Annotated in this window: 59 protein-coding genes and 1 riboswitch; of the genes, 15 read left to right on the forward strand and 44 right to left on the reverse strand. The window is 53.5% G+C overall.

The genetic code is table 11. The features are described from left to right. Window positions 1-79 precede the first annotated feature (79 nt). The 5 genes from ACTHO6_RS14815 to ACTHO6_RS14835 all read right to left on the reverse strand — a co-directional run bounded on the left by ACTHO6_RS14815 (window position 80) and on the right by ACTHO6_RS14835 (window position 2,184). Complete coding sequence (locus ACTHO6_RS14815) at window positions 80-529, reverse strand: ArpU family phage packaging/lysis transcriptional regulator (protein ID WP_440242552.1); 450 nt, start codon at window positions 527-529, stop codon at window positions 80-82. Window positions 530-784: 255 nt separating this feature from the next. After that, entirely contained in the window at window positions 785-994 is a 210-nt protein-coding gene (locus ACTHO6_RS14820) for a hypothetical protein (protein ID WP_327945279.1), read from the reverse strand. Between the two features lie 15 nt (window positions 995-1,009). Then, entirely contained in the window at window positions 1,010-1,267 is a 258-nt protein-coding gene (locus ACTHO6_RS14825) for a hypothetical protein (protein WP_440242553.1), read from the reverse strand. 42 nt (window positions 1,268-1,309) lie between these two features. Beyond that, complete coding sequence (locus ACTHO6_RS14830; protein ID WP_440242555.1) at window positions 1,310-1,987, reverse strand: DUF2786 domain-containing protein; 678 nt, start codon at window positions 1,985-1,987, stop codon at window positions 1,310-1,312. Between the two features lie 44 nt (window positions 1,988-2,031). Continuing rightward, complete coding sequence (locus ACTHO6_RS14835) at window positions 2,032-2,184, reverse strand: hypothetical protein (RefSeq protein WP_327945275.1); 153 nt, start codon at window positions 2,182-2,184, stop codon at window positions 2,032-2,034. Window positions 2,185-2,249: 65 nt separating this feature from the next. Between ACTHO6_RS14835 and ACTHO6_RS14840 the strand changes: the two genes are divergently transcribed. Continuing rightward, window positions 2,250-2,462 (forward strand): hypothetical protein, encoded by a 213-nt coding sequence (locus ACTHO6_RS14840; protein ID WP_327945273.1) that lies wholly within the window; start codon window positions 2,250-2,252, stop codon window positions 2,460-2,462. A gap of 94 nt (window positions 2,463-2,556) precedes the next feature. On the opposite strand, the gene ACTHO6_RS14845 is transcribed toward ACTHO6_RS14840, so the two are convergent. From ACTHO6_RS14845 to ACTHO6_RS14860, 4 genes are read right to left on the reverse strand one after another with little or no spacing between them, the layout of a single operon-like run. Further along, window positions 2,557-2,760 carry a hypothetical protein gene (locus tag ACTHO6_RS14845; protein ID WP_440242557.1) on the reverse strand — a complete coding sequence of 68 codons (204 nt, stop codon included), beginning with the start codon at window positions 2,758-2,760 and terminating at the stop codon, window positions 2,557-2,559. After that, complete coding sequence (dnaB, locus tag ACTHO6_RS14850) at window positions 2,735-4,093, reverse strand: replicative DNA helicase (protein WP_440242559.1); 1,359 nt, start codon at window positions 4,091-4,093, stop codon at window positions 2,735-2,737. The genes ACTHO6_RS14845 and dnaB overlap by 26 nt, the downstream gene beginning before the upstream one ends. Then, the gene (locus tag ACTHO6_RS14855) at window positions 4,086-4,895 is read right to left on the reverse strand and encodes an ATP-binding protein (RefSeq protein WP_440242561.1); all 810 of its coding nucleotides are present in this window, start codon (window positions 4,893-4,895) and stop codon (window positions 4,086-4,088) included. The genes dnaB and ACTHO6_RS14855 overlap by 8 nt, the downstream gene beginning before the upstream one ends. Next, on the reverse strand, window positions 4,834-5,844 hold the full coding sequence (locus ACTHO6_RS14860) for a hypothetical protein (RefSeq protein ID WP_440242563.1): 1,011 nt from the start codon (window positions 5,842-5,844) through the stop codon (window positions 4,834-4,836). The genes ACTHO6_RS14855 and ACTHO6_RS14860 overlap by 62 nt, the downstream gene beginning before the upstream one ends. A 113-nt stretch (window positions 5,845-5,957) precedes the next feature. Between ACTHO6_RS14860 and ACTHO6_RS14865 the strand changes: the two genes are divergently transcribed. Further along, entirely contained in the window at window positions 5,958-6,179 is a 222-nt protein-coding gene (locus ACTHO6_RS14865; RefSeq protein WP_440242565.1) for a hypothetical protein, read from the forward strand. On the opposite strand, the gene ACTHO6_RS14870 is transcribed toward ACTHO6_RS14865, so the two are convergent. Further along, window positions 6,176-6,379, reverse strand: a complete 204-nt coding sequence (locus tag ACTHO6_RS14870) for a hypothetical protein (protein ID WP_440242567.1) — start codon at window positions 6,377-6,379, stop codon at window positions 6,176-6,178. The two genes, ACTHO6_RS14865 and ACTHO6_RS14870, sit on opposite strands and share 4 nt — an antisense overlap. A 90-nt stretch (window positions 6,380-6,469) precedes the next feature. Here ACTHO6_RS14870 and ACTHO6_RS14875 point away from each other — a divergent pair, with 90 nt between their 5' ends. Continuing rightward, window positions 6,470-6,976, forward strand: coding sequence for a hypothetical protein (locus ACTHO6_RS14875; protein ID WP_440242569.1), 507 nt, complete (start codon window positions 6,470-6,472; stop codon window positions 6,974-6,976). Here the strand turns inward: ACTHO6_RS14875 and ACTHO6_RS14880 are convergent. The 6 genes from ACTHO6_RS14880 to ACTHO6_RS14905 form a co-directional block, all read right to left on the reverse strand. Continuing rightward, entirely contained in the window at window positions 6,957-7,214 is a 258-nt protein-coding gene (locus tag ACTHO6_RS14880; RefSeq protein ID WP_440242571.1) for a hypothetical protein, read from the reverse strand. The genes ACTHO6_RS14875 and ACTHO6_RS14880 overlap by 20 nt on opposite strands. Before the next feature lie 337 nt (window positions 7,215-7,551). Continuing rightward, window positions 7,552-7,887, reverse strand: coding sequence for a hypothetical protein (locus tag ACTHO6_RS14885; RefSeq protein ID WP_440242573.1), 336 nt, complete (start codon window positions 7,885-7,887; stop codon window positions 7,552-7,554). A gap of 12 nt (window positions 7,888-7,899) precedes the next feature. Further along, window positions 7,900-8,502: a hypothetical protein gene (locus tag ACTHO6_RS14890; RefSeq protein WP_440242575.1), complete on the reverse strand. Its 603-nt coding sequence runs from the start codon at window positions 8,500-8,502 to the stop codon at window positions 7,900-7,902. Window positions 8,503-8,517: 15 nt separating this feature from the next. Next, on the reverse strand, window positions 8,518-8,781 hold the full coding sequence (locus ACTHO6_RS14895) for a hypothetical protein (RefSeq protein ID WP_440242577.1): 264 nt from the start codon (window positions 8,779-8,781) through the stop codon (window positions 8,518-8,520). A 58-nt stretch (window positions 8,782-8,839) separates the two neighbouring features. Further along, window positions 8,840-8,989: a hypothetical protein gene (locus ACTHO6_RS14900; protein ID WP_327944517.1), complete on the reverse strand. Its 150-nt coding sequence runs from the start codon at window positions 8,987-8,989 to the stop codon at window positions 8,840-8,842. Between the two features lie 82 nt (window positions 8,990-9,071). After that, window positions 9,072-9,290 (reverse strand): helix-turn-helix transcriptional regulator, encoded by a 219-nt coding sequence (locus ACTHO6_RS14905; protein ID WP_440242579.1) that lies wholly within the window; start codon window positions 9,288-9,290, stop codon window positions 9,072-9,074. A 151-nt stretch (window positions 9,291-9,441) separates the two neighbouring features. Between ACTHO6_RS14905 and ACTHO6_RS14910 the strand changes: the two genes are divergently transcribed. Then, entirely contained in the window at window positions 9,442-9,924 is a 483-nt protein-coding gene (locus ACTHO6_RS14910) for a helix-turn-helix domain-containing protein (protein WP_440242581.1), read from the forward strand. An 82-nt stretch (window positions 9,925-10,006) separates the two neighbouring features. Then, a complete protein-coding gene (locus ACTHO6_RS14915; protein ID WP_440242583.1) occupies window positions 10,007-10,522 on the forward strand; it encodes an ImmA/IrrE family metallo-endopeptidase in 516 nt (171 codons plus the stop codon). Window positions 10,523-11,541: 1,019 nt separating this feature from the next. Here ACTHO6_RS14915 and ACTHO6_RS14920 read toward each other — a convergent pair. The 8 genes from ACTHO6_RS14920 to ACTHO6_RS14955 all read right to left on the reverse strand — a co-directional run bounded on the left by ACTHO6_RS14920 (window position 11,542) and on the right by ACTHO6_RS14955 (window position 21,238). Continuing rightward, window positions 11,542-11,859, reverse strand: coding sequence for a hypothetical protein (locus ACTHO6_RS14920; protein WP_440242584.1), 318 nt, complete (start codon window positions 11,857-11,859; stop codon window positions 11,542-11,544). Next, complete coding sequence (locus ACTHO6_RS14925; RefSeq protein ID WP_440242585.1) at window positions 11,856-13,712, reverse strand: DEAD/DEAH box helicase; 1,857 nt, start codon at window positions 13,710-13,712, stop codon at window positions 11,856-11,858. The genes ACTHO6_RS14920 and ACTHO6_RS14925 overlap by 4 nt, the downstream gene beginning before the upstream one ends. A 122-nt stretch (window positions 13,713-13,834) precedes the next feature. Next, on the reverse strand, window positions 13,835-14,026 hold the full coding sequence (locus ACTHO6_RS14930; protein WP_440242586.1) for a helix-turn-helix domain-containing protein: 192 nt from the start codon (window positions 14,024-14,026) through the stop codon (window positions 13,835-13,837). 446 nt (window positions 14,027-14,472) lie between these two features. Continuing rightward, window positions 14,473-15,396 (reverse strand): ABC transporter permease, encoded by a 924-nt coding sequence (locus tag ACTHO6_RS14935; RefSeq protein WP_440242587.1) that lies wholly within the window; start codon window positions 15,394-15,396, stop codon window positions 14,473-14,475. Window positions 15,397-15,430: 34 nt separating this feature from the next. Beyond that, window positions 15,431-16,294, reverse strand: coding sequence for an ABC transporter permease subunit (locus ACTHO6_RS14940; protein ID WP_440242588.1), 864 nt, complete (start codon window positions 16,292-16,294; stop codon window positions 15,431-15,433). Between the two features lie 181 nt (window positions 16,295-16,475). Further along, window positions 16,476-16,934, reverse strand: coding sequence for a chemotaxis protein CheX (locus ACTHO6_RS14945; protein WP_440242589.1), 459 nt, complete (start codon window positions 16,932-16,934; stop codon window positions 16,476-16,478). Between the two features lie 79 nt (window positions 16,935-17,013). After that, window positions 17,014-17,409, reverse strand: a complete 396-nt coding sequence (locus ACTHO6_RS14950) for a hypothetical protein (RefSeq protein ID WP_440242590.1) — start codon at window positions 17,407-17,409, stop codon at window positions 17,014-17,016. Between the two features lie 64 nt (window positions 17,410-17,473). After that, a complete protein-coding gene (locus ACTHO6_RS14955; protein WP_440242591.1) occupies window positions 17,474-21,238 on the reverse strand; it encodes a S8 family serine peptidase in 3,765 nt (1,254 codons plus the stop codon). Between the two features lie 193 nt (window positions 21,239-21,431). Here ACTHO6_RS14955 and ACTHO6_RS14960 point away from each other — a divergent pair, with 193 nt between their 5' ends. After that, window positions 21,432-21,893, forward strand: a complete 462-nt coding sequence (locus tag ACTHO6_RS14960; RefSeq protein WP_440242592.1) for a MarR family winged helix-turn-helix transcriptional regulator — start codon at window positions 21,432-21,434, stop codon at window positions 21,891-21,893. Between the two features lie 30 nt (window positions 21,894-21,923). Here the strand turns inward: ACTHO6_RS14960 and sdhB are convergent, their stop codons facing one another. Genes sdhB through ACTHO6_RS14975 form a run of 3 tightly spaced genes read right to left on the reverse strand, consistent with a single transcriptional unit; the run spans window position 21,924 to window position 25,079 of the window. After that, window positions 21,924-22,673, reverse strand: a complete 750-nt coding sequence (gene sdhB, locus ACTHO6_RS14965) for a succinate dehydrogenase iron-sulfur subunit (RefSeq protein ID WP_440242593.1) — start codon at window positions 22,671-22,673, stop codon at window positions 21,924-21,926. A 21-nt stretch (window positions 22,674-22,694) separates the two neighbouring features. Next, window positions 22,695-24,449, reverse strand: a complete 1,755-nt coding sequence (sdhA, locus tag ACTHO6_RS14970; RefSeq protein ID WP_440242594.1) for a succinate dehydrogenase flavoprotein subunit — start codon at window positions 24,447-24,449, stop codon at window positions 22,695-22,697. A gap of 18 nt (window positions 24,450-24,467) precedes the next feature. Continuing rightward, window positions 24,468-25,079, reverse strand: coding sequence for a succinate dehydrogenase cytochrome b558 subunit (locus ACTHO6_RS14975; RefSeq protein ID WP_440242595.1), 612 nt, complete (start codon window positions 25,077-25,079; stop codon window positions 24,468-24,470). Window positions 25,080-25,404: 325 nt separating this feature from the next. Between ACTHO6_RS14975 and ACTHO6_RS14980 the strand changes: the two genes are divergently transcribed. Next, window positions 25,405-25,857, forward strand: a complete 453-nt coding sequence (locus ACTHO6_RS14980; protein WP_440242596.1) for a DUF2507 domain-containing protein — start codon at window positions 25,405-25,407, stop codon at window positions 25,855-25,857. 126 nt (window positions 25,858-25,983) lie between these two features. On the opposite strand, the gene ACTHO6_RS14985 is transcribed toward ACTHO6_RS14980, so the two are convergent. From ACTHO6_RS14985 to ACTHO6_RS15040, 12 genes are all read right to left on the reverse strand, one after another. After that, window positions 25,984-27,225, reverse strand: a complete 1,242-nt coding sequence (locus ACTHO6_RS14985; RefSeq protein WP_440242597.1) for an aspartate kinase — start codon at window positions 27,223-27,225, stop codon at window positions 25,984-25,986. A 245-nt stretch (window positions 27,226-27,470) separates the two neighbouring features. Beyond that, a riboswitch (Lysine riboswitch) is annotated at window positions 27,471-27,657 on the reverse strand. Between the two features lie 87 nt (window positions 27,658-27,744). Next, complete coding sequence (gene uvrC / locus ACTHO6_RS14990; RefSeq protein WP_440242598.1) at window positions 27,745-29,526, reverse strand: excinuclease ABC subunit UvrC; 1,782 nt, start codon at window positions 29,524-29,526, stop codon at window positions 27,745-27,747. 295 nt (window positions 29,527-29,821) lie between these two features. Then, the gene (trxA, locus tag ACTHO6_RS14995) at window positions 29,822-30,139 is read right to left on the reverse strand and encodes a thioredoxin (protein ID WP_440242599.1); all 318 of its coding nucleotides are present in this window, start codon (window positions 30,137-30,139) and stop codon (window positions 29,822-29,824) included. Window positions 30,140-30,298: 159 nt separating this feature from the next. Continuing rightward, window positions 30,299-30,628 carry a hypothetical protein gene (locus tag ACTHO6_RS15000; protein ID WP_440242600.1) on the reverse strand — a complete coding sequence of 110 codons (330 nt, stop codon included), beginning with the start codon at window positions 30,626-30,628 and terminating at the stop codon, window positions 30,299-30,301. Window positions 30,629-30,749: 121 nt separating this feature from the next. Next, window positions 30,750-31,709, reverse strand: a complete 960-nt coding sequence (locus tag ACTHO6_RS15005; protein ID WP_440242601.1) for an electron transfer flavoprotein subunit alpha/FixB family protein — start codon at window positions 31,707-31,709, stop codon at window positions 30,750-30,752. 20 nt (window positions 31,710-31,729) lie between these two features. Next, window positions 31,730-32,497 (reverse strand): electron transfer flavoprotein subunit beta/FixA family protein, encoded by a 768-nt coding sequence (locus ACTHO6_RS15010; protein ID WP_440242602.1) that lies wholly within the window; start codon window positions 32,495-32,497, stop codon window positions 31,730-31,732. 55 nt (window positions 32,498-32,552) lie between these two features. Beyond that, a complete protein-coding gene (locus ACTHO6_RS15015) occupies window positions 32,553-33,326 on the reverse strand; it encodes an enoyl-CoA hydratase (protein WP_440242603.1) in 774 nt (257 codons plus the stop codon). Window positions 33,327-33,444: 118 nt separating this feature from the next. Continuing rightward, a complete protein-coding gene (locus ACTHO6_RS15020) occupies window positions 33,445-34,035 on the reverse strand; it encodes a TetR/AcrR family transcriptional regulator (RefSeq protein ID WP_440242604.1) in 591 nt (196 codons plus the stop codon). A 205-nt stretch (window positions 34,036-34,240) separates the two neighbouring features. Beyond that, entirely contained in the window at window positions 34,241-35,941 is a 1,701-nt protein-coding gene (locus ACTHO6_RS15025) for an AMP-binding protein (protein ID WP_440242673.1), read from the reverse strand. Window positions 35,942-36,161: 220 nt separating this feature from the next. Continuing rightward, window positions 36,162-37,157, reverse strand: a complete 996-nt coding sequence (locus ACTHO6_RS15030; protein ID WP_440242605.1) for an LCP family protein — start codon at window positions 37,155-37,157, stop codon at window positions 36,162-36,164. A gap of 138 nt (window positions 37,158-37,295) precedes the next feature. Further along, window positions 37,296-38,471: a thiolase family protein gene (locus tag ACTHO6_RS15035; RefSeq protein WP_440242606.1), complete on the reverse strand. Its 1,176-nt coding sequence runs from the start codon at window positions 38,469-38,471 to the stop codon at window positions 37,296-37,298. Between the two features lie 35 nt (window positions 38,472-38,506). Beyond that, window positions 38,507-39,454 (reverse strand): 50S ribosomal protein L11 methyltransferase, encoded by a 948-nt coding sequence (locus ACTHO6_RS15040; RefSeq protein ID WP_440242607.1) that lies wholly within the window; start codon window positions 39,452-39,454, stop codon window positions 38,507-38,509. A 453-nt stretch (window positions 39,455-39,907) separates the two neighbouring features. On the opposite strand from ACTHO6_RS15040, the gene csaB reads away from it, so the two are divergent. Continuing rightward, window positions 39,908-41,005 carry a polysaccharide pyruvyl transferase CsaB gene (gene csaB / locus ACTHO6_RS15045; RefSeq protein WP_440242608.1) on the forward strand — a complete coding sequence of 366 codons (1,098 nt, stop codon included), beginning with the start codon at window positions 39,908-39,910 and terminating at the stop codon, window positions 41,003-41,005. A gap of 28 nt (window positions 41,006-41,033) precedes the next feature. Next, window positions 41,034-41,891, forward strand: a complete 858-nt coding sequence (locus ACTHO6_RS15050; protein ID WP_440242609.1) for a class I SAM-dependent methyltransferase — start codon at window positions 41,034-41,036, stop codon at window positions 41,889-41,891. 43 nt (window positions 41,892-41,934) lie between these two features. On the opposite strand, the gene ACTHO6_RS15055 is transcribed toward ACTHO6_RS15050, so the two are convergent. Continuing rightward, window positions 41,935-43,572, reverse strand: a complete 1,638-nt coding sequence (locus tag ACTHO6_RS15055) for a putative polysaccharide biosynthesis protein (RefSeq protein ID WP_440242610.1) — start codon at window positions 43,570-43,572, stop codon at window positions 41,935-41,937. Between the two features lie 189 nt (window positions 43,573-43,761). Between ACTHO6_RS15055 and ACTHO6_RS15060 the strand changes: the two genes are divergently transcribed. Continuing rightward, window positions 43,762-45,138 (forward strand): phenylacetate--CoA ligase family protein, encoded by a 1,377-nt coding sequence (locus ACTHO6_RS15060; RefSeq protein ID WP_440242611.1) that lies wholly within the window; start codon window positions 43,762-43,764, stop codon window positions 45,136-45,138. Here ACTHO6_RS15060 and murJ read toward each other — a convergent pair. Beyond that, window positions 45,113-46,639 (reverse strand): murein biosynthesis integral membrane protein MurJ, encoded by a 1,527-nt coding sequence (murJ, locus tag ACTHO6_RS15065; protein WP_440242612.1) that lies wholly within the window; start codon window positions 46,637-46,639, stop codon window positions 45,113-45,115. The two genes, ACTHO6_RS15060 and murJ, sit on opposite strands and share 26 nt — an antisense overlap. A gap of 253 nt (window positions 46,640-46,892) precedes the next feature. Here murJ and ACTHO6_RS15070 point away from each other — a divergent pair, with 253 nt between their 5' ends. The 3 genes from ACTHO6_RS15070 to ACTHO6_RS15080 are packed head-to-tail and all read left to right on the forward strand — an operon-like array spanning window position 46,893 to window position 50,599. Further along, on the forward strand, window positions 46,893-48,155 hold the full coding sequence (locus ACTHO6_RS15070) for an O-antigen ligase family protein (RefSeq protein WP_440242613.1): 1,263 nt from the start codon (window positions 46,893-46,895) through the stop codon (window positions 48,153-48,155). Window positions 48,156-48,159: 4 nt separating this feature from the next. Beyond that, window positions 48,160-49,788, forward strand: a complete 1,629-nt coding sequence (locus ACTHO6_RS15075) for a hypothetical protein (protein ID WP_440242614.1) — start codon at window positions 48,160-48,162, stop codon at window positions 49,786-49,788. Further along, window positions 49,781-50,599 carry a hypothetical protein gene (locus tag ACTHO6_RS15080; RefSeq protein WP_440242615.1) on the forward strand — a complete coding sequence of 273 codons (819 nt, stop codon included), beginning with the start codon at window positions 49,781-49,783 and terminating at the stop codon, window positions 50,597-50,599. Before ACTHO6_RS15075 ends, ACTHO6_RS15080 begins: the two co-directional genes overlap by 8 nt. A gap of 103 nt (window positions 50,600-50,702) precedes the next feature. On the opposite strand, the gene ACTHO6_RS15085 is transcribed toward ACTHO6_RS15080, so the two are convergent. Together ACTHO6_RS15085 and ACTHO6_RS15090 are read right to left on the reverse strand one after the other, a co-directional pair. Further along, window positions 50,703-51,857, reverse strand: coding sequence for an MFS transporter (locus ACTHO6_RS15085; RefSeq protein ID WP_440242616.1), 1,155 nt, complete (start codon window positions 51,855-51,857; stop codon window positions 50,703-50,705). An 82-nt stretch (window positions 51,858-51,939) separates the two neighbouring features. Beyond that, entirely contained in the window at window positions 51,940-53,304 is a 1,365-nt protein-coding gene (locus tag ACTHO6_RS15090) for a glycosyltransferase family 4 protein (RefSeq protein ID WP_440242617.1), read from the reverse strand. A gap of 166 nt (window positions 53,305-53,470) precedes the next feature. On the opposite strand from ACTHO6_RS15090, the gene ACTHO6_RS15095 reads away from it, so the two are divergent. Beyond that, window positions 53,471-54,604, forward strand: a complete 1,134-nt coding sequence (locus ACTHO6_RS15095; RefSeq protein WP_440242618.1) for a glycosyltransferase — start codon at window positions 53,471-53,473, stop codon at window positions 54,602-54,604. Between the two features lie 170 nt (window positions 54,605-54,774). Beyond that, window positions 54,775-55,602 (forward strand): M55 family metallopeptidase, encoded by an 828-nt coding sequence (locus tag ACTHO6_RS15100; protein ID WP_440242619.1) that lies wholly within the window; start codon window positions 54,775-54,777, stop codon window positions 55,600-55,602. Between the two features lie 118 nt (window positions 55,603-55,720). On the opposite strand, the gene ACTHO6_RS15105 is transcribed toward ACTHO6_RS15100, so the two are convergent. Beyond that, window positions 55,721-55,921, reverse strand: coding sequence for a cold-shock protein (locus ACTHO6_RS15105; protein WP_440242620.1), 201 nt, complete (start codon window positions 55,919-55,921; stop codon window positions 55,721-55,723). Between the last annotated feature and the right edge of the window lie 76 nt (window positions 55,922-55,997).

A 55,997-nucleotide genomic window follows, 5' to 3' on the forward strand; every position in this document is an offset into this window, starting at 1 on the left:
CTAGGGAATTCAGGGCTACAGCCGCCTAATAATACAGCCTCAATTAATATCTGTCTACTTGACAGGGGTCAGACCAATCCTACGCGGTCTCTTCTTTCTTATACACTTCTAACCTCAACATAAACGCCAGCTTGTAAAAAGCAGTTGACTTTTCCCGATAATATTGGCGCTCGCTTAGACCAAGCTCAGGCCAGATCCCATAGTCGGTTGCTGTCTCATCTTCAAGGTAACGCTTGGTGATGATCGCCCGCTGCTTTTTGCTGAGCCGACTGACGGCGCGTTCCACTCTCTCTGTCAGGATCCGCAGCCGCTCCTCGGTATCGACGTTCCAGGTGGCGCACTCCTCGGCCGGCGCGCCGGTCTTGTTTGTCAGGCCGTGAAACCTTGGCTCATACGATGGTGTGTTGCTCATTTCCCGTCTGACGAATCCGATCTGGTTGTATATTCTTGCTGTCTCTAGGGCTTCCTCAACCCTTCTTTGTGTCTCTTTACGGTCGATTTTCGGCAGGAATGACATTTGTGTGCTCATCTTCGCTCCCCCTTTTCAGGTTGCCCATGGTATAATTCTTTTGGCGTAGAAAACGTTTGGGCTTCCTTCCGGGAGCTCTTTTTTTATTGGTTCAATGTTGTCTCAATTCGCTGCACGTTGTGCCTAAAATCCTTGCAATTCGTACAGTTAACGGGAGTGTCAGCTTCTTGATACCTTTTCCACTTCTGTCCGCCATATCATCCCGGCTAATTCCTTGCGCTTCCCGTAGCGACCGAATAATCATACTCTCGCCCTTCAATTAGAGCGCATGCCGGAGCTTCCAAAACCGCCTGTGCCGCGCTCTGTTATGTCCAGCTCGTCCACCACTTCAAACTGTGCGATGGGGGCGGTAGCCAAGATGATGACGTCCTCTACCGCCACGAGATCGAAGCCTGCTGCGCCTGCGGTTGCATATCGAGGAATCACCGCGTCAGGATGAAGTTTCTTAATTTTCACGGGAATCATTGCTTTCGCTCCTCTTCACACGAAATATTGTGTTAAGACGTACACTTCTTTTGCGTGAGATTCACCACGTAGGTACATATCAACGTTAAAATACGAGTTTGTTCTCTTGTCCAGGATTAACTCATTTCCGTTGTGCATCCCCCAGATGTGATTGCTTGTAATCGGACGACCCTTCCGGTGCTCCATCGAGCTTGGTTTCCATTCAACGACAACAATGTCGCCCTTTTTCAGCTGATCGAACTGTTCTTTACTCTCCAATTTGTTGATCTGCATACCGTTCGCCCTCCTGATCTCCCTATACAAAGAGTTAACTTTCTAGCTGGCAATCATCTTTTTACTAGAGTCGAAGCTTTTCCCGTCCGTAAACCCGCGTTCATAAGCTCCGTGATCACCGCCAAATGATGCGCCAATAGGTTTGGCTTTTTTCATTTTCATGCTTTCTCGTTCTTGTACAACGAGTGCATCCTTAACTAAAACAAGACCCCAATTATTTTTCTCAACCTGTTCTTTAAATTTTTGATCCAGCCCATGCAGATAACCTCTCAAGTAGTCGTTTACCAGGTAGGTGATTTCCGCTTTCCAGTAACCACTTTCTTTTAGTTCTTGCCGATATTTTGATAAATGGTACTTGATCGCTTCACATGCGAATTTGAAAATTTCAATTGCCAAAGACACGTCTGAGTCGAGGCCAACAAACCTAATTTGGGAGGCGCCGCTCTTCTTGTTAACGTAACTAAAGCATCGAAAGTTCTCTGCAATGGTTGCGGACAAACTCTTTTTCCACCAGATGGTTTTGCCGTATTCGGTTGCATGTTCATGAATCACGTTCTTATCCTGCTTTTCCTCGTGTTCTTCAACGTCTTGTATAGATAATCCATGCTCTGCCAACACACGTTGCGCCATTAACATAGCTGCTTGTGCTTCTTGTTCTGATGGATTGTTACTCGCGAGTGCCAACGCTTTTCGAACTTTCCGCAAAATATTCTCATTCATCAAGACAACCCTCTCCTCGCCGTTTTTTCGCAATTGTGCTTGTCTCAAAACTTCCGATATGCTTCTGCAGCTTCCGCCTCCGTTTTCATATCCATCATGTAGAGCATAGATCCCTCGATCTCTCTGATCTGCTCCTCGCTATACCCCTTCCGCTGCATGGCCAGAATCATGTACCCGATCGCTGCTTGATTGGTCATCAGTCACACCCCTGTTCTTTTGTCCCCACCCTTTGTGCCATAATGACCACAAGGGAGTTGATTTCATGGAAAAATCGTTCTACTACTCGGTGCCTTGGTCCGAAGCCAGCTACCTGAAAGAAGCGCTGCAGGCGATGGAGATACCGTTTGCCATTGAGCAGCCGTCCGATAGATTACAGCTCGCTCCTGGCGAAGTAGCCTTTGTCTTTCCTGATCTACACGTCCGTGTCTACAATCATGTTCGTGAGCTATTCGGAGGTCACGGCCTCCGCTACTGAGTGCACGTTTTCTCCCAGCCAATCTTCTTTCACGCACTGCTTTTGCCATGCAATTTGTTCCGCATGCGATAGTTGCTTGATTGAAGTCGTCAATTTAACCACCCTTTCGCATCATGATAAAATGACCGTCCATGATGTCCTCTAAGGTAAAGCGATCGCTGTAGCCATAGGACAGCCAGTAGGCCCGAAGTGCCTCCTGCTGCTCCTTTGGATCATCCATTTTCAGTAGCCTTTCTGGCACTGGAATCCTCACCGGTACATCGCCCATAATCTTACCCGGCTGCTGCTCTCTTTTCATCAGCCTCACCTCTGAATCGGTTATCCAGGGAAACGAATTTGTTGAACTCTTTCAAGAATGCGAGTTCCACCGTCCCAGTAGGGCCGTTGCGCTGCTTGCTGATAATGACCTCAACAACGTTTTTGTTTTCCGATTCTTTGTCGTAATAATCGTCCCGGTAAAGGAAAGCGACAATGTCAGCGTCTTGTTCGATTGATCCAGACTCTCTCAGATCTGACAGCATGGGGCGCTTGTCCTGGCGTTGCTCGACCGATCTGCTGAGCTGTGAAAGGGCAACCACTGGCACATCCAACTCTTTTGCAAGGGCCTTCAGCGCCCTTGAGATTTCCGAAACCTGTTCTTGCCGATTAGCCTTTAACGAACTTCCGATCAACTGCAGGTAGTCAATGATGACAAGATCAAGACGCCCGCATCTTTTTTTCAATTTTCTGCACTTGCGACGTATGTCGGTAACGGATTGCCCCGCGGTGTCATCGATATAGATTGGTGCTCTGCTCATTTTGCCCGTCGCCATGGTAAGCTTCATCCAATCATCTTCATCGAGCATGCCCGTCTTTAATCGCGATGCGTCTAGGTTACCCTCAGCTGAGAGCATACGTTGAACCAATTGGGACGTAGACATTTCCAACGAGAAGATCGCTACTGTTGCATCAGCTCTCAATCCTGCGTTCTGAGCGACGTTTAGGGCAAATGCTGTTTTACCGACTGATGGCCGTGCTGCCAGTATGATCAAGTCGCTACGCTGAAAGCCTCGGGTCATTCGGTCAAGATCGGAATAGCCGCTGGGGATCCCGGTTACTTCTGTTTTTAACTGGCTCAGCCGTTCAATGGTGTCGTACACATCCATCAACGCGTCTCGCATTGGGGTGAAGTAACTTCCTCCCAGGCGATCTTGTCCAATATCCGCCAGCAACTTTTCTGCTTTATCAACCAACTCAGTCACAGAAATTGATGAATAACCCTCTTCTACAACGGCAGTTGCCCTTTGGATGACCTGCCGCTGGATCGCCTTTTCCTTGACGATTTGGGCGTAATATTCCACGTTTGCGGCAGTCGGGACAGCTTTCGCGAGGTCTGTCATGTATGTAACGCCGCCCGCCTCGGTGAGTAGTTTCTGATCTTGCAGCTTTGCCGTTACTGTAACGAGATCAAATGGTTCGCCGTTGTCGTAAAGCTCGGTCATCGCTGTATAAATACGCTCATGGGCTTTTTTATAAAAATCATCGGGTTGCAATATCTCACGTACAGTTTCCATCGCCTCTTTGGCAAGAAAGATGGAGCCGAGTACAGATTGTTCAGCCTCATTGTTATGTGGAGGGATCAGATCAAGCACCCTGCCCACCCCCTAAGTTTCGCAGCCGATAATCTGGTCCTGGCATTCTCAGCACTTTGGTCCCGTTCATCATGCGGCTGACGTTTCGTGACCCTAGATGTTTTGTTAGCTCATCCGAGTTGTAGTTTGTTGTAAAGATCGTGCTTTTGCCCTGGCGGCTATCAATAATTTCGAACAGTTTCTTAACAGCCCAGCTTTCAGCATCGTGGTTCCCCCGATATTCGGCACCGATATCATCCAGAACCAGCAAATCAACCGTCTCCAACAATTCCAGCCATTGCGCTTCCGTTACCTCCGGATCCCGGTTGTATGTCGCTCTGATTTTGCTTAAAAGTTTCGGGACGTTGATAAACAGGCAGGAGTGGCCTTTTTTTATGAGTGCCTTGGTCACAGCTGCTCCCAGATGACTTTTGCCAACCCCGCAAGGTCCAGTGAGGAGAATGTTTTCTCCACTCCCCGGAACAAAGGTTTCAGCGAAGTGGCTCATCTTCTCTTTCGCTCGTCCCAAGTCCAACGTAGTCGGATAGTAATTTTCAAATGCTGCGCCTCTCAGATTCGGAGTTAGCAAGCTGTTTTGATCAAACAGTCGAAAAGGTTTCTGGCGTTTCAACTGCTCATTCTCCGCCATAACGCGCTCCACCATTTCTCGTTCCTCGCACTTTAGGCAAACCACCTTCCCTGTTGATTTGCGCTTGGTTGCCAGGGATCCGCATAAATCGCACATTACCTCTTCGAAATCATCAAAAGAGATTGCTGTACTGACCCGTCTGTTCGAAATCAGGCTTCCCATCGCTTCGAGCATGCGCCTTGCCTCCTTCCTTGTCGCCTGCAAGTCTTTCGTGCTTGCGATTCACCAAGCGGATAAACTTTTGCCGCGCCTCATGTTCCGAAGTCCGCCGGATGATGCCCAGTGTGTATTTCTCATCCTTGTCGTCATGATCCATGTGATGGACTGTGAGCGCGTAAAGGATGATGGCGGAGTTGGCTTCGCTCGTCCGCTTCTCGCTGCTGGCCGCAGCTTGCAGCTTGTCCCACGTCTTACGCGCAACATTCGCTGATAGGGTGCCTGTCCTCCTCACCAAACGAATGGTGTTGAAGTATTCAACGAACAGCTTTTTGGGCAATCCAGTCCCCATCGGGTTGATGAGCATTTGCGAATCAACAAAGATCTCGACGTCCTTTTTTGAGCGCAACTGCTCGGGAAAATGTTTTACAAGTTCTTTGTGTTCTACATTGCTGTTATTACTTGCTGTTCTAGTATGGGGATCGCATTGGGGATTCTGTTGGGGGTTCATTGGGGAATCACCACAATTCATATCGCCTTCACCCCTTGGTCTATCAACGTTTTTGTCCCCTTCTTCATTGGGGATTGATTGGGTACTGTATTGGGGAACTGATTGGGGAAAATTCGAGACAGGTTCCCGCTTGTAAGTATGCAAGTTCTGCATGCTCTCATAGTTGAGAATCGTAATTTTCAGCCCTTGCTTTCGGCATTGCCCGTTCTGCTCGACCAGAATAAGCCCATCCTTTACAAGGGTTGCTAATGAGTACCTAACCTGGTCCCTTGTCCATCCTGTCGCCTCTGCGATCCCTGACGCTGAGGTAATCAGCTGCCCTCTCAGGCATTGTGCCGAATCCTTGAAGTTGGCCTGCTCAACTAGATCGAAGAATAGCAGCTTGTCCCTTTTGCTTCGGAAAGTCAGACGTGGAAGGACAAAGAACCCCGTCGAACCGTATGTAGTTGCATCCATTCCCCGCTCTCCTCTACCAGTGGACTTGTTTTTGTAGGAATTTCCATCCTTCTGTCGAAGTGGTTCGATGTCCAGACTTACCAAATCATGACAGGAAGGAGGAGAAGTCATTGGTGTTTACTTTTAAAAGCCCTGTTGGCTTAATGAAAATTTACCCCGATCCCCATACCCGAATGTTCGCTTTAGCAATTGGCGATACCGTGTATGGTCATTATCCTAGTGCCATTGCTGCCGCAGATGATGTCTATACTCATAGCACCGGGTGCTTTGAGTGGGATGAGCTTGCTGGGAAAGTTGATGCCCCCACTGACATTTACGAGTGGAACCGGGTTTAACTACGTTCTTCTATCGTTGGCCACATCTTCTCTCGGGCATCCCGAAAGATTAATGTAGCTTCACGAAAAGTCAATCGATGACGCTTCATCAGGTCAATGAACTCTTTTGTTACTTGGCCAATCGGCGTCGTCCCCGCGACACCAACTCTGTTACTCGCCAGCTCATCCTGCACGATTTCCCGGATGCGTTGTTCATCCATCGCACTCACCTCCTTTCTTGTAGGATTTTCCATCTTCCTGTCGAATACTGAAGTCGTCAAAACTCCCAGTTACAGGAAGGAGGTGAAACCATGTACTCAGTTGAGCAACTGCAGGCATTGGATTACTTGCTGAAAAGAATTACCAGAGAAGACTCCTTTGCCATGTACAATAAAAACTTAAAGCTGGTTATTGAATTTAATAATTTGCTTTGGTACGGAGATTTCATCGAAATTGACGGAAGAGGAGCCAGCCAATTATTCATCGATGATGCTGGAAGGATCGTCAGAGATACTTTTTATCCAACTGGCAACAACGCAGCTTCTCCTTTTAAACAAATATGGGATTCCTTCGTTGCTTTAGCAGTAAAAGCAGATGACCAATGGTGGGGGAATCCTTTCAATCGAATTACTGATTTACCCCTACTGTTCGAAACTCTTATTCAAATTCTGGAAAGAGCAGATATATCAGTCGGATGCAGCGCATTTCGCCCCTATTTACTGAACGCTCAAGCCGTAGACGGCACACTCCGATTGCCGTTTATAAATCTGGGAGAAGAGAAAATAAAACTCGTTTCCATCATCGAGTTACATGACTGAATCCCTCATAGTAACGGTTGATAGCCCGCCATACTGCTTCTTCCTTTTCTGCTTCCGTGGCATAATGACCATCAAGGATTTCAGAGATTCGCTTTCTCAGGTGAGAGAGCGGATCTCTCTGGATTTTTCGTTCTGGTAGTACGAAGAATGCCCTATCTACCCAATCACGGAATACATCCAGGCTCATTGCTTCAAGCTCATTGGATGTTGGCAAGAATTTATCCAGCCCCTTTTCCATCCTACTCACCTCCTCCCTTTGTCACGAGGCCGCTGACAGCCCTGCCCACTCTGCCAGCACCACCGCCCTAGAAACGGCCCGTATTGACCTCGTTATGTATGGATGGTATCGACCACCCGTGGAAGGCCCAGAACGCTCTCTGGAGCTTCCACGCGGGGCCGAGGCCACGCGTTACTGCTTGTCCACCGCCGAAATTATGTGGTATGATGTTTTTAACCAATAAGTCGCCTCTCGTTCCCGCGAGAGGTTTTTTCTTTTGTCAGGAACTTGCGGATCTCCCAGCCCTTGCACAGCGTTCCCCGGTACCTTCCGTCTTTCATCAGCCTATATGGTTGTCTCACGCGATCCCCTCCTGAAACCGTCTCGCTATCCACTCCGATTCACGCTGTTGCTTTGCTTCCCTAACCAGTTGTGCCGCTTCCTGCATCTGAACCGCGTCAAAGGTCATTCCAAGAGTCTGCCGACGATTTGCTGTCGCTTCTAGTGCTTCTGCGATCAGATGCAATTGCTCCTCGTCGAAGCCGTCAAATAAACGGTCCAACTGCTTGGTATTAATTGCTGCTTGCAAGGTTACTGTGAGTTTTTTGTGGTACATGCTGTCGCCAAGTCCTTTGTAACGCCTTGCTTCTTCTGCAAGAGCCTGTACGATGAAACCATACTGTTTACCTGTCATGAGCTTATCCCCCTATCGAACCGCTACAGCCGGTTCAAGTTGATCGATTCGCGGCATAGCAACCTGCTCGGTTAACGCTTCAATGTTCCACATCCGCCCGATCTCGCGCATTTCAGCTCTGTCCTCACGATCTGCTGCGTAGAGATACGACTTAATGGCTGGGATCACATCGGCAACTTCTTTGATGTGGCGCTTCGCTTCGGTTGTCAGCTGGTAGGTGCCTCGCATGGCGGCTCGATTCGCAACTGGCTCCTTATCGATCAGCTCTTCAACTGCTGCCAGGGCTTGCTTGAGCTGTCTGCGCAAGTTATGTAGTGTTTCCGAGACGTTTTGGTTCAGAGCTGGATCAACCGGCACCAACCCCAGCGGATCGAGGCCATATGCGTGAGACAAGAGGTCGCATCCCTCGTACCACTCAAGTGCTATGCACCACTCTGCGGCAAGAGCAATGTCGGGTTCAATCTCCCCGCATTCCACCTTCGATACCTTCTTGGGATCAATCCGAAGATGGGTAGCCACTTGAATTTGCGTTCGCATGTTCGGATTAGGGTTATTCACCCGGTAATGTCGCAGATATTCTCCAAAATTACCCATGGAAAACGCTCTGTTCGCCATATGTTCGTTCTCCTTTCAGTTGTCAATGGACTGTATGATGGGGGTGTGCTCATCTTTCGCCCTTCCTTGATTGGCTCGGGGCGTTTTTTTATCCATCCGGGCTTGATCCAGTAACAGGTTGAAGATCACATTCTCCTGCAGCAACACGCTGCGTTGCAGCTGCTCGGCTGGGCCGCGTAAATCTTTGGAGGCCATACGGACCTCATAGCAGTATGTGATCAGTGCCGCCTTGAGCTCATCAGCTGCGCGGACGACACGAGGATATTGCATAATGGACATTCGGTTTTCACCATCTTTCTTGAGGCTTGTCCTACGACACCGGGCAGGCCCGGTGCGATCATTCGTTTGCCGCTTTCTTTCTTGGTTCTGGGTTCGTTTCCGTTTTGGAGAAATACGGGGCGAATGCAGCGGTGAAAGCTTCGAGGCGATCCCGCTCCCCATAAGTGACCTTGCCGATTTTCAGCTGTGTTTTTTTCCGTCTCGCCATGTCACCACCCCCCTGTAACTTACTTATGCAGGGTGGGTAGGAGGACGACCCAAGCGATTTCATGCTGATTCACCTCCACAATTCACGCTGATTGTGTTGAAACATCACAATTCTTTTCAAAAAAATTTGTCCATGGAAAATCTAAAACGCTAGCAATTTTTTTTGCTACTTTAACACTAGGCGTAGTTCCTTTTTCAATTTTAGTGTACCAACTGCGATCAATACCTGCTAACTCAGCTACCTGCTCTTGTGTCATGTTTTTCTCGGATCTAATGTTAACCAGCCAGTGATTCGGATTCATTGAACCACCTCCTTAGCGATCTTTTAACACAATAATACTGTGCAAAAAAATCACAGTCAAGTTATTTGTGATTTTTTTGCTCAAATATTCCATTGTGATTTTCCGTCACTTATAATAAATAAAAAAAACAAATTAAAGGAGGGGGACAGAGTTGACATTCGGGGAAAGATTAAAGCTACTCCGCACCCGCAAACAACTATCACAGCAAGCTTTGTCTGATCGTCTCGGCCTGAATAGATCCACCTATGCCAGATACGAAACGGATGATAATCAGCCTGACTATGATACCCTCCAAACTCTTGCAGATTTTTTCGAGGTGACAGTTGATTATCTTTTAGGTAGAGAAGCTATTCATGGTACTGCTGTATTTGGTGAGAAGCAACAAAACAATATTTCTGATGATCTATCGTCGATTAAGCCTCTCACCAAGGATAAAATGCTCCAAGAGCTAACTAATGACGATCCTGACGATATCTATTTTCTAGACGGCTATTTAGAAGCATCAGAAGAAGAAAAAAAGGAAATTAGAAGACATTGGCTAGAGATTAAAAGACAGATGCGCGAGAACAAAATAAAGCAAGCTTCTCCTATATCTCTCCGTGATTTCAATGAGAAAATTAAAAAGCCCGATTAACAGAGTGGGCTTTTTATTATAGCACAAAAACGAACATATGTTCTAATTTTCGTATGTTGGTTTGGTGAGGAGGAACCCACACATGTACACAAAAGAACTTTGTACCTCACAAACCTGGCTTGAAGAAATGGTGTATAACCTGCTTCGCTACCATGGATTTGAACAGCCAGAAGACATTGATGTACTTGAAATATGCCGAACATTCAATATTGAGGTTTGGTTCAGCGAAGGGCGAAGCCGATCCTTTCCTCACCCGCTAAAGGCCGGTTGGTTCGTCATCCAAGTTGACTCCACCCTTTGTGAAGAGGAGCAGAGAGAAAAAATCGCTCACGAACTTGGCCATCTTATCTTGCATTGTGGCGCACAACCTGGTCTTCCCGAGCTTATGATTTGCATGCAGGAGTCTCAAACGAATCACTTCACCGAACATCTGTTGGTGCCGTTTTACATGTTTGACCGACTCTTTTACCGGGTAAACCGCTATGAAGCACCCAAGTACATAGCCAGGCTGTTCCGCGTTACGGAGAAGATCGCCCGGCAGCGGTTTGAGCGATTCTTGAGCAGGGCATTTCAGCGTGGATTTGAACACTACATTTAGCATAGTTGAAAACAAGAATTGATTCTTACTTAAATGACCATTAGAATTAACAACAGAATTCATGGAATAATTAAGAAGTACAGGAGAGTTTTTGATCTTTTAGCAACTTGTGATGGGGTGATAGGTATGTCGGGGGTCCCTTTTTTAACAACGTTCATTAAAGATTTCCCATTGATTATGGTTATAGGCTTTTCCGTATTCTTGGTAACCACAGTTGGAAAGATTGTCAAAGCCTTCATCAGATATGCAAAAAAATCTGATTTCGATAAAATATTTGACACAAAAGACCAAAAGAGTTGGGAATCTGGATTTAAACAGCTTATATTTGCGCTACTTCTGATCCTTTGCGCTCATCTCATTGGAGGAGTCATAGCTTTTTCAATAAACACTAGTAATGCACAGCCAATACTTCCTAATTTTCTGGGTGGACTCATCATTTTAACATTACTCCTTAGTTTCATTCTCATAATGATTCATTGGTGCTTAAGACAGTTCGTGGCACCTTTGTATTCAACAATAGTACGACGAAATTATGAACCCGATTACGAAAAGCACAAACGGTATTTTAAATATCTACTCCTGACCAATTTCATTAGTGCATATTTATCTATTTATTTCGTTTCCATAGTGTCTATGAACCAGCTTTTTGCTGGAAGGACAGATTGGCTATCCCTCCTCGTGTCAATTTTAGCAAATACACTGATTGCTTTGTTTTATTTTCATTTCTCCGTTCATTTGTATCGAGATGTGTTTAAAATTGAATCTCCGTCCGGGAAGTTCTCGTACAAAATGATCATCCCACATATTGAAACCGTACAGAATCATCCGCTTTTTGTTTTATATTCCTTAGACTCTAATCGAATTGTTCTTGGCAATCACCCTAACGAAGATAAGTGCAATCATCTTTATGTGTATGATCGAGATAAGCACCGATATTTACTATTTATGAAGAGTGAAATTAATGAACCTTAGCCGAATTTGAATTTGAATAAAACAAAAGGAGCGCCGGAGCGCTCCTTTTATACTGCAATCTTTTTGTTTTTTTCCATATTGACCAAGATGTCTTTAGCTTCTTGGTATTTATCAAATACGACTTTTTCTTTCCCGTTCACGAATAATGTTTGCCGCGTCAATTCTTTATCCGCATTAAAGTAGTAGGTGTCTATAACTGCCAAATCATAAGCAGTTGTGGACGTTACTGTAAGCTTAACTGCGCCTCCAGCCAAGGCTTGGGTTTCATAATGGGCACCTGCAGATACGGCCTCCTGGATGATTTCGTTGATATCCGGTCCTTTGTACATTAGCAGGGCTGCAACATCTTTGATGGAATTACTCATACAATCCCCAACCTTTCAATTTTTTGTTTTAGACTTTGAATGATCTCTGGCAATGCTGCCCTCGCCATAGTAAAGTCGTATGTTTCCCATTCATCAATTCCACGCTTCAATTTTAATTTTAAGTTGGAATTGATGCTTTTCATGATATAGGCAAGATTGTCCGGAGAATTTTTCAAGAACTGATTTGTGGACGAAGCAGGCAATTGGTTGCCTCTTGGATCAATCCTGGTATCTGTTATTAACTTATCCACTTGATCAAGAATATCCTGTTGATGTACTTTATGCAATTCTTCTCTGATTAGCTCATCACGCAATTTGTTGCGTTTTTCGGTGATTGTGTTGTCTAGCTTGGCATATTGGAGTTTCTTGTAGTCCTCTATCTCTTCCTCAGTATGCCCTTGTTTTCTCAAAGCATCAGCAAATGACTCGATTTTTGCCTGTTGAGCATTTATTTCAGCGGTGATCGCTTGACCATAGTGTTTAGCAACCCCATCCGCGAGAAACTCCTTCGTGGTTCCGATGATTCTCCCTTCTGTATCAACTTCCCCAATGTCTCGGTTTTGGGGAACACGGTCAAATTCAATCTCAATTACTTTCCTGCGTTCGCCTTTTTCTTTCGCACCGGTATAAAATGCCCAAAGCTCATCGAGATCAAGCTCTTTGTGATAAATAACATGGGCTACATTATCGATTGCATCGTTAGCATCAGGTATTTTACGTAAAGCCCGACCAATAAACTGCGCATACGGCGGTAGTGTGCGGAATGGTCTGAAAATCGCTGCGATGCTGATGTTTGCGTGGTCAAATCCCTCGCCCAACATATTAACGTTCACCAGAACATCGATTTGAGCTTTTTTGTATTGAATAATGGTGTCTTCTGCTTCATCCGGTTGATCACTAGTAACGACGGCTGCAGTCAATCCATGCTGCTCATAAAGATGTTTGATCTCCCGAGCATGTTCAATGCCACAAGCAACTGCTATGATCTGGTGATGTGCTTTACCGAGTTTTCGTTTTTCATTTAATCGTTCAATACTCATCTTGACGATGGTTTCGCTGCACTTTGTCGAGTAAGCAACCGATCTTGTTACCCAGTTTTTATCCATCTGTTCAAGAGCTGTTTCCTTGTCTACTCTCTCACCGTCGATTACAAACTCAAGCCTCTCATTTGTATAATCTTCAGCAACAATATTTTTGATAAGGCCATCACTGATCGCATCCGCTAACTCGTATTGGTAAATGATTTCACCGTCCAACTCTTTTAAATCAGACCTAAAAGGAGTTGCCGTTAATTTTACGATTTTCTTGGCTGTAAAATGTTCTAACGTTTTTAGCCAAGATTCGGCGGCTGAATGATGCGCCTCATCAATGATGATCATGTCAAAAAAGTCCTTGTCCAAAATGTTAACAAGGGCTTTCTTAGATGTTGTGCTATATACTTTTTGAATGTTCGCAATAACAATGTCTGCACCTTCTAATAGCCTTAGCACCCTTCTTTTATCAGCAGGGGTTGCGAAACCAGCATAGCGGTATACAGAAGGGAGCTTTTCTTCATCGATAATTACATTCCTTTTCTGCCAGAAATTAGAAAACACCCTCGTATCGAATGCCTCAGAGATCCCCTCGCGGATAACCAAGTTTGGGGTAATTACAAGCACACGTCCGTCACTGATTTCGTACGGCGCAATAGCAATAAGGCCAGTCTTTCCGGTACCAGTTGGCAGAACAATCATTTTATGCGATTCCGGGTCCTGGATAAATTCTTCCTTTAAGCGCGTATGAGCAATGCGTTGTGGCAACCGCAACTCTTGGTTTCCTGTAATAAAGGCATCGGTTTTTTTAAAGTAACTCATGCGTCCTCCTAGCATCTTCTCATTTATTTCGGACATTCCCTAATGAAATTATACGGAAGACGCAAATAATATTTTGTCGAATTCTGTCAATGATTTAAGTAAATTTACCCTTGTACAAATTTTTATCCACCTTTGGTCCGATGCAACGGTTTGTAATTGGTTCGCATTTCGTTACTGATGTGATTGCGCACAGTCTTTTCGCTGATGAAGAGTTGTCCGGCAATCTCTTTGGTTGTCTTATCTTGGACCAAGAGTTCAAACACTTCTCTTTCGCGATTCGTTAACAACGGCTTGGTTTGGTCGCTACCCTTCAATCGTGCCACCCCTCCTTGTGGGCTCTACAGGAACAAGGTTGAGGGATTACAGAGTCACCTTATCCTATGATGGGGGGTGGGTGATGGTGCCGGAATTTCAAGGATTTTAGGCTTTTGCCTTACATCCTATTCAGAAAATGGGCAATGGGTTCCGAAGCACCACAGCAGAAACATCTTGGGTTATCCCGCCATGCCGAAATCGAGGTGAAATCGACAGGCTGTCAGTTGTCTCTTTGGCCAAACAGGCTGGCGTACGGCCCGCTTGGGGAGGCTGGCGTCGGAACCCAGAGGCCAACACCGCCCCCGACACCTTCAGTCTATTCACGTAGCGCGCTGGCTGCTCCCTTCTTTCCCGTTCCTTTTTCCGGGTTCTTGGCGGGCTTGCTTCTCCCGCAGCCTCCCTCCGCTCCATCCATAACCGGGCTGCCTACGCTGCCGTCAAGCCTTTACAGAAACGGCATCCGCTGGTACGTCTGCTCAAATTTTTCGCGCAACCCCTTCGCCAGCAGCGTAAACGAGCCGACCGCAATCACGAAGGCCACCAGCGGCGCCAGGAAAATCCAGGTGTAATGGCTGTACACAAATCCCCGGTACGATCCGAGAAGTCCTGCCCATTCGTGCGTAATCGAGTGAAACAAGACCGGGTCCATCGTCATTTTCGTCCCGCCCACGAACAGATCGAACATCCCGAGAATCCCCATCAAGGTCATGATCGCGACCATTTCCGTCACCAGGATCAGGAGAATCTGCTCCTTCAAATGCGGGAGAACATGCCGGAAGATGATTTGCTCGCGGCCCGCTCCGAGCGAGACGGCAGCCAGGACGTACTGCGCCCCCTTGATCTGCTCCGTCTGTTGCCGAATGGAGGAAGCGACAGAGGGCACGCCCAGGACGCCGACCACCCCGACAAAAAACAAAACAAGCGTAGAAGTCGGTAGCAATGGATTGACACTGATGCCCTTCAGCAAGAAATAGACCGGGATGAAGATCGGCATGTAGCTCCAGGCATTTTCGATCGCCAGCCACCAGCGCTGGGGCTTGTCCTGCATGCCGAGGTACAGGCCGAGAATGGTTCCAAGCGACAAGCGCACGGCGGCCACCGCCAGCGTAACGAACACGGTATAAGGCGCACCGTGAAGCAGCAAGGTCAGCAAGTCGTAGCCCCATTTATCCGTTCCCAGCCAATGCTCTTCCGAGGGAGGCAACGGCGGAGAGACAATGACTGTTTTGCCGTTCACCACTTCGTTGCGAAGCTTTGCTTGAAAATCCAGCTCATACGGCGCGACAGAAGGTCCGACCAGACCGATCAGCACAAGCAGCGCCACCAGGACGCCTCCGGTCCACAACGACCAGTTGAATCGTTTTTGCATAGAAAAACCTCGCTCGTTCCGATTGAAATTCGCATTATTTGTAGACGACCAGCCGTTCAAACACATACAGGGCCGCGCGGATGAGTACGTACACCAAAATCGAGAGCAAGCAAATCCCGAGCAGCCCGATGACCGCCGCATTGAACTGGTAACCGCCATCTTTCGTGAAAATAAAGCGAGTCAGACCGACGACGTTGAGCAGATACTCCACGATAAACAGGTTGGCTACCGTAATCGCGATCGTCTTTTTCAAATCCGCCACGAGAAACGGCTTGATATTTTTGTACACATGATGGGTAAGCACATGCCAAATGCCCATCCCTTTGGCAAGCGCTGTCTTGATGTAGTCCTCGCCGCCGATCTGGGCGTACTTGAGACTGACTACCTTCATCAGGAAAATCGTCGGCCCGATGGAAAGCAGCGTCATCGGAAACCAGTCATTGGCCGAATCGCTGGCAGGCGACAGCGTGATGATGCGGATGTTCGTCAGCTTGTAAAAGGAGACTGCCGCCAGAATCGCCATAAAAATCAGAATAAAATCCGGAATCGTCGCCACCAGATTCAAGATTTTTTGCAGCTGACGAACCACCCGGAAGCGCTGCAAAAACAAGCCGAACACGAGACTGGCCACAACCGCCATGCTGACGCTTGCAAACAACAGTTTGAACGTGTTCACGGCAAACGGGACGATATCTTCCGCAATGCTTCTCTCCTGTTGGCCCAAATCATACGTTCCAAGAGAACCGCTCGCGATCTGCTGGATCAAAAAGACAGTATGCACGACGATCTCTTCCGGGGCGAAGACGATTTCGTCCTTGACCGTATACAGCATAAACGGCCCGCCGCAGACGACGATCACCAGGAAGAACATCCCTAGCAGTTGTTTCCCATACGACAAGCACTCCTACCCCCTTACTGCTTCCAACCATACACCATCTGCAAACAATCATCCACACACCGCTGATATTTTTATGTTTTTTTATTTTTCAGACAAGCGAGCGCCAAACCGTCGGCGCAGCCTTCGCTACACGTATGCTGGACGCGCCTGTCTAACAAAAAAGACGGCCAAAAGCCGCCTTTTACCGAAACACCACTATTTGAATTTCCATTCGTCCCATGTCGTGCAGATCGAGCGGAGCTGTCAGCGCCGTCCCTGTCACATCCTTCAAATCTTGGTGCTGCACAAACAACGGCGGCGTAATATCGACGAGCACCCCGCGATTGGACAAAAGCGTGCTGGCGTTGCCTGAGATCATGTTTCCCAGCTCGGAAATCGCGCTTTTCCCGATTTCATCCATCTCTTGTACAGGAAAACCACCCATCATGGCAGAGACAATACGCAAAGCCAACTCCTCTTGCAGACCAAAAAACACGTCTCCTTCCAATTGACCTGTCATCCCGATGCGAATCCAGGTGTGGCCCTCCAAATTGCTCCATTCCTTTTCGGATAGCTCCCCACGCGAGATTCCTACGTTGCACACTTGCTGAATCACAGAGGAGGCTGATTCAAGAAACGGATCTAGGTATTGGACTAACATTTGCGCTTTCTTCCTTTCCCGGGCAATTATCTCTGCTATAGGACTATCATAATGTCGATATTTGGCAGATGCAAGACTATCACAAAAACTTTATAGGCAGAAGGTCACTTTTCCTGCGAAGGTCCGGAAACCAATCCTCTACTTTCGCATCATGCCTTTTGGTATAAATGGCCGAGCATGTGCGCAAATCCAGCACTTCCACCCCGACCTCATGCCTGCTTAGCTGCCACATGGGCAAACTGAGCCGCTCAAAAGCGAAAACCGTATCGCCAAACGCCAGGCATTCCCTGATGCATCGCTCGGCCGGATAGCTCTCATCGGCTTCGAGCAGGTGGACTGGCTCCAGGCCAAACTGTTGAAGCAGGTGCAGCCGATCCATGTACTGCTCCTTCCGATGTTTTCCGGCAATTCGCCTGGGCGACAGCAACGGGTACTCCCTCGTAACATATTCCCACTTTATTCCGTGATAAAACATCGAATTTGCTTCCCCCCAAACAAGCAGCCCGGCACCAGCGACCATCCGCTGTACCGGGCTATCCCTACCGTTTCTTTTTCCCGATCACATTCATCTCGGCACGCGCTTCCCGCCCCAGCGAATCCGTGGCGACCACCGTCAATTTTTTTCGTCCTTCCTCAACCCGGTCCAGCACCAGCCGGAACCCTCCCCGGTCGTTGACGTCAGCAGACACCTTTTGCTGTCCGTACATGATGCGCAACTGAACCGGACCGGGCCCTGTCACCTTGCCCTCAATCGGCAGGTCTTCGCCTTCCTGGCCTTCCACCTGACCGCTCATGAGCGTAATCGTGGGCGCGGGGATCGGCCTCGCTCGGTAGTTCAGCCGCTGTTCCCCCAGACTGAGCACGACCGTACCTGCGCTCGCATCTACGTACGCGTAGAGCAGCAATGCGCTCCGGTTGCCTGCCCCATCTTTTCCTTCGATCAAGATGCGGTTTTCCCCTTGCTTCATCGGCACGATGTGCGTCAAGCTTTTCTGCACGGGGATTTCCAGCTGGTCTTCCTCGAAGTTGGCGACAATCTGGCCGTTGACGCTGGCCTGGCCTTTGTACGTCTGATCGCGGTACAGGAAGCGGATCGGAACGAGCATCGTTTTCGTTGCCGGGTCAAACTGCATATCTTCGGACCCGTCGTTTTGGAACTGGAGCATCGGCGGACTCGTGTCGACGATGACCCGTTGCGTGAACTGCCGCGTATTGCCGTACATATCGGAAGCACTGTACATGACGTAGTTCAGCCCTTCCTGCAGCCGGAGAATCGTCTCGAATGAACCGTCCGCCTCCAGCTTGACAGGCGTCTTGTTGATGGAAAGCCGCACTCGATCGAGCAGCTCCTCGCCCGCTACCTTCCCGCGCAGGGCGACGTCCGGCTGCTTGGCTATTTTCAGATAGCTGAACAGATCGTCGGGAAATTCCACGAACGGCGGTACGGTGTCGCTTTTCCCGTTGATGTTCGCCACGCTGATGTTTCCGGCGTAATCGAAGGCGACTACGCTCATGTTTTTCTCCGGCTGGTTGATGATCGTGCTGGTGATTTTCGGCGAATACGGGCCGCCTGCTTTTTTCCCGTTCACGTAAAGCAGATAGCCTTGCACGTCTTTATCGCGACTGCTCCACTGCACCTTGTTGCCGGACAGGGAAGCGGTGATGACGGGCGGCTTCGTGTCCACCCGGATCGGCAGCGTCATCGTTTGCCAATTGGCATCGCGACCGTCGATTTTCGCCTTGATGAGAAACTGGTATGCGCCATCCGGTGCCTGCACATAGCTGCCTGTTTGCGTCGAAAAAATTTTGCCGTCCCAGCTCCACGCCTCCCGCTCTGTGTAGTAGTAGGGCGTTCCCAGCTTGGACTGATCGTACTTGCTGACTTTTTCGTCCCGCACCAGCGTGCGCACCGGCTTGCCTGACGGATCCGTTACCTCCACGACCACCTGCCTGGCGTTGCGCAAAAATGTAATCGACGGAGCCGCGCTATCGTAATGGCCGTCTCCGTTCGGGGAAAACGCAATCTGGCCCGGATCAATCTGTACGGTTCCATCTTCCTGTACCCCTGTCACGCCCAGGTAATCGCGGTAGCGCCATTTGTCGTTGCGCTTGTCGTGGTACCAGCTCGTTTTGACGCCCGTCCGTTTTTCCTGGCTGCCGGCCTCCCAGAGGGGCTGATCCATAATGCGCGGCTCGTCCCAGTCGCCGAAAAAGCCGTAGTAGGGGACGCGCAAGACAGGCAGCGACTTGTCCTCTGGCGCAAAGGAGAGAAAGCCTTCGGCAAACTGGTTGCGGGCTGCTCCCTGCGGGATGGCGAGCGTCACCTTGACCTCGGCACGCTTGCCAGGCTCCACGGTTACCTTCGGAGCGGAAAAGCGCAGCTGCGCCCCTTCCAGCGCGGTTGCCGTCAGCATGTTCAAGCCATCCTTGCGCAAGTCGGTCATGACGCCGAACTCGTCGTGGAGCTGGTACGTGATCGGCTTTTTCCCGAACTTGTTATCGACAAACAGGGAAAACGTCGTCGTGTTCCCGATCTCTCCCAGCGAGACGCCTGCCTTGCCTTTGGCATCGACCACGACCGCCGGTGTCTGGATCGCTTTGGCAATTTGCATCAAGCCCGCCCCTTGGACACGCGGGCTGTACGGGTATTTTTTCACTTGGGCCTTGTCGGATGCAGCCACACTCACCCGCGGGTCCAAAATCGGCTCGGCTGTGTTCATCGCCGCTGCCTTCAGCGTCTCGACCAGCGCCCTGCCCTGCAAGCTTCGCCCCTGTTTTTGGTAGGCTTGCTTGAGCAGCGCCATCCCGCCTGCTACGTGCGGCGTCGCCATGGACGTTCCGCTTTTGACCGCGTATTCCGAGTCGCGGACGAGCGACAAAATCCCTCCGCCCGGTGCGGCAATTTCCGGCTTGAACTGCAGGTCGGGAGTCGGCCCCCAGGAGGAAAAGCCGGAAATGGTTCCGCCATCCGGATAAGGCATCGGATTTTGCGCGTACTCGCCATTGAAGGTGACCGTCACCTTTTTCCCTTTTTTCACCGCCTGCGCCAGCTGCTCCCCCATCTGCTTCAGCACGGCCACCGCCGGAATTTGCTTCAAATGCTCGGCGCTGATCATCAGCGGACCGGGTTCATTGTTGTAAATGATCGCGCCGACGGCACCCGCTTCTTTGGCAAGACGGAGCTTTTCGTCAAACGAAATGTCCCCGCGCTCCAGCAGCACGATTTTGTCCTTCACCGACACGTTGTAGTCTTCTTTTTTCCCTTTTCCCATGTAAACGAGCGGATACGGCTTCACCAGAGAAGCAATCGGATTCAGCGCAGACCCGCTCTCCACGTGCCCAGGCAAGTAGACGACCCGTTCCAGCCCTGGCACGCCCTGGACGCCGAAGCTGTTGCCCGCCAGCGTCGTCGCGTTGACGGAAGCGACGGAAAACGCATCCGGACTGAGGCCAGGGGAACCGATCATGGCGACATCCGGATTTTGCGCCCGCACCTTGTCGCTGCCGAAGTACGAGTCATTCCCCGCTGCCGCGACGACGATGACGCCGTTGTCCACCGCCTTTTTCACAGCCATTTGCTCCACATTCGACTCGTCCACGTATCCGGCGGAAGACCCGAGACTGAGGTTGATGACATCGGCTTTTTTGGCGATGGAATCGTTTATCGCAAACAAGATCGATTCGCTCAAGCCCGGTACTTCCCCCTGGTAGTTGGAAAACACTTTTTGGCTCATGATTTGCGCTTCCGGCGCAACTCCCTTGATTTTGCCGTTGGCGGCAATGATCCCGGCGACGTGGATGCCGTGCTGGGATTCGGCTACATCCTCCGTCGTCTGGTTGCGATCCGCCCAGTTGAAGCCCGGAATCACTTTTTGCGCCGAGCCTGACTTTTGCACGGCCAGCCGTTTGTCGTGCGGCGGCGGCAAATCGGGATGCCGCGGATTGACGCCCGTGTCGATGACCGAGATGAGCATGCCTTCCCCTTTGACCCCTGCCTCTTGCCAGGCGCGATTCGCTTCGATCATCTCCAGCGTAGTTGCTTGCGCGGCGGCAGCCTTTTCGCCCAGGACAACATGCTCGGAACGCTGCCACTCGTTGGCCCCATTGGCCTGCGCGCGATTTTCCGCCTCGCCCGTCGCCTGACTTATATGTGATTGCTCCTTCATTTCCGCCAAATCGTGCATGACCACCCTGCGCAAGCTGATGGCGTCGCCGTAGGCAAAGACATCCGCGCGGGCATGGCCCACTGTCGTTACGGGAAGCAAAACCAGCACTAATCCTAGACTCATCACCTGTTTTTTCATCGTTTGCCCCCTTGTTGGAAGTACACCCATTATGTATCAGTTTTCACTGGGAGCCGCTCGGGTATTCTCGTCTTTTTGCCCCAAGGTTGACAAAACAGGTGAATCCGCCTATATTTAAATCCGTTAAATATTTCCTATACGAAGCAGTTGGATCGAAAATTGCTACGAAAGCTGCAAGGAGCTGAACTTCTGCATGTCTTCTCCCTCCACTGAATCCATCGACCGCCTGCAAGAGGCTTTTCGCACGATCATGCGCACAGTGGGCCCGCACATGTCCGAGCCTGTTCCCGGATTGACGGGGGCGCAATTTTACATCCTACATCAACTGGAGCAGCGCCAGAGGTGCACGGTCGGAGAATTGGCCGACTCCATGATGGTCAAGCCCAGTGCGATCACAGCCATGATTGATCGGCTGGACAAGCACGGCTACGTCAGCCGGGATCGCGATGAAGAAGACCGCCGCGTCGTCTATATCCGTCTGCTTGAAGCCGGGAAAAACATTTTGGCCCAGGCAAAAGAGACGCGGCGGGAAGCGCTCAGGCAGTTGTTTTCCCATCTCACCGAGGATGAGTGGGAGCAGTTCGTGCGCCTGTTCGAAAAACTCGCGGTCGCTGTCGCCGCCGACGCAAGAGAAAAAGGCGTGCCTTCCGGATAACCGGGGCACGCCTTTTTCTTTGTTCTCCCATTAGGAGAAGAAGAACTTCTTCAGGGCATATTTGGTCGTTTCTTTGTTCATATGGGCAATCGAGGTCGTGAGCGGGATGCCTTTTGGACAAGCTTGCACGCAGTTTTGCGAGTTTCCGCAATCGCCGATACCGCCGTCTTCCATCAGAGCTTCCAGACGCTCATGCTTGTTCATCATACCCGTTGGATGCTGGTTGAACAGACGAACCTGAGAAATCGCAAACGGCCCAATGAATTCGGACTTCGCGTTCACGTTCGGGCAAGCCTCCAGGCATACCCCGCACGTCATGCATTTGGACAGCTCGTACGCCCATTGACGCTCCACTTCCGGCATGCGCGGACCTGGTCCCAGATCATGCGTGCCGTCGATGGGAATCCATGCTTTTACCCGTTTCAACGCATCGAACATACGGCTGCGGTCAATCGACAAGTCGCGCTGTACAGGGAACGTGCTCATTGGCTCCAGGCGAATTGGCTGCTCCAGTTTATCGATCAGCGCCGAGCAGGCTTGGCGCGGTCTTCCGTTGATGACCATCGAGCACGCGCCACATACTTCTTCCAAGCAGTTCGATTCCCAGTTGACCGGAGAGGTTTTTTGGCCTTGCGCGTTGAGTGGATTGCGTTGGATCTCCATCAGCGCACTAATGACGTTCATCCCCGGACGGTACGGAATTTTGAACTCTTCCTTGTATGGAGTGCTGTCAGGGCTGTCTTGGCGAGTGATAATCAGATGAATCAATTTTTCTGCCATGATCAGGTTCCTCCTCTCTTCTTACTTCTTGTCAGACGTATAGTCGCGTTTCCGTGGCGGAATCAACGAAACATCAATATCTTCGTAGTAAATCTCTGGCGCTGTCGTTTCCGGATTGAACTTCGCCATGGTTGTCTTCATGAAGTTCTCGTCGTCACGCTCAGGGAATTCCGGCTTGTAGTGAGCGCCACGGCTCTCGTTACGCATGAGCGCACTGATCGTAATCGCACGGGCGAGAACCAGCATGTTCCACAGATGACGGGTGAAGGAAGCGCCGCTGTTGCTCCATTTGCTTGTATCGTTGATGTTGATTTTTTTGTAGCGCTCCATCAGCTCTTGAATCTTTTCATCTGTTTTTTGCAGACGGTCGTTGTAACGAACTACCGTGACGTTGTCTGTCATCCACTCACCCAGTTCCTTGTGGATCAGGTAAGCATTTTCCGTTCCGTCCATTTTCAGGATGCTGTCGTATTTCGCCTGCTCTTTGCTCGTGAAGCTGTCATAGAGCGTAGAAGACAGGTCATCCGACGACTTGTTCAGGCCTTTCATGTACTCGATTGCTTTTGGACCGGCAACCATACCGCCGTAGATCGCGGACAACAGGGAGTTTGCGCCCAAACGGTTTGCGCCGTGCTGGGAGTAATCGCACTCACCCGCTGCAAACAGACCCGGGATGTTGGTCATCTGGTTGTAGTCTACCCACATTCCGCCCATGGAGTAGTGAACGGCAGGGAAAATCTTCATCGGTACTTTGCGCGGGTCGTCTCCTACGAATTTTTCGTAAATCTCGATAATACCGCCCAGTTTGACATCCAGCTCTTTCGGATCTTTGTGGGACAGGTCGAGGTAAACCATGTTTTCGCCGTTGATGCCCAGCTTCATGTCTACGCAGACAGAGAAGATTTCGCGTGTCGCGATATCACGCGGTACCAGGTTTCCGTAGGCCGGATATTTTTCCTCCAGGAAGTACCAAGGCTTACCGTCCTTGTAGGTCCATACGCGACCGCCCTCACCGCGCGCGGATTCAGACATCAGACGCAGCTTGTCGTCGCCCGGAATCGCCGTCGGGTGAATCTGGATCATTTCCCCGTTCGCATAGATGACGCCCTGCTGGTAAACGGCAGACGCTGCTGTACCGGTATTGATGATCGAGTTGGTCGATTTACCGAAGATGATACCAGGGCCGCCTGTTGCCAAAATCACAGCATCCGCACGGAAGGATTGGATTTCACCGGAACGCAGGTTTTGCGCGGTAATCCCGCGACAGGTTCCTGTCTCGTCCAAAACGGCTCCGAGGAAATCCCAATATTCGTACTTGGTCACCAGACCTTCTGCTTCATAGCGGCGTACCTGCTCGTCCAGCGCGTACAGCAATTGTTGTCCGGTTGTCGCGCCTGCAAACGCCGTACGGTGATGCTTGGTTCCCCCGAAACGGCGGAAGTCCAGCAGACCTTCTGCTGTACGGTTGAACATGACGCCCATCCGGTCAAGCATATAGATGATTCCAGGTGCTGCATCGCACATCGCTTTTACTGGCGGCTGGTTCGCCAAGAAGTCTCCACCGTACACGGTATCGTCGAAGTGCTCCCATGTAGAGTCGCCTTCCCCTTTTGTGTTTACCGCACCGTTGATACCGCCCTGCGCACAGACAGAGTGAGAGCGCTTTACCGGAACCAGGGAGAACAGCTGAACGGGAACGCCTTTTTCTGCCGCTTTGATCGTAGCCATCAAGCCGGCCAAACCGCCACCGACAATGATCAGTTTACCTTTTGCCATGATTGAGTCCCCCTATCCCTACAGAATGAAAGCCGACATCGCACGCAATCCGATGAAGGTTACAACGACGAATACGACCATAGTGAAGTATGTTGCAACGCGTTGGGAACGTGGTCCAACCGTAATTCCCCAGTGAACCAGGAACGACCAGATTCCGTTGGAGAAGTGGAAAACCGTACTGATAATCCCAATCGTGTAGAATACGATCATGGCTGGGTTGCTGAAAATGTTCGCCACCATGTCGAAGTCAACATGGGCACCCAACGCTTTTTGAATGCGCGTTTCCCATACGTGCCAAACAATGAAAATGAGGGTAATGATACCTGTCACCCGTTGCCACAGAAACATGTGGTTTCTGAAGTAGCCGAAGTTCCCTACGTTTTGTTTCGCCTGGAACGCGATGTAGAGACCGTAAACAGCGTGAAACAGGATCGGAATGTAGATGAAGACGAATTCAACTACAAGCAGAAGCGGAACATTTTCAATCAGACCCACCGTCTGGTTGAAAGCTTCTGCTCCACGGGTCGCCTGATAGTTGGCTGTCAAGTGAAACAGCAGGAAGAGCCCGATCGGAAACAAACCAAGAAGTGAATGCAGCTTGTGACTGAGAAAGCTATGGCCTTTCGCCATAAAATGGTCCCCCTTTCAGTGTATGTAGCGCTCTTTTATGGACCTTTCTCCCATATCCTAACCCATTGCCTGACCCATTAGACATGCCAAAAAACCGTTAGCTCTCTACACGCCTAACTTTGTCGGAATGTGTCAAAATACGAAAAAAAGTTGGGCAAAACTTTGACCAAATCCAATTGTACTCTTGTCGACAGAGAGCGTCAAGACAATGAATAGACTTAATACATTGATAGAATAGCTTTGTTCAGTTTCTCTCTTTTTTCTCCGAATCGGTCATGAAACTAGCTTCCCTCTCATAATCTAGGACAGACAGGAGGGAAGCGCGATGAAAGATACCGACCAGCTGGCAGCCTTGTTGCCGCCCGAAACCATTCCGATTGCCGAGCGTTTGCACATGCCCTATCTCGGCTACCATCTGCTCCGCGAAACATTGACGAACGCCTTGTTGGGAGACAGCGAAAGCCCGATCTTGTACTGGCTGGGAAAAGACATCGGCCGGAAAATTCCGATCCGGTCTTCTACAGGCCCGATCCTCCCGTTTATCCGCCTGGGGCTGGGGCAGCTCGATCTCGTGGAAGAGACGGCAGACGCAATCGTCTACAAGCTCACGCACACCATCCGCGACTATCAAACGCCCGAGCGACTCAGCCGCACCCTGTCCCTGGAAGCGGGAATCATCGCTGGCAGCATCGAGCAGTGGAAGGGCAGGGACACGTCCGCACAACTGGAGATCGACAGCTCGTCCCGCATTCTGATCAAGGTGCGGACGCAAACATAAGCAAACGTTCGCCTCGTTCGCCTTTGTGCGGGACACAGCGGCCCTTTTGGCATTGCCAAAGCAGCGGCCCCGCGAAACATTCAAAAAGATGCCCCCTCTGCCCGTGGGCGAGGGAGCATTTGCTTCTTATAAGCCGTGCACGACTGCCGTTTCCGCCACATCGAGTCCGTATGCCGTATGCAGGCTGCGGACGGCAAGCTCGGTTTGACCGGCAGGAATGACGCAAGACACTTTGATGTCCGACGTCGAAACCATCTTAATGGAAATTTCTTTTTCAGCCAAAACGCGGAACATCTCGGCAGCCACCCCCGGATTGTTCACCATGCCGGAGCCGACGATGGACACTTTGGTCAAGTTTTGCTCGAAATCAACTTTTTCGAAGCCCAGCTCCGCTTTGTTGTTTTCCAGCGTATCCAGCGCCTTCTTCAAGTCATCTGCCGCAACCGTAAACGAAATGTTCGTGACAGCCGCATCGTAGGAGCTTTGAATGATGATGTCCACGTTCACCTGATTGTTCGCCAGCGTATTGAACAGGCGGGACAGCGTTCCCACCTTGGCAGGCATGCCGACTACCGTGACTTTGGCGACATCCTCGTCGTGCGCGACTCCACTTACTACTCTTCCTGTTTCCATGTTGGCAACCTCCTCAACGTTCGTCCCCTCTTCGGCCGTAAAGCTGGAGCGAACCACCAGCCGTACCTTGTATTTTTTCGCCGCCTCTACCGAGCGCGGATGCAGGACGCCTGCCCCGAGATTGGCGAGCTCCAGCATCTCGTCGTACGAGATCGTATCCAGCTTGCTGGCCGCCGGCACCAGACGCGGGTCGGCCGTGTAGACACCGGCAACGTCTGTAAAAATTTCGCATTTGTCGGCATTCAGGCTGGCTGCCAGGGTAACCGCCGATGTATCCGAACCGCCGCGTCCAAGCGTCGTAATCTCTCCTTCGTCGCTAATCCCCTGGAATCCGGCCACGATCACGACCCGGCCGCGAGCGAGCTCTGCCTGGATGCGCTGTGGATCGATCTGCTTGATCCGCGCCCGGCCGTGAATGGCTTCCGTCGTCACTCCTGCCTGCCAGCCAGTCAAAGAGATAGCGTCGTACCCCTTGGCATGCAAGGCCATGGCGAGAAGGGCGATCGATACCTGCTCCCCCGTGGTCAGCAGCATATCCATCTCTCGCTCGGAAGGGTAGGCGCTGATCTGCTTGGCCATATCTACCAGGACGTCCGTAGATTTGCCCATCGCAGACACGACGACTACCAGGTCATGCCCTTCCTCTTTGTAGCTGATGATTCGGTCCGCAACTCGTAAAATTCGCTCAATGGTTCCTACAGAGGTGCCTCCGTATTTCTGCACGATCAACCCCATGCGGCTTCTCTCCCTTTTCTCATATCCACATATTCACAGACTATATCGTTTTCTCTCGTTAGGATTCGCTTGTTTCCATGCGGTCTATTTCTAGAAAATTTTTCCTGTCACTTTGCAAAAAAGGCACCGACCAGGAATGAGTCCTGCCGCTGCCTACTGTTTCGACATGCCGATTCCTCCTTCCCAAATACACGCGGACAAGGCAGCATGACAGGTCGACACCGATCCATGCTCCCATTGACACACCGTGAGATAGCTCTCCATCTGGCACCGGTTACGAGCCAGATGACAGTCCTGCATTTGTTCAATGCAGGCCCAGCATGGAGAACTACGGGTTTTTCTCCACACTTCGGCGAATTCCCCTTTCCCGCTCCCTTCACAGATACCCGATCTCAGGGTGGTACTCTTGGTTTTCGCGCCTCTACCTCACTTCATAAGGGAAGTGAGGCTACATATTCTGTTTGAAAGGCATTATATCATGGGAATCCCGGCGGTTCAATTGCTTCTTTGCAAAAAACGCTAGGATTCCAGCTTGCGCAAATGGGCCAAAATCTGTTTGGCCAGTTTGTCGCCGATTCCCAGTTGCCGAAAATCCTCCACCGTCGCCTCACGCATTTTTTTCAGCGAGCCAAAATGGGTAAACAACAGCTTGCGCCGCTTCTCGCCGATGCCCGGTATTTCGTCGAGCTTCGAGGAGAGCATCGTCTTCGTCCGGGATTGTCGGTGAAACGTAATCGCAAAACGGTGCACCTCGTCCTGAATGCGCTGCAGCAAATAGAACTCGTAGCTGTCCCGCTTCAAATTCACCGGCTCCGGCGGATCGCCGTACAACAGCTGCGCCGTTTTGTGCTTGTCGTCTTTGGCCAGACCACAGACGGGAATGTACAGCCCCAGCTCGTTTTCCAGCACGTCCATGGCGGCGCTGATCTGTCCCTTGCCCCCGTCGATGACGATCAGATCGGGCAGCGGCTGGTTTTCCTTCAACAAGCGCGAATACCGTCTGCGAATCACCTCGCGCATGGAGCCGTAGTCGTCCGGCCCTTCGACCGTCTTGATTTTGAACTTGCGGTATTCCTTTTTGTCCGGACGGCCGTCTGTAAAGACAACCATCGCCGACACCGGCTCGGTTCCCTGGATGTTGGAGTTGTCGAACGCCTCGATCCGATGAGGGACGCCGATCCCCAGCACGTGCCCCAGGTTGTGCACCGCCTGAACCGTCCGCGCGTCGTCCTTGGACATCAGGGCGAACTTTTCTTGCAGCGCAATCCGTGCGTTTTCACAAGCCATCTCCACCAGCTCGCGCTTTTTGCTGCGCTTGGGCGTCAACACCTTGACTCCCAGCCACTCGGCAAGCAGTTCCGGCTCGCTTTCCTCCGGCAGCAAAATTTCTTTGGGCAGCGCGTTTTGCTTGTCGTAGTAAAACTGGGTGACGTAGGACATGAAGTCCTCGCTCTCGCTTCCGTAGTAGGGGAAGGAGGTCGTTTGACGCTCGATCATCTTGCCCTGGCGCATGTAAAAAATTTGAATGCACATCCAGCCTTTTTCCACCGCAAAGCCGATAATGTCGCGGTCAACCGTATCGGTAAACGTAATTTTCTGCTTCTCCATCACCGCTTCAATGCTCTTGATCTGATCGCGGAATTCCTTGGCCCGCTCAAACTCCAGCGCCTCTGCGGCCTGGAGCATTTTCTCCGTCAGCTGCTGCTTCATCTGCTCATGTCCGCCGTCGAGGAATCGGCTGATCTCATCCACCAAGCGCTGGTTTTCCTCAGCCGACACCTCGTTCACACAGGGAGCGAGACATTGGCCCAGATGGTAGTACAAGCAAACCTGTTTGGGCATATTCCGGCATTTGCGTAAGGGATAGAGCCGATCGAGCAGCTTTTTCACCTCGGATGCGTCGCCTGCATTCGGGTACGGCCCGAAGTATTTCGCCTTGTCCTTCAGCACCTTGCGGGTAATCTCCAGCCGCGGCTGCGCTTCGTTCGTAATCTTGATGTACGGGTAGGTCTTGTCGTCGCGAAGCATGACGTTATAGCGCGGGTCGTGCTTTTTGATCAGGTTGCACTCCAAAAGCAGCGCCTCGATCGCAGACGACACCACGATATACTCAAAGTCCGCGATCTCGCTGACCAGAAGCTGCGTCTTCCCGTTATGGCTTCCGGTAAAGTACGAACGCACGCGGTTTTTCAGCACCTTGGCCTTGCCGACGTATATAATTTCCCCGCTTGCATTTTTCATCAGGTAGCAGCCGGGCTTTTCTGGCAGTACAGCCAGCTTGTCTTTCAAGGTACGGTTCATGGCTGCACCTCCTTCGTCCTTTCAGTCCCCTGCCATAGGAATGTACGTTCTATCCTTCATAGTAACACGGATCAGGCAACAAAAAAACTGCCGCTTCATTCGAAAGCGACAGGACCGAAAGCAACCCTGCATTCTCTTTGTGTACGCCTGGCTTTTGCCCGAATGGATTGCGCTTTCAGCGAAACGGTACCATAGCAGGCTCGTCGGCATGTTGGGCATGAAAAAAGCGGCTCTGTTCCCGCCGCTTTTTTCATACTCTCTGTTGGTTTGTTGGTTTGCCCGCAGATGTTTTTGCTTACAGGTGTTTGCCTACAGTTGCCATGAGGGCTTCTTTTGGTTGGAAGCCGATGACTTTATCTACCGGCTGGCCGTCCTTGAAGAGAATCAAGGTCGGGATGGACATGACGCCAAAACGGCCTGCAGAATCCGGATTTTCGTCAACGTTTACTTTGACGATTTTGAGCTGGGAGCCCACTTCGCCGTCGATTTGCTCCAGAACAGGCGCGATCATTTTGCAAGGGCCGCACCAAGGAGCCCAGAAGTCAACCAGGACCGTACCGCCTTGCTCTACTTCCTGGGAAAAGTTTTGGTCCGTCGCATTTACAATTGCCATGGAAAGTTACCTCCTCGAAAAGTCAATTACGAAAAAAGGGGTCAAACGCTTCTTCAGTATATCATCCAAAAACAAAAATGACTACGGCGCCCCGCACTTTGTGCGCACTTCACGCTATAGTCTATCCAGTCGCTTCTTCTCTTATCGGAGCTTTTCGTTTTATGGACCGACTTGCTTGATGCGATTGATTTCCCGCTCATGGTCGCTCACCTTTTTGTGCATCAGGTCGACATCGGCCTCGATCAGCCTGTCTTTGCGCTCCAAACGCTCCAGCCGCTGAATCGCGTCGTCGCGGAAGTCGTACATCTCTTCGCGAAACGTGTACATCTCGTCGCGAAACGTGTACATTTCTGCCCTGAACTCGTACATCTCGGCCTTGAACTCGTACATCTCGGCCTTGAACTCCCGCAGCTCCTGCTGGACCTCTTTGACGATCCGGTTGTTCTCCGCCACCATGTGAATCAGTTGTTGCAACAGCTCTTCACTCATGCCGCTCACCTCTCCTTGGGCTTATTATAGCAAGCAGGAACAGGGTAACGTAAGAGTATGAGACAAAAAAAGCGCCCCACCCGTGGGACGCTTCTTGCCATGTTCAACGGCTTGCAAAGCCTTAGACCAACACTTTTTTGAACTCGGCAGTAAGCAGCGGCAGCACCTCGAACAGGTCGCCTACGATGCCGTAATCCGCCACCTGGAAGATCGGCGCTTCCGGGTCTTTGTTGATCGCAACGATCACCTTGGAGCTGGACATGCCCGCCAAGTGCTGAATCGCTCCGGAAATGCCGCATGCGATGTACAGGTCAGGCGTTACGACTTTTCCGGTTTGCCCGATCTGCATCGAGTAATCGCAGTAGTCGGCGTCGCACGCGCCACGGGACGCGCCTACCGCCGCACCGAGCAAGTCTGCCAGCTCGTACAACGGCTGGAAGCCTTCCGCGCTCTTTACGCCGCGACCGCCGGAGATGACGATTTTCGCCTCCGACAAGTCCACTTTTCCGCTTGTTTTTCGCACGACTTCCTTGACAATGGTGCGCAAATCTTTGATTTCCAGTTCAACCGGAACGACAATCGCCGTTTTCGAAGCGTCCGGGGTACCGATCGCGATGTTGTTGGGGCGAATGGTGATGAAAATTTTCCCGTCCACGAATTTGCGCTGCTGGAAAGCTTTGCCCGCATAAATCGGACGGACAAACACCGGTCCCGGTTCAATGCTCGTCACATCGGATACCAGGCCATAGCCGAGCTTTGCCGACACGCGAGGCGCGACATCGCGACCGATTGCCGTATGCCCCAATACGACAGCATCAGGAGAGGCCAGCTCGATCAGCTGGACAAGCGCTTGTGTATAAGCGTCAGGCGTATACTGGGCGAGTGCCTCGTGATCCGCCGTGTAAACTGTGCTTGCTCCATGCTGTGCCAATACGGGCGCATGCGTTGCCGCGTCTCTTCCGAATACTCCCGCGACGATTTCGCCACCCTCGGCCAATGCTTGCGCTGCTGCCAACGCTTCCAGCGACACGTTGCGAAGTTGTCCGTCACGTACTTCTGTGAGTACAAGTACTTTTTTCATGGATATCCTCTCCCTCTCGCTTAGATCACTTTCGCTTCATTGCGCAACAGTTGCACCAATTCCGACGTTTGGGCTGCCAAATCGCCAGAGAGAATGCGGCCCGCCTGCTTTTTCGCCGGCAAGGTCTGGTCGACGATCTCCGTTTTTGCCTTCACGGCTTCGGCCGTCAGGCCCAAATCGTCTGCACTGAGTCGCTCCAGCGGCTTTTTCTTCGCTTTCATGATGCCAGGGAGAGAAGGGTAGCGCGGCTCGTTCAGCCCCTGCTGGGCGGTAATCAGCACCGGCAGGCTTGTTTCCACGACTTCCAAATCGCCTTCCACGTCGCGCTCCACGCGAACAGTGGTGCCGTCTACTTCCAGCTTCACAGCGGTAGATACGTGGTTGATGCCCAGCTCTTCCGCGAGGCGCGGGCCGCCCTGGCCAGCACCGGAGTCTACGGCCATCTGTCCGCCGATGATGATGTCAAACCCGACTTTTTTCGCAACCGCAGCCAGCACCTTTGCTGTTGTGTACTCATCGCCAAACAAAGACTCGTCATCCACGAGCACAGCTTTGTCCGCTCCCATCGCGAGCGCAGTGCGCAAGGAGCTTTCCACGCGGTCCGGCCCAACGCTTACCACTGTCACTTCGCCGCCGTGCTCCTCCTTGAGCTTGATCGCTTCTTCTACCGCGTACTCATCGTATGGATTGATGATGAACTCTACGCCATCCTCGGAAATTTGCCCGTTTTGGATGACGATTTTTTCTTCCGTGTCAAACGTCTGCTTCAACACAACCACGATATTCATCAGGATGTCTCCTCCTTAATGGTCCCTCGTACTGGTGATGCTGCAAAAAAGTCGGTTACCTGTCTGTAAACTGCGGCGCGCGCTTTTCCAAAAAGGCTGCAACGCCTTCCTTCATATCTTCTGACGCAAATGCCTCGCCGAATTTTTTCGCTTCCTGCTCCAGTCCTTCCGCCAAGCCAAGCTGCACGGTATTGTGGACAGATTCCAGGGCGAGCCTGAGCGTAACGGAGCTTTTTTGAACGATAGCCGCGGCCAGCTTCTTCGCTTCCGCGAGCAGCTGTTCCGCCGGATATACCGCTTCCACGAGTCCGATGCGCAACGCTTCCTCCCCGCCGATCATCTCGGAGGTGAGGATCAGCTGCGTCGCTTTTCCTCTGCCAACCAATCGCGGCAAGCGCTGCGTTCCGCCGTAGCCAGGGATGAGTCCCAGATTCAGCTCCGGCAGTCCCAGCTTTGCCTCCGCTGCGGCAAAACGGATATGGCAAGCCATCGCCAGCTCCAGTCCGCCACCCAGGCATGCGCCGTTAATGGCAGCGATAATGGGCTTCGGGAATGTCTCCAGTCGGTCGAACAACGCTTGGCCACTCTTGGCCATCGCTTCCGCTTCGGCAGGGGCCAATTGGGTGAATTCCTTGATATCGGCTCCCGCAATGAAAAATCGGCCTTCTCCAGTCAAGACAATCGCTTTGACATCCGCGTTGTTTTCCAACTGATCCAAAAGTTCGCTCAATTCATCAAGCACCGCTCTACCCAGTGCGTTAGCTGGCGGGTTGCTGATCGTCACGACAGCGACGCGATCAGCGATCTCCACGTTCCAATGCGAATCCATTCCTTTCCCCCCAAACACGATCCATATGAACAAACAGGCTACTGATTCCTTCTGAGCGAACGCTCAGTCTTCCTGTTTCCATTGTAACAAACGTTTTCGCACAAAAAAAGCTTTTCTTTCATTCTTTTCCCTTCATACCGTACAGGAAGAGGTTATGAATGGAATCAACATGAGAGACAAGGTCGTACTTGCACTGCTTCATGACCCAAGATGTCGTCACTTCATCCAGCGTGCCAAAAATCATTTTCCTCGTCATCCTGATATCCAAATCCGGTCGGAACACCCCTTGCTCGATCCCTTCCCGGATGACTTCCTCGATCAGGTTGAAATACTGCTTCATCACGTTGCCGATGCCTTCGCTGATGACCGGATTGGCCTGGCGCAGTTCAATTTGCGTCACTTTTGCCAAATCCTGGTCTTTTGCCAGCTGGCTCAGGTGGGCATGCACGAGGACGTACAATTTTTGCTCGATGGATGTCGCTTCCGAAATCCGTTTGCGGTTTTCATCCACGAACTGACCCATCTTCTCATTGAACAACGAAATCAGGATATCATCCTTGTTTTCAAAATAGAGGTATATGGTGCCGTCTGCTACCTTCGCCTCTTTTGCAATCTTGGATACCTGGGCGCTGTAATAGCCTTGTCGGGCGATTACCCGTACAGCGGCATCAATAATGGCTTGATACTTTTCCCCCGTCTTTTTTGCCATAATAACCTCCATCTTTACTCGCAATGATGATTCGACTATTTCGGAAATGAATGATTATTCATTCATAAATTCAGTTTAATACAGGAACCCGGTGCTGTCAATTGTCCGGTGCGAACATGGGGGACAGCGGAAAGCTTGTCCTGTGCCGTTTCACAAAAAGGGCCGCTTCCCCCGGGGATGCGAGCCGAAAGACAGCCTCTGCGCGTCAGCTTGTTTTGATCTCTTCCTGTGCTTCCCGGCGGGCTTTGTCTTCTTCCTGCAGCTGCCTGCGCAGCACTTTGCCCACCATCGTCTTGGGCAGTTCTGTCCGCACCTCGTACTTGCGGGGGATTTTGTAGGCAGCAAGCTTCTGGCGGCAATGCGCTTCCAGCTCCTCCTCGCTCGCCTGTTTGCCCGCCTTGAAGACGACGAATGCCTTTACCGTTTCGCCGCGATACGGATCCGGGACACCGATCACAGCCGCCTCCTGGATAGCCGGATGCTCAAACAGCACTTCCTCCACCTCGCGCGGATAAATATTGAAGCCCCCCGCGATAATCATATCCTTTTTGCGATCGACGATGTAGAAGTAGCCGTTCTCGTCCATGTAGCCCATGTCTCCCGTCAGCAGCCAGCCATCCTTCAATACAGCGGCTGTTTCCTCCGGGCGGTTCCAGTAGCCGAGCATGATCTGCGGCCCCTTGACCGCCAGCTCCCCGATCTCGCCCTGCGGCAGTTCTTCTCCCGTGGCAGGGTCGATGATGCGGCAGTCCGTGTCTGGCCAAGGCATCCCGATACTGCCTGTAATGCTTTTTTCCCAAATCGGGTTGGAGTGGGTCACCGGGGAAGCTTCCGTCAGGCCGTAGCCCTCCACCAGCTTGCCTCCTGTCAGTTCCTCGAACCTGAGCTTGACCTCGACGGGAAGCGGTGCCGAGCCGCTGACACATGCCTCGATCGACGACAGGTCGTGCTTTTTCAAGTCCGGGTGATTAATCAGGGCGATGTACATCGTCGGCGCTCCGGGGAACAAGGTCGGCTTGCGCTTGTCGATCATCTCGAAAATTTGCTTGACATCGAACTTCGGCACGAGAATGATTTCGGCGGCAATGCTGATTCCTTTGTTCATCACCGTCGTCATGCCGTAGACGTGAAAGAGCGGGAGCGCGCCCAAAATCCGTTCGCCGCCTTTGCGCAGCTTGTAGAGGACAGCCTGGCACTGCATGGCATTGGCGATGAGATTGGCATGCGTCAGCATGACGCCTTTTGCTACCCCTGTCGTGCCGCCTGTATACTGGAGCAGGGCGATATCCTTTTCCGGGTCGACTGGCACATGAACAGGAGTGACAGCGCTTTCTTTTAGCACGGAAAGAAAAGGCTCCACATCTGCGCTGTAGGTAACCTGCGGATTGTGCCCCTGTTTTTTCTGGACCAGTGGATACAGCCACTTTTTCAGCAAGGGAAGAAAATCGCCCACGCTTGTGACAAAAATGCGTCGGATGGAAGTGGAGGAGCGAACCTGCGCTACGCGTTTGTACAGCAAATCCAGCGTAATAATCGTCTCTGCGCCCGCGTCTCCCAGCTGATGGATCAGCTCCCGCTCCGTGTAGAGCGGATTGGTCATCACCACGGTCGCGCCTGCAAACAACGCCCCGTAAAAGCCGATCACGGCTTGTGGCGTGTTCGGCAGCATGATCGCCACCCGGTCGCCTTTTTTCACGCCCCGTTTGACCAGTGCGTTGGCGAATCGGTAGGACAGCTCCAGAAGTTCCCGGTACGAAATGGTCTTGCCCATGAAGTAAATCGCGTTGTTGTCAGGGTACGATGCAGCCGCCTGCTCCAGAAAATGCGTCAGCGGAATACGGGGGTACTCCAGCGACGGCGCCGTTTCGGACGGGTAATTGGCAATCCAAGGCTTGGCATTTGACATGGTCATTCCCTCCATCCTCTCAATAGCCTTGCCCCTCCCCTATGATCGACATTCATAAACTCTTCCTTATTGCTATTGTATTCGAAAGATAGATAATTTTCCAATTAAAAACGTTTCTGCAAAAGAAAACATGGCTTCGCCACTTTTTTTGGCGAAGCCCTCGTTGTCCCTTCATCCCGCCCCCTCGTAAGGGGGCGGTTTCAGCATCTTCGCGGTTGCCTCACGGCTGTAGCGCAGCCAGCATCTGCTGGCGAACCCGCTCCCGCTCCGTAGTCGGCACCAGATGATACCAGCCTACGATGCCGTTGTGCCAGATACGCTCGTCCTGCCCGACCAACGTATCCGTCTTGATCTGGCTCCGCTCCCCGTCGCCGTAGCTCCAAAGCAGCGAAGCGATTTCCTCATCGGTCAGATCGGTTTTGACGTGCTGGCCCAAAATCTCCATCAGCTTGAACGCTTTCGTGTACATGTGCGCCGACGTCCCCTTTTGCGCCAGGGCGGCCAAAATCTCCTGCTGGCGGTTGATTCGCTGGTAGTCGCTGTCCTCTTTGCCCAGGTCGCTTTTGCGGTAGCGCGCGTAATCCAGCGCCTGCTCGCCGGACAGCACTTGCAGGCCCGGCATCAGATCAATATACGTGTCGTCGCTCGGGTCGCTGTACTTCATCCGCTTTTTGACGTCGACAGGGACGCCGCCCAATTCGTCGACGATTTTGCGGAAGCCTTCGAAGTCAACGGAGACATAGCGGTCGATCTGGATATCGAGAAAGGCTTCCAGCGTCTCCTTGACCAGCTTCGGTCCGCCAAAAGCCATCGCGTGATTCACTTTGTCATGGCCTTTGCCGGGCAGCTCCATGTAGCTGTCTCGCGGAATCGAGAGGAGGTAGGCAAACTGCTTCGCAGGGTGGACAGCGGCGAGCATCAATGTGTCAGACCGCGCTTTTTCCCCGTCCCGGCTGTCCACGCCGAGCAGCATGACGACGAACGGCTTCAGCGGTTCGCTGCCCGTCACCAGGTCGCGCGGCGGCGGCAATGCGGCAGCAGCCTGCCGGGCCGAGCCTTGTGTCTGTCCGTCGAGGGGCGCGTACCATTTGTCCGTCATCTGCTTGTATTGATAGGCACTGTAGCCAATCGCTACGAGCGCTCCCGCCAGCAGGCAGGAAAACAGATGGAACGCGATCTGTTTTTTGTACCGCTTCATAAATGAAAAAAATGCCATAAAAAAGCCTCCCCCTTTGCAAGCGCCAGCCGCCGCCTTTTCCTTTTGTTTCCGCAGGCGGGGCTTGCTTCCATTTTTAACGAGGGAGACTTGATTTAAACGTGCTTCCTGCGCAGGGCAGCCGAAAACGTCGGGGTGCTACACCCGCTCGACTACCATCGCAATGCCCATGCCGCCGCCTACGCACAGGGTCGCTAATCCGCGACTGAGCTGGCGGCGCTTCATTTCATGCAGCAAGGTTACGACGATCCGGCATCCGGTGGAGCCGACGGGATGGCCCAGCGAGATGCCGCTGCCGTTTACGTTGGTGATCTCTCGCGGAAGCTCCAGCAGTTTTTCGACAGCGAGGTATTGGGCGGCAAACGCCTCGTTCACCTCGATCAGCTCAATGTCGCCCAATGTCCAGCCAGCCTTCGCCAACGCCTTTTTCACAGCGGGTACCGGTCCGTAGCCCATCAGGTCCGGCTCCACCCCGGCTGCTGCCCATGCGACGATTCTGCCAAGTGGCTCGATACCGAGTTCCTTCGCCTTTGTCTCTCGCATGAGGACGACAGCAGACGCTCCGTCGTTCAGCCCGGAAGCGTTGCCTGCCGTCACGGTGCCATCCGCGCGAAAGCCTGGCTTCAGCTTGGCGAGGCTCTCCATCGTCACGCCGCGTCTCGGGAACTCGTCTTCCGTGACGACGACCTCTCCAGTGCGCTTTTGGATCGGCACGCCGATGATTTCCTCCGCAAACAGGCCGTTGTCGATGGCCCGAATCGCGTTGTGCTGGCTGCGCATGGCGATTTCGTCCTGCTCCTCGCGACTGATGTTGTACAGGTCGGCCAGACGCTCGGCTGTCTCGCCCATCAAAATCTGATGGTGCGGGTCGGTCAAAAGCTCCCACATGGCATCGGTCATTTCCCCGTGCATCAGCCTGTTTCCCCACCGGGCGTTTTTCAGCACGTAGGGGGCATTGCTCATGCTCTCGGTGCCGCCTGCGATCACCACTTCGTTTTCGTCCAGCAAAATTTGCGACGCGCCGCTGGCAATCGCCTGCATCCCTGACGCGCACTGGCGCTGCACCGTAAAGCCTGTCACTTCCTTGCCCAGTCCCGCGTCGATAGCCGCGACCCTGGCAATGTTCGGCTCATCCGTGCGCTGAATGCAGTTGCCCAAAATAACCTCGTCGATTTGCGACGCTTCCAGGCCCGCTCTCGCGATAACCCCGCGGATCGCCACCTCCGCCAGTCTGCGAGCGCTTACATCCTTCAATACACCGCCAAACGTCCCGATTGGCGTACGTCCGGCAGCAGCAATGACGACATGCTCCATTTGTTTCCCCTCCCCTGTCTGATGGTTTTATGTTCTCACACAGCAGTTACAGAATGGTTCACAGCCGTATCCTTCATCAGCACCGTCACCCATTCGTCCGAATGGCGCTCGGTTTCCTTCTGAAAGCCCGCCGCTTCGAATGCAGCGAGTACAGCCTCCCGGTTCCAGTCTACGATCCCGGAGAGAATAATTTGCCCGCCCGGTGCGATCCGTTCGCGAATCAAGGGAAGCATGGATACGTTCTCGTCGCCTCCAATGTTGACCAAAATCAGGTCCGCCTGCTGCGGAAGCTTGGCCGCGACCGCCGCATCGGACGCATCGCCAATCACGACGCGCACCGCATCCTCAGGCAGCTCGTTGTTTGCCGCATTGACTTGCACCTGGTACTCGCTCTGCGGGTTGATATCAACGGCCCAGACCGGGCGCTTTGCGCCATTTCGCGCGCTGAACAGGGAGAGAATTCCCGAGCCTGTCCCGATATCGAAAACGGCTTTGCCTGTCAGATCCATCTCTTGCAAGAGCAACAGGATGTCCTGCGTCGTCCCGTGATAGCCGGTGCCAAACGCCGCTCCCGGATCGATCCACAAAACATGTTCGGCATCGGCAAGCAATTGCGGGTCCGTCCAGGTAGGGGCCACCCACCATTTGCCCACCCGGACCTCGCGAAACTCGTCTTTCCACGATTCGTTTTCTTCCGCTACCAGGTCGACTTCCTTGACCTGCACCGCGCCGTTCCAGCGCGAAATGTACGCCCGCAGCCACGCGACATGCTCCTCTTCGCTGTCCTGCTTCGGTTCAAACAAGTACGCGACGACAGGTCCTTCCGTATTTTCCGCGTAATCGTAGCCGTTTTCCGTCGTCACAATCTCGATCTGCGGCTCGACCCAGCCGAGCGTGTACGGGCTGTCCCATACTTCCGCCACAAATACATCCTCTATCTGTTGCTCTACCAACAAGGTGTATTTCAACCACATGCTTTCCATGATGAATCTTGCTCCTTCCAGGTTGCTGTCGCCACATGGCAGTTGACTTCTTCGCTCCCAAGCGCCGCTATCGCATCTGCTGTTGGCAAGTTCGCCGGGGGACATGGTATGATAGTAGAATGGACTATTTTTTGCAGGGAGGCTTGCCATGTTTGACGAATTTTTTTATCGACGCCGGAAAAACAAAGGAATGCTCGTCGCGATGATTGCCTTGATCCTGCTCGGCATCGGCATGTTTGCAATGGGGCTCTTGTATTTGTTCGCCTAAGGCGTTCTTCCCGATTGTTCGCGTGCTTCCATTATACCCGATGAAAACCAGCTAGCCCAAGGGCTATCGCGAAAAGCCCGGGCGCCAAGTTTTGTGCCAGGGTCGCTTTACTTCCTCTTGTTTACTCGATTATACTTGAGAATGTATTTTTCCTGTACGTTTAATATAGAAAGAAGGTTCACTCCATGTCGCGAATTCTCATCTCCGGGTACTACGGCTTTAACAATGCCGGAGACGATGTGGTCCTGTACGGCATCATCAGCTCTCTCAAGCGGGAACAACCAAATATCTCTCTCGCCGTTCTGTCCAATCAGCCCGAGCGGACTTCGGAATTGTTCGGGATTGAAGCGTATGACCGCTGGAGCTTTGGAACCATCGTCCGTGAGCTTTCGCGCAGCGACATGCTGGTGATGGGCGGAGGCACGCTGATGCAGGACGTGACCAGTCCGCGCAGCGTCCTCTACTATTTGGGCATCGTCACCATCGCCAAGCTTCTCCGCAAACCCGTGGTCTTTTACGCGCAAGGGTTTGGCCCTATTCTCAAATCACTGAGCCGCCAGGTCATCAAGCGCGTAGTGAATCGGGTTGACGTCATTACCGTGCGGGACTATGAATCGGGAGAAGACTTCAAGGCTTGCGGCGTCAACCGGGCGCCGATCCATGTCACGGCAGATCCTGCCCTGACGATCTCTCCTGACGATATTTCGGATACGCGCGGAAAAGAACTGCTGCACGGCATGTTCGCTGCCCCTTCGAAGCCGTTGGTAGCGATCTCCGTGCGAGACTGGAAACAGGAACAGGCGTTCAAGCGGACCATCGCCAAGGCGGCGGACTGGTTTATCTTGCGCGGCTGGAATGTTTTGTTTCTTCCGATGCATGTTCCGAGCGATTTGGCCCCCTCCAAAGAAATCATGGAACAGATGACCCAGACAGGAGCACGTCTACTCGATGCGCCCGTTACCTTTCACGATATCATGTCCGTCTTGAAGCAGTGCGACTACGTCGTCGGCATGCGCCTGCACTCGCTCATTCTCGCCTGCATGCTGCGCGTTCCGTTTATCGGCATTTCCTACGATCCGAAAATCGACCGCTTTGTGGAGCGCGCCGGGATGCCGAACGCAGGGCACGTCACGAAGCTGGACGAGACTCGGCTTCTCGCGCTCCTGGCCGAAAAAATCGATCGGATTGAGACCGAAACGGAAATCGTGACCAGGCATTCTCGCTCGCTTGCCGTGGAAGCAGCCAAAAGCAGCGAGCTGGTGCTTCAGGCGCTGCGAAAATAAAAGCTTTACAGGAAAGGAGGACGCGCTTATGTCCTTTTCTTCGCAAGTATTGCTTGGATTAAACCGGCTGTTCCCGCTCCCCGTTCACCCGTTCAACCTGGCGAACAACGGGGAGATGAGCTATACCGAATGGCAGTTTCAAAAAGGAGACCAGACGATTCAATTTTTTCTCCCCTTCCACTCCCAGGAGCAAATGTTCAGCGGCAAAACGGTGCTGGACATCGGCTGTGGCGGCGGCGGCAAAACCTGCTACTACGCCACCTTTGGCCCGAAAAAAATGATCGGCATGGATATCGTTCCGCACTACGCCGAGGAAGGCAATGCCTTTGCCCGGGAAAAAGGGCTTGCTGACGTCGTTTCCTTCATGACGGGCGACGCTGCCCGGACGGATTTTTTGGACAACACGTTTGACACGATCATCATGAACGATGCCATGGAGCACGTGGGCGAGCCGGAAAAGACGCTGGAAGAGTGCTTCCGCATCCTGAAGCCGGGCGGATATCTGTACATCAATTTTCCGCCGTATTACCATCCGTACGGCGCCCATTTGTCGGACGCCATCGGCATTCCGTGGGTGCATGCGCTCTTTCCCGAGCAAGCGCTGATCGACGCCTACAAACAGCTGGTGCGTGATTTGCCGGACGGTTCTGATCGCATCACATTCCGCTTCGACAAGCGCCCCGATGGCAGCGAGACGATCTCCTACATCAACCGGATGACGATCAAGCGTTTCCGCAACATTCAGAAGGGCGTAAAGCATCCCGCGGTTTACGAGCGCGAGATTCCGCTGCGCAGCCAGCTCAAAGGCTTGGCTAAGCTGCCCGGGCTTCGCGAGTTTTTCGTCAAAATGGTCGTCTGTGTGTATCAAAAATCCCCTTCCTCCTGAATCGGAGAAAGGGGATTTTCTTTTGGAGACGGTGCCGCTTGTCTTACTGTGCCTTCGACGACGCCTGCTTTTTGCGGATGAGGTTGATAAAGACGCGAAGCTTGGCCCCGCCAGGCAGCCAGTCCAGCTCCTTGTCCTCGATCAGCGGAATAACCAGCAACAGTCCCAAATAGACGACCAGTCCCACGCCTACGCCTGCTACCGTCTCGATGGCGCCGAGGAGACGAACTTTTTCCTTGCCCGCGAGCAACAGGCCGACGGCTTCCGTCGCGCCCCAGGCGAGCAACAGCATCAGGTTGGCGACGAGCAGCGGATAGATCGTATCGAAGCGCCAGTGGATCGGCACCTGCACGAGCTTGCTGATGACCCGCATGTTCAGCACGCAGACAAACGCGGTCGCGCACAGCCAGGACAAGGACAGCCCGTCCATGCCGAACAGGGAGGTGAACACGAGTGTGGCCGCGACCTTGACGATCACGCCGTACAACAGATGGCGCGCAGGAATTTTCTCTTTGCCGATTCCTTGCAAGATGCCGTTCGTCGCCAAGAGCAGCGAGAGCGGAATCGCGCTGATGCCGAGAATCGCCATCGCCCGTGTTCCTTCCATATCGCCGTAGAGCGCCAAATTGGCCCCTTCCGCGACGGCTGTCAGCCCCAGCCCTGCCGGCAGGCCGATCAGCCAGGCGAAGCGCAGCGACAGCTTGGTCAAGGTCGTGACGCGCTCCTCGTCTTTTTGCCGCTTGGCTTCCGCAATCGCCGGAACGATCGAGAGCGCAATGGAGGAGCCGAACAGACTCGCCATTTGCAAAAGCGGGCCGCCCCGGCTGTAAATGCCAAACCACGTATCCGCCGTCAGGCCGTCTACATGCCAGATGTAGCGGAAAATATTGATCGCCAAAAACGAATCGGTCAAACTGAAAATGGGAATGACGAGCGCGCTGACGCAGATCGGCCAGGCGATTCGCCACATGGAGCCGAAAAACGCGCGATCGTACCACCAGGCAAGACGCCCCCACTCTGCGTTGATAAACACGGCGTTTTTGCGATTGTGCAGCCACATGAGCAGCGCGAGAAAGCCGAGACTGAGCAGCGTGCTAATCATCGTGCCGAAATTGACGCCCGTAATGACCGTATCGGTGTCCTCTCCCAGTCTGACCAGGTAGAGCGAAGCGACCAGAATGAAAATCACCCGCAGCGTCTGCTCGACGATCTGCGACAGACCGACGTACAGCATCTTTTGATGGCCGTAGAAGAAGCCGCGAATGACGGCAATCAGCGGCACGAACAGCAAGGACAGCGATATCGCCCGGATCGGCTCGATCAGATGCGGGTTGCCCATCAGCCTGGCAATCAGCGGCGAACTGACGTACAAAATCGCAAACAGCACAATCCCGATTCCGCCCATCATCACCATGCTCCGCGCCAAAATCTGCCCGACCGAGCCTTGCTTGCCCTCGGCGAGCGCCTCGGCAATGACCCGCGACAGCGCGACCGGCACACCTGCCGTCGCCAGAATGAGGAAGGTCAGGTAGAGCGGGTACACCTCCTGATAGAGCCCCAAACCGTTATCCCCGACAATTTCCTGAAGAGGGATGCGGTAAAACATCCCGATTACCTTTGACAAAATTCCCGCGATGGCCAGAATCAGCGCCCCTGCGAGAAAATGACTTTTTTTCAACATGGGTAACTCCTTTTTGCGTCGCTTAAACTTGAGGACTTGTCCAATCGCCGTGAAACCCACTCTCTATCCTACTATCATTTCCTCCTTCCGGCAAACAGGTATATCGATGGAATTTGGCAGGAATACTGGTGAAAACAGATTCCATTGATTTCTTCGAATCGTCTGATGGGAACCGTAGGAGGAATAAGGATGGCTGTAACGGGATTTTTGATTCGCCAGGTGCAGTGGCCCCTCATGGAGGCCTTGAAGGAAAACCGCACGCGTCCGTACATGCGGGAACTGCAAGCCGCCCAGCACTTGTCAAGAGAGGCGCTGGCAAGCCGCCAGCGCGAAAAGCTACAGAGACTGCTCGATCACGCGGTCCGGCACGTACCCGCCTACGCCGACTATGCAAGCGTCTGGAACGAATACCGGGAAGCGCCCGACCGCTTTTTGCAAAAGCTGCCGATCCTCGACAAGGCACGGTTTCGGCGCAATCCCGAAGCGTACTTGACCACCGGGATTCGCCCCGACAAGCTGATCCACAACCGCACGGGCGGCTCGACCGGAGAGCCTACCCGCTTCTATCTCGGCCGTCCGGCTGTGGAACGGTATGAGGCAGCCCGCTGGCTGGGCCTGTCCTGGCATGGCATCCAGATCGGCGACCCGTGCGTCATGCTCTGGGGCTCTCCGCTGGAGCTGAATCAGCAGCAGGCCAGGCAGTACCGCTGGAAGGAACGCTGGCTGAAAAATCGCTTGCTGCTCTCTGCCTATGAATTGGACGAACGCCGCCTGGATACGCAGTTGACGCTCATCAGACGGTTCCGTCCCGTCTATTTGTACGGCTACGCCTCGGCTTTGTACACGCTCGCGCACATGATGCTTGCGAGAGGCACGACGCTGGGCATCCCGCTCAAGGCGGTCGTCTCTACGGCAGAAAGCTTGCACGAGCATCAACGACAAGCGATGGCCGCCGCCTTCGAAGCGCCTGTCGTCAATGAATACGGTGCGCGCGACGGCGGGATTATCGCCTACCAATGCCCGGTCGGAAACATGCACGCCTTTTCCGAGAACAGCTATTTGGAAGTGGTCGATCCGATCACGCACATTCCCGTGTTTCCCGGTGTGCCCGGCGCCTTGCTCGTCACGGACCTGCACAACCAAGCGATGCCGCGCTTGCGCTATCAGCTGGGGGACGTCGTCGCCCTCTCCGCGAAAACGTGTTCCTGCACCGTCACGTTTCCGCTGATCGAAGCCATTGATGGCAGGGAAGACGACATGTTCATCTCCCAGCACGGACAGTACGTGCACGGCCACTACTTCAACCACATCGTCCGCAATCTGGACAGCTTTCGCACCTTCCAGATCGTCCAGCACGAGCCGCAGCGGGTAAGCCTCAGACTCGTAAAGGAGCCGGATCGCTTTTTGCCTGCCGATGAAGCCAAGCTTTTGGCCGGAATCCGTTCTGCGCTCGGCGAGGTAAGCGTGCAGGTGTCGTACGTCGATCACATCCCGCCCACAAGCTCGGGAAAAATCCGCTACGCGATCCGCGAATGTCCGCTCACGAGCGCCCTGCCGCCGGAGTAGCCCGCTTCCTGACCTTATGCAACAGCTCGGAGACGAGCGGCTCGCGCAGGAGCGCCATCACGGCCACGTAGACCAATGCGCCGCCTGCAATGCCGATCGGCACATACAGCCAGACGGACAGAAGCGACAGCCACGGGTCGACGAGCACAATCGCCGCTCCCATAACCGCGCAGGCCAAAAGCGTCCTGGCTACCGTCTGGAGAAAGCTCGCCCGAACGGGGCTGCCTACCGCCCGCCAGAGCAGGATGAACAGCAAAAGCGCCTGACAAATGGCGGATACCGCATTCGCCAGCGCGATGCCGCCGTGTCCGAGAAGCGGGATCAACAGCCAGTTGGCAAGCACGTACACGCCTATTCCGATCGCCCCGATCATGACGGGCGTTTTGGTGTTTTCCAGCGCGTAAAAAGCGCGGGTGAGCAAATCCCGGGCTGCCAGGAAGTACAGGCCCAGGCCGTAAAACGGCAACGCCCAGGCTGTCAGGGCAACCGAGCGCTCGTCGAATGCGCCGCGCTCAAAGGCGAGCCGCACGACCGGCTCCGCGTACAAGGCAAGTCCGACCGTGACGGGGACGAGCAGGATGAACAGATAAGCAAGCCCTTTTTGCAGGATGTGCTTCATCTCGGTCATCTCGCCCCGTTTCACGTGACTGGCCAACAACGGGAACAGCGGCAGCGTAAACGCCCCGACGAAAATCGCCATCGGCATTTGCACGATCTGATTCGCATTGGCAAGCGCGGAGACGACTCCCGTTCCTACGCCTTCTGCAAAGCCTCTTTCCATAAACGTCGTCGCTTGGGCCACCACAGCCCCGATCAAGATCGGGATGACGCGTTCCCCCATTCCTTTCAAGGAAGCGTCGTCACGCCAGGCGAGCGACAGGCGGTGCCGATAGCCGAAGCCGCGCAAGGTCGGCAGCATCACAAGCATCGCCGCCAGGTAGCCGATACTCGTTGCAATCGCCAGTCCCACCGCTCCGTACAGCGGCACGAGCACGTACATGCCGACGATCACGAGCGCTCCGTTTGCCACCGTCCCCAGCGTCGGGGTAAAAAAATGCTGGTGCGCGTTGCACAGGCTCGACCACAAGCCCGTCAGCCCGATGAAGACGGCGGAAGGCCACATCCATTGCAGCATCGTGGCGGTCAGCGCCAGCTTTTCCCCGGACAGACCGAACAGCGCTGCCAGCTGGTAGGAAAACACGATGCCCAGCACAGACACCAGCGCGAATAGGCCCACAATGATCGCAAGCATCTTGTGATACAGTTCGCCAGTCGGCTCTTTTTTCTCCATCAGCCCGCGCATCGTCGGGATCAAAACCGCGTTGATCGCGCCGGGTACAACCAGAAACAGCGTCAACGGGATCGTGGCAGCAATGTTGAACGCATCCGCCTCCATCCCCGTACCGTACAGACTGGAGACGTACACGCTGCGAAAAAAACCCAGCAGTCTTCCCGCGAGAGTCAGCACGACAATCATGGAAGCAATCTTGAACAAACTCATGAGTCCATTCTCCTATCTCTCATTCCAAAACGAAGGGGGCCGTCGCCTAATCGCAATCGCACACCGATCGTTTCTTCGTTCGAACCATGTAGACAGTCGTTTTTTCTCAACCTGTTCCAGCTCAAACCCATCTGTTATCATATCTTATTTCTCGCGTTCCTACCAACCTCTTTCCGCCCCAGCTTGCTTGCAGGTTGCCGGATTCATTATAATGGGTAGGTTAATCCCTGCCTGTAGGAGGACTACAAACAAAATGAGAGAAACCGTGTTGAAGTGGGGAAGCCAATCAACCACGTGGTTGTATCTGCTGTTGGCCTATCCGGTAATCGACTATGTTTTGCGAAAAATTCTACCGATTCCAGTCGTTTCGTCTTTTTGGGATGAAGCGTTGCTCATCGTCCTGATGGCGTTTACGTTCGGCGCCTTTTTGCAAACGAACCGAACGATGCCTGGAATCAAACATCTGCTCCGTGCCTTTTTCGTCCTCGGTCTTGCCTTGACGGTCACGGACATGGCCAACTGGGAAGCTAGCGTGGAAGGTTTTCGCTCCGTCTACCAGTACATCATCGCCTTTTTGATGGGCTTTTATTTGCTGAAGTCCGCCGATGATCTGGACAAGTTTACGAAAGTCCTCGCCCTGATCGGGTTTTTGGCTGCCATCGTCGGGGTGATGCAAGTCGTCCTCGGGGTCAAAACGCCCGAATCGTGGGTGCAGGAAGGCGAAGCGATCACGACGCGCGCCTTTTCGTTCGTCACCAGTCCAAACGTGCTGGGCAGCTACATGGCCTTGATCGCGCCGGTGGCCGCCGGACTGTTCATGAAGGCGACCAGCCGCAAGGAAAAAGGGGTGTGGGCGGTCGTCACCCTGACGACGTTGCTCGCCCTGTTGTTGACCGGATCGCGCGGAGCCTGGTTCGCGCTGGCGTTTGCCCTGTTCGTCTGCTTTTACATATGGAACAAACGGATCGCCGGGTATTTGGTGCTCGCGGGCATCATCGGGCTTGTGGCCCTGTTCTTCGTCCCGGAATCGGTTCCGATGGTAGGCACGGTGAAAAATCGCATTTTCACCCTGTTTACCCCTGAATACTTCGAATCGAGCAGCCAGGGCGGACGTGTAGGCCGCTGGGGCGAAGCGTATGACAAAATGCGCATCGAGCCGCTGTTTGGCGTCGGTCTCGGCCATCACGGCGGAGCTGTGGCGTCCAGGCATTTCGGCACGATCTACTCGGACAGCTACTTCTTCAAAAGTCTCGCAGAGTTTGGCCTGATCGGGATCATCCTGTTGATCGGCCTGGTCGTCTCCATGCTGAAATACGGGGCCCGGCTTGTTCGCAAGCTGCAAGACTCGCCGCACTTTTTCCCGGTGCTCGGGCTATTTGGCGGGTTGATTGCCGTTGCGACGCACAACCTTGTAGAAAACATTTTCGAGGTGCCGTTCATGGCCCTCTATTTCTGGCTGTTTGGCGGCTTCCTCTGCGCTCTGTTCGTCGACCAAACACAAAACAAAAGGTGGTGAACCTATGCGCCGCAATCCTGTTCTCTCTACGATAAGCTGGGCGCTGTACGCCATTGCCCTGTTTTTGATTTACCATTTGCTTGTCAAGCCCGCGTTTCTTGATTTGACGTGGATCGCTTTGCTGATTTTTTTGCCGCTACTCGCTTTTTGCTACTACGTGATCCATCCGTCCGAACGGCGCCAGGTGCTCGTGTTTACCATCGGCTTCTTGCTGCTGGATCGCGCCCTGACCCGCGTGGACGTCAAAACGACAGCGGCTCTCTTGATCGGTGGCGCCGTTGCCGTTATCGTGATTGCCCTGCTGGCCAAATGGTACGGCCGCTTGAACTGGCGCGCAGTCGGCGTGCTCGTGCTGATCGCCGTGCTGGCCAATGTCACATTCAACCGCTATACCCTGACGGCTTTGAGCCATTTCACCGTGCAGTATGAGTCCAGCCGGCTGTACAACGGCGACTGGGTGAACTACTTCCCGATGACGCTATACGACGTCGACGGCGACGGCAAAATGGAGATCGTCACCTACGGCAACGCCGAGGAGTTGCCTTTGCCGGAAAAGACAGAAAAGCCGGAGACAGAGGAAGAGAAGCACGCATTGGCGGAAAAGTTGCGCCATTTGCAGGCGGAGCCGCTCGCGCTCTACGTCCTGACGTGGAAAGACGGCCAGATGGTCCGCATGCCCAACGAACAAATCCCCGCAGAGACGATGACGCGGATCAAGGAAAAGCTGCCGACCGACTACCCGGGCTTCCCGTATTACACGCTCAAGGACGGGCAGCTCGTGCCAAACGTGCAGCGTCAGGCTTACTCGGAAGCGATGATGCAGGCGGGCACGACGGCTCACCGCGCCTTTGTGCTCGACATGAACAACATCGCCAACATGCTGGAACAAAATCAGGGCAGCATGGATGTACGCCAGGAGCTGGGCAGCAAATACAAGCAGTTGCACATTACAAACGGCATGCTGACCGGTACGTATGACGGCAAACCGTTCGGCGGCACGACAAAAGCGACCAAGCTGCTCTCGACCATGATGCTGCCGGATGGCCGCGAAGGGCTGATTGTCATCGGCGAGCATTTGAGTGTGCTGGCTGTCGAACCGGACGGCACGTTGACGGAAGCGTACCAGTTGACGCGCAAGCAGGCAGAGCTGGCTACTGGCGAGTTCATCCCTGCCGACATCGACCGCGACAACGTAGACGAGCTGCTCGTAGCAGGCCGTCCTTCCTACATCCTGAAGCCAAAGCCGGATGGTACCTGGGACATTCTCTGGACAAGCGACGACCGCGACAAGACCTTCCGCTTCTCCAACTTCGCAGCGGTTGGCAGCGACCAGACGCCGGAGATCATCGCCAAGGCGAGAAGCTGGGTCAGCACGACAGACGCGCCTTACCTGTCCGGCTTCGCCTACACACCTGAAGGGTTGAAGCAAAACTGGCGCATTTACTTGCCGCTCATCAACGTCCAGGTCGGCGATATCGACGGCGACAAACAGAACGAAATCGTCGCCTCCATGGAAAATACGCACCGCATTCTCGTGTTCAAACAGCACGGCATCCCTGTATTCTGGCTGACCATCGTTCTGTTCGCGGGACTGCTCGGATACGGAATCGTAAGGAGGGTTCGCCATGCGTAAACGGACAAAGGCATGGGCATTGCTCGCTGCCATCTGCACCGCCTCTCTGCTCGGCGGCTGCACGTATGAGTCCGACACGAAAGCATTTGCCACCACCAACTTTGATACGCAGCCCGCGCCGCCGACCACGGCCCAAACCGAATCGGCGGCCGAATGGCTGAAAACCGCTCTGGAAAAAGGGAAAACAGCGGAAGAAGCACAGGCATTCTGGTACAGAGGCCACGTGCTGAATCGCATCCTCGCCCGGACGACGACCAGCATGTTCGACGGGGCCGTCCTCAACGGCAAAGGGTACAACGTCGGTACGCGCATCGCCGCACAGCCTTACACGTACTATCGCATCGGCGACAAGCGCTACATCCGCACGAATGATTACTGGGTGACCGCGCCGGAGGAACCGCTCGAATTCGACGTGCTGAAAGGCTTCGAGGACTGGCTGCCGTACATGGACCGGGCCGTGCAACTGCCGGATGAAAAAATAATCGGCGTCGTCTGCGTGCCTTTCCAGGTGAAGATGACCGGCGCAGAATGGCTGAAAAACAGCGAAAGCCCGCTGTTTGAGCCGCTGAAAAAGCTGGTCGGCGACCGCCCCGACCTCGAATATATTTTGAAAGAATCGACGATCAAGGCGACGTTTTGGTTCGGCAAGGAAGATCGCCTGATTCACCAGTACGAGACATGGATCATCCTGCCGCTGCCGGAGGCCGGCACGATGGACCAGCAGGTGAAGTTCAACCTGTACAAGTACGGCGACACCGGCGGCATCAACATCAAAGAGCCGGAAGAAGTGGAAAAATATTTGCTGTACTAGGCGCTGGTTTCGGTACAGCCGCTGGCAATCGAAAAGAGCCTGCTGCGAGTCATATCGCGGCAGGCTCTTTGTTTGGTTGCGCTTCGGCAAGGCATCGCCTTTCTTACAGCCCGAGGCCCGCTGCTTTGCCGGACCTGCCCAGGAACAGGCTGTAGACGAAGGCGACTGCCGAGCATATCCCCATCGCCCAGTAGAGCGTCGCCCCTCCGCTGTGCTGAAACAGCCAGCCGCCGACGAGCGAGCCGATGATGCCGGAAATGCCGAAAAACAACACGGCCAGCACCGTTTGCCCTGTCGCCTTCCACTCTTCCGGGATGATGCTGTACAGGTACTGAATCGTAGCTGTGTAAAACAGGACAAAGGTGACACCCTGCGTCACTTGCAGATAAACCACCCACTCCGCCGAAGGGGCGATTGCAGAGAGCACGTAACGGATCGTGTACACTGCCGAGGCGAGCGTAATCAGCCTGAGTTCGCTCCAGCGGGCAAGCAGTCTGGCACTGATCGCGAAAAACGCGACCTCGCTCACCGCCGCCAAAAACCACGCTTGCCCGACATCCCCCGTCGTGCCGCCCAGGCTCTGCACGTAGACGCCAAGGAAGCTGTCGTTCGTCCGGTGCGGAGTCGCTGCAATCAGCACGAGCAGAAAGAATCGCTGCGTTTGCGGGTAGAAGATAAATTGCTTCAGCTCCCGCCAGGACAACGACTTGCTGCTGGCAGGCGCGTCCTGCATGACGAGAGCGCATGCGTAGGCAATTACGCCGTAGCCGACAAACAGCCAGACGAGTTGCTCCATCCCCAGCCGATCAAGCGTCCAGCCGATGAACAGCGACGCCGTTGCGTAGCCGACTGCGCCAAACGTGCGGATGGAGCCGAAACTTGTGCCGTGCAGCTCGGCAATCCGGTAGTTGAGGCTCTCGGTCAGCGGATCGGTCGGCAGCAGGAAAACATACATCGCACCTACCAGCAAAAACAGCGCGAAAAACGAAGCCGAGGTGAACAGCAGGACCCCTGCCGCGATGGACAGGCCCAAGGTCAACAGAATGATCCGCCTGATCGTCTTGGAACGGTCGCTCACCATCCCCCAAAACGGCTGGGACAAGATGCCGATAAACGAGCCTGCCCCGATCCATACGCCGATTTGCGTCGGCGTGATGCCGCGATAAGTCAAATAGACGGGCAAAAACGAAATGAAAATGGACAACAGGGAAAAGTAAAAGAAATTGTAGGCTCGCAAGCTCAGTATGGCCGTATTCACGTTCCACCTCTTCTTTGTACGGGAATAGAAAGATAGCCTCGCAAGCCCTGTTCCAGGCTCCGAGGCTCGGCACTCTTTTCCGTTATCCGCTCACTAGCTCGTTCATCAGCTCGGCAAGCTGTCTCGCCTGCTCGCGGCGCTCGTACGGCTTCACGCGCTCCGCAAAATCGGCTCCGCGCGCCTCGCGGCTACCCGCCTTCCCGTTCTGCTCCTTCCATTCGCGATACAGATGCAGGTACGCCTGCTTGATCGCATCCTTCTCTTCCGGATCAGCCACCTGGCCCAAGCGGAACTTCTCGATGATCTCTGTCGCTTCCCCTGCTTTGTTCAGCGCGAGAATCGGATTGCCGATGCCCATGTATTCGTACAGCTTGCCTGGAATGTACGCCCCTGCGTCAGCGGACACGTCCCCGATGAGCAAAAGGACGTCGGCTGCTTTCATCAAGCCGAGCGCCTCCTTGTGCGGCAGGTTGCCCAGGACGCGCACGACGTCACGAAGCCCGAGCGCTTCCACGCAATCGCGGTTTTCCGAATACCCGGGATAGTCAAACACGCCTGCGAAGCTAAAGAGGAGCTCTCGCCTGTCCACCTGTCCCTCGTCGATCAGTTCGCGAATCGCTTGCAGCAACAGCCGCGGATTGCGCTTTTGATACAAAATGCCCGCGTAGACCGCATGGAATTTCCCCGGCGCCGCATGACTCGGCGTCAGCTCCCGAAAGTCGGCCTGGTCGAAGCCGTTGTAGATCAGCTCCATCCGCTTGATCCGCTCCTGATGCTTCTTGCGGAAATTGGCGGCGAAGGTGGCGGTGACGGTCGTAATCGCATCGGCCTTTTCCATCACTCGCGCTTCCATCCGCTCTTCCAGCCGTTCGCGCCAGGCGATGCCGGAGGTGTGCATGTTTTGCGTCCACGGATCGCGGAAGTCCGCCACCCATTTGCAGCCGAACTCATCCGCGAGCTTCTCGGCAATCAAGTGGTTGGTGACAGGTCCGGAGGTGGAAAAAATCACATCAATTTTTTCCCGGCGCATGACTTCCCGCCCCAGCTTGAGCGCATTGGGCAGCCACAGAATCTGGTCGTCCGGGATCAGCAGATACGGCTTGAGCTTTTTCAAGACGTTCACGACCTGCTTTTTCACCCGTGCCTTCCACGATGCCCGCGGCGCGGCGCTGGCGATGGCGGTCGAGCCACTTGCGCCAGAAGCCGCGGCTTGTCCTCTCCCCGGCAGCAGCTGCCACTCCTTTGCCCGGTGAATCTTCACCTCGGGCGGAAGCTGCGCCAAAAGCGATGGATCCAGCGTGGCGTGGTAGGCCGGATCGACGGTAAGCACGTGGACGTTCCAGCCGAACTCCCCCAAATATTTGGCCATTTTCAAGGGCCGTGGAACACCGCCGCCGCCGATGGGCGGGAATATGTAGCATAGGAGTAACACGTTGTGCGCTTTCATCTTGCAACCGTCCTTCTCGTTTTTGCGTTTTCCATCCTAAACGATACCACAAGTGCTGTCTTATTGCGAATCTATCAGCCATCTGCTATAGTGAGTATGGCTTTAATCGCTCCTCCATGAACAAGCCTCGACAGAGGTTTTCTTACTAAGATTCGGGTGAATTGACATGAGCAAACTACGCGTCCTCCACGTGATTGGCGGGGGGGAATTCGGCGGTGCGGAACAACATATTCTCAATCTGGTTACGACTTTTCCTGCGGAGGAGGTAGACGTCGCAGTCATCTGCTTCTACGATTCGCTCTTTGCCGAGAAGCTCCGGGCGGCTGGCATCCACGTGATCGCGTTGCACCAGTTCGGACGCTTCGATATTCGGCTGCTGCAAGCGCTGCGGCGCACCTTCCTTGCCTTTGGGCCAGCCATCATCCACACGCACGGGATCAAGGCCAACTTTTTTTCGCGGCTTGCGGCCCTTGGCATGAACGTACCGCTGCTGACTACCGTACACAGCTCGCTGCGCTACGATTACACAGGCGCATTGGCCTATGCGATCGTCAGCATGATGGAACGAAGCACCCGCCACTGGAACCGGCACTACATCGCCATCAGCGGCGCCATTGCCGACGTCCTGCGCGAACAGGGCGTGAAGCCTTCCGCGATCAGCGTGATCTACAACGGGATGGATTTGTCCCCCTACCGGCAGGATCAACTCCGCGAGAGCGATCGCAGTCGTTTACGCGCGGAATGGAACGTGCCGCAGGATGCTTTTTTGTTCGGAACCGTAGCGCGATTCGTTCCAGTCAAAGGGTTGCCGATCCTGCTTGATGCCTTTCACGCGCTTGTCCGCGACAAGCGATCCGCGCCTTATCTCGTGCTGATCGGCGACGGTTCGGAACGTCCGGCACTGGAAGCGAAGGCAGAGGAGCTGGGACTGTCGGAGCGCGTCCGTTTTGCCGGGTTTCGCCAGGACATTCCCGCTTGCTTGCACGCCATCGACGGCTTTGTTCACTCCTCCCTGTACGAAGGGCTGGGCTACACGATCATCGAAGCGATGGCCTCCCAGGTGCCTGTCGTCGCCAGCAACGTGGGCGGCGTGAAGGAATTCGTCTACCAGGAACGCACGGGGCTGGTTGTCGAGCCGAATGATCCCGCGGCACTGGCGCGCGCCATGGAACGGCTCTGGACTTCGCCGCAGCTGCGGGAGACGATGGTGCAAAACGCCCTGGAAAAAGTCGAATCGACTTTCACGATTCAGCAGATGACGGCGCAAATTTTGTCCCTGTACCGAAAGCTGTTGTCATGACCGAAGCACGACTGGCTGTCCCCAAGACACTGCTCGTGCTTTTTTCGTTGCCCGCGGCGCGATAAAAATGTTTGAAAAATCTGCCTTTTCCATTGCTTCTGCCGGGATAATCTGGTTACATAGAACAGGAACGATGATGATGAATCGCACGTGAAAGGATGAGACGACACATGAAACTGTATCTCTCGGTGGACATGGAAGGCATCTCCGGCATCGTCGACACCAGCTACATCCATCCCGAATCGGGTGTGAACTACCAGCGCGGCCGCCAATTCATGACCGATGACGCCAATGCGGTGATCGAAGCGGCCCTGGCCAGCGGCGTGACGGAGATCGTCGTGGCGGACAGCCACCATACGATGAACAACCTCTTGTGGGAAAAATTGCACCCGCGAGCGCGGCTGCTGGCTGGTTCTCCCCGCGACTGCTCGATGATGCACGGGCTGGATGCGAGCTTTGATGCCGCCATGTTTATCGGCTATCACACCCGCCAAGGGGTTCCTGGCGTGCTCAGCCACACCATGTCCGGCGTCGTCCGCAACTTGTTCATCAACGGACGGGTCATGGGCGAGTTCGGCTTCAATGCAGCGATTGCAGGCTTGTACAAGGTTCCGGTCATCATGGTTTCCGGCGACAACCTGCTTGCCAAAGAAGCGCGCGAGCTGATTCCCGGCATTCATACAGCCATCGTCAAGGAAGCGGTGTCGCGTACAGCCGCCATCTGTCTGCCGCGCGAGGAAGCGACTGCGACATTGAAGGAACAGACGAAGCTCGCTCTCGGCAATGTCTCCGCCATCGCTCCGTTCAGGAACGATCTCCCGCTTGAGCTGGCCATGGAATTCTCCCATGCCGGACAAGCCGAAATGGCGGCCATCGTCCCCGGCACACGCTATGAGACGTCGACCAACACCGTTTCCTGCCGCACGGACGATCCGCAAGACTTGTACAAAACGATGCGGGCCATGCTGAACCTCGCTTCCCAGGCAGCGTTTTTCTAGGTCAACACGTCGTGGCAACAACAAAAGGCAGGGCAACTGCGCCATGCCTTTTTGCGCGTTTGAAGAGCGGCATAAAAAAACAGACCCACTGAATGGGCCTGTTTGTCGTTTTTGGCTTTTACAGTTTACGAACGTTCGTCGCCTGTGGGCCGCGTTGACCGTTTTCCACGTCAAACTCGACCTCTTGCCCCTCATCCAGGGACTTGTACCCTTCGCCCTGAATCGCAGAGAAGTGGACGAATACATCATCCGCGCCTTCCCGCTCGATAAATCCGAAACCTTTTTCGCTGTTGAACCATTTTACTCTACCACGTTCCATTTTTGCCTCCTAGCATGTATCCCTTACATGACATTGAAATATGATCTTACCTGGTGAGTATTGCCAGAAACAGAAC

This window comes from Brevibacillus sp. SAFN-007a (assembly GCF_051967035.1).
GTDB lineage: Bacteria > Bacillota > Bacilli > Brevibacillales > Brevibacillaceae > Brevibacillus.

Coding starts and splice junctions, on each gene's coding strand:
- ACTHO6_RS15080 (WP_440242615.1), top strand. CDS start 49,781: ATGCGTAAACGGACAAAGGCATGGGCATTGCTCGCTGCCATCTGCACC.
- ACTHO6_RS14905 (WP_440242579.1), bottom strand. CDS start 9,290: ATGAATCCGAATCACTGGCTGGTTAACATTAGATCCGAGAAAAACATG.
- ACTHO6_RS14875 (WP_440242569.1), top strand. CDS start 6,470: ATGTACTCAGTTGAGCAACTGCAGGCATTGGATTACTTGCTGAAAAGA.
- ACTHO6_RS14855 (WP_440242561.1), bottom strand. CDS start 4,895: ATGCTCGAAGCGATGGGAAGCCTGATTTCGAACAGACGGGTCAGTACA.
- ACTHO6_RS15095 (WP_440242618.1), top strand. CDS start 53,471: ATGAGCAAACTACGCGTCCTCCACGTGATTGGCGGGGGGGAATTCGGC.
- uvrC (WP_440242598.1), bottom strand. CDS start 29,526: ATGAACCGTACCTTGAAAGACAAGCTGGCTGTACTGCCAGAAAAGCCC.
- ACTHO6_RS14950 (WP_440242590.1), bottom strand. CDS start 17,409: ATGTTTTATCACGGAATAAAGTGGGAATATGTTACGAGGGAGTACCCG.
- ACTHO6_RS14820 (WP_327945279.1), bottom strand. CDS start 994: ATGATTCCCGTGAAAATTAAGAAACTTCATCCTGACGCGGTGATTCCT.
- sdhB (WP_440242593.1), bottom strand. CDS start 22,673: ATGGCAGAAAAATTGATTCATCTGATTATCACTCGCCAAGACAGCCCT.
- ACTHO6_RS14955 (WP_440242591.1), bottom strand. CDS start 21,238: ATGAAAAAACAGGTGATGAGTCTAGGATTAGTGCTGGTTTTGCTTCCC.
- ACTHO6_RS14870 (WP_440242567.1), bottom strand. CDS start 6,379: ATGGATGAACAACGCATCCGGGAAATCGTGCAGGATGAGCTGGCGAGT.
- ACTHO6_RS15055 (WP_440242610.1), bottom strand. CDS start 43,572: ATGTTGAAAAAAAGTCATTTTCTCGCAGGGGCGCTGATTCTGGCCATC.
- ACTHO6_RS14860 (WP_440242563.1), bottom strand. CDS start 5,844: ATGGATGCAACTACATACGGTTCGACGGGGTTCTTTGTCCTTCCACGT.
- ACTHO6_RS14845 (WP_440242557.1), bottom strand. CDS start 2,760: ATGAAAAGAGAGCAGCAGCCGGGTAAGATTATGGGCGATGTACCGGTG.
- ACTHO6_RS15075 (WP_440242614.1), top strand. CDS start 48,160: ATGCGCCGCAATCCTGTTCTCTCTACGATAAGCTGGGCGCTGTACGCC.
- ACTHO6_RS15090 (WP_440242617.1), bottom strand. CDS start 53,304: ATGAAAGCGCACAACGTGTTACTCCTATGCTACATATTCCCGCCCATC.
- ACTHO6_RS14915 (WP_440242583.1), top strand. CDS start 10,007: ATGTACACAAAAGAACTTTGTACCTCACAAACCTGGCTTGAAGAAATG.
- ACTHO6_RS14885 (WP_440242573.1), bottom strand. CDS start 7,887: ATGACAGGTAAACAGTATGGTTTCATCGTACAGGCTCTTGCAGAAGAA.
- ACTHO6_RS14830 (WP_440242555.1), bottom strand. CDS start 1,987: ATGAATGAGAATATTTTGCGGAAAGTTCGAAAAGCGTTGGCACTCGCG.
- ACTHO6_RS15020 (WP_440242604.1), bottom strand. CDS start 34,035: ATGGCAAAAAAGACGGGGGAAAAGTATCAAGCCATTATTGATGCCGCT.
- ACTHO6_RS14840 (WP_327945273.1), top strand. CDS start 2,250: ATGGAAAAATCGTTCTACTACTCGGTGCCTTGGTCCGAAGCCAGCTAC.
- ACTHO6_RS15035 (WP_440242606.1), bottom strand. CDS start 38,471: ATGGAGCATGTCGTCATTGCTGCTGCCGGACGTACGCCAATCGGGACG.
- ACTHO6_RS15015 (WP_440242603.1), bottom strand. CDS start 33,326: ATGGATTCGCATTGGAACGTGGAGATCGCTGATCGCGTCGCTGTCGTG.
- ACTHO6_RS15030 (WP_440242605.1), bottom strand. CDS start 37,157: ATGGCATTTTTTTCATTTATGAAGCGGTACAAAAAACAGATCGCGTTC.
- ACTHO6_RS14895 (WP_440242577.1), bottom strand. CDS start 8,781: ATGTCCATTATGCAATATCCTCGTGTCGTCCGCGCAGCTGATGAGCTC.
- ACTHO6_RS15005 (WP_440242601.1), bottom strand. CDS start 31,709: ATGAAAAAAGTACTTGTACTCACAGAAGTACGTGACGGACAACTTCGC.
- ACTHO6_RS14880 (WP_440242571.1), bottom strand. CDS start 7,214: ATGGAAAAGGGGCTGGATAAATTCTTGCCAACATCCAATGAGCTTGAA.
- ACTHO6_RS14960 (WP_440242592.1), top strand. CDS start 21,432: ATGTCTTCTCCCTCCACTGAATCCATCGACCGCCTGCAAGAGGCTTTT.
- ACTHO6_RS14945 (WP_440242589.1), bottom strand. CDS start 16,934: ATGTTAGTCCAATACCTAGATCCGTTTCTTGAATCAGCCTCCTCTGTG.
- ACTHO6_RS15050 (WP_440242609.1), top strand. CDS start 41,034: ATGTCCTTTTCTTCGCAAGTATTGCTTGGATTAAACCGGCTGTTCCCG.
- ACTHO6_RS14975 (WP_440242595.1), bottom strand. CDS start 25,079: ATGGCGAAAGGCCATAGCTTTCTCAGTCACAAGCTGCATTCACTTCTT.
- murJ (WP_440242612.1), bottom strand. CDS start 46,639: ATGAGTTTGTTCAAGATTGCTTCCATGATTGTCGTGCTGACTCTCGCG.
- ACTHO6_RS14925 (WP_440242585.1), bottom strand. CDS start 13,712: ATGAGTTACTTTAAAAAAACCGATGCCTTTATTACAGGAAACCAAGAG.
- sdhA (WP_440242594.1), bottom strand. CDS start 24,449: ATGGCAAAAGGTAAACTGATCATTGTCGGTGGCGGTTTGGCCGGCTTG.
- trxA (WP_440242599.1), bottom strand. CDS start 30,139: ATGGCAATTGTAAATGCGACGGACCAAAACTTTTCCCAGGAAGTAGAG.
- ACTHO6_RS15040 (WP_440242607.1), bottom strand. CDS start 39,454: ATGGAAAGCATGTGGTTGAAATACACCTTGTTGGTAGAGCAACAGATA.
- ACTHO6_RS14890 (WP_440242575.1), bottom strand. CDS start 8,502: ATGGCGAACAGAGCGTTTTCCATGGGTAATTTTGGAGAATATCTGCGA.
- ACTHO6_RS15025 (WP_440242673.1), bottom strand. CDS start 35,941: ATGTCAAATGCCAAGCCTTGGATTGCCAATTACCCGTCCGAAACGGCG.
- ACTHO6_RS15000 (WP_440242600.1), bottom strand. CDS start 30,628: ATGAGTGAAGAGCTGTTGCAACAACTGATTCACATGGTGGCGGAGAAC.
- ACTHO6_RS14815 (WP_440242552.1), bottom strand. CDS start 529: ATGAGCACACAAATGTCATTCCTGCCGAAAATCGACCGTAAAGAGACA.
- ACTHO6_RS14935 (WP_440242587.1), bottom strand. CDS start 15,396: ATGCAAAAACGATTCAACTGGTCGTTGTGGACCGGAGGCGTCCTGGTG.
- ACTHO6_RS14980 (WP_440242596.1), top strand. CDS start 25,405: ATGAAAGATACCGACCAGCTGGCAGCCTTGTTGCCGCCCGAAACCATT.
- ACTHO6_RS14920 (WP_440242584.1), bottom strand. CDS start 11,859: ATGAGTAATTCCATCAAAGATGTTGCAGCCCTGCTAATGTACAAAGGA.
- ACTHO6_RS15070 (WP_440242613.1), top strand. CDS start 46,893: ATGAGAGAAACCGTGTTGAAGTGGGGAAGCCAATCAACCACGTGGTTG.
- ACTHO6_RS15105 (WP_440242620.1), bottom strand. CDS start 55,921: ATGGAACGTGGTAGAGTAAAATGGTTCAACAGCGAAAAAGGTTTCGGA.
- ACTHO6_RS15010 (WP_440242602.1), bottom strand. CDS start 32,497: ATGAATATCGTGGTTGTGTTGAAGCAGACGTTTGACACGGAAGAAAAA.
- ACTHO6_RS14825 (WP_440242553.1), bottom strand. CDS start 1,267: ATGCAGATCAACAAATTGGAGAGTAAAGAACAGTTCGATCAGCTGAAA.
- ACTHO6_RS15060 (WP_440242611.1), top strand. CDS start 43,762: ATGGCTGTAACGGGATTTTTGATTCGCCAGGTGCAGTGGCCCCTCATG.
- ACTHO6_RS15100 (WP_440242619.1), top strand. CDS start 54,775: ATGAAACTGTATCTCTCGGTGGACATGGAAGGCATCTCCGGCATCGTC.
- csaB (WP_440242608.1), top strand. CDS start 39,908: ATGTCGCGAATTCTCATCTCCGGGTACTACGGCTTTAACAATGCCGGA.
- ACTHO6_RS14835 (WP_327945275.1), bottom strand. CDS start 2,184: ATGACCAATCAAGCAGCGATCGGGTACATGATTCTGGCCATGCAGCGG.
- ACTHO6_RS14900 (WP_327944517.1), bottom strand. CDS start 8,989: ATGGCGAGACGGAAAAAAACACAGCTGAAAATCGGCAAGGTCACTTAT.
- ACTHO6_RS14985 (WP_440242597.1), bottom strand. CDS start 27,225: ATGGGGTTGATCGTGCAGAAATACGGAGGCACCTCTGTAGGAACCATT.